The 57,671-nt window shown below is 56.7% G+C and carries 49 protein-coding genes and 1 pseudogene (1 of these 50 running past the window's edge); 22 read left to right on the top strand and 28 right to left on the bottom strand.

Annotated elements, in window-relative coordinates; all coding sequences use genetic code 11:
* The 4 genes in view from L579_RS10245 to L579_RS10230 are tightly spaced (at most 12 nt apart) and all read left to right on the top strand, a layout consistent with a single transcriptional unit that may run on beyond the window.
* On the top strand, positions 1–478 hold the 3' portion of the coding sequence (locus tag L579_RS10245) for an SDR family oxidoreductase (RefSeq protein ID WP_013507592.1). 275 nt of this gene lie to the left of the window's left edge; only the last 478 of its 753 coding nucleotides appear in the window; its start codon lies off the left edge, out of view; the stop codon is at positions 476–478.
* A 12-nt stretch (positions 479–490) separates the two neighbouring features.
* A complete protein-coding gene (locus L579_RS10240; RefSeq protein ID WP_021184181.1) occupies positions 491–1,186 on the top strand; it encodes an amino acid ABC transporter permease in 696 nt (231 codons plus the stop codon).
* A 5-nt stretch (positions 1,187–1,191) separates the two neighbouring features.
* Complete coding sequence (locus L579_RS10235) at positions 1,192–1,947, top strand: amino acid ABC transporter permease (RefSeq protein ID WP_021184180.1); 756 nt, start codon at positions 1,192–1,194, stop codon at positions 1,945–1,947.
* Between the two features lie 9 nt (positions 1,948–1,956).
* Entirely contained in the window at positions 1,957–2,694 is a 738-nt protein-coding gene (locus L579_RS10230; protein ID WP_021184179.1) for an amino acid ABC transporter ATP-binding protein, read from the top strand.
* Positions 2,695–2,729: 35 nt separating this feature from the next.
* On the opposite strand, the gene L579_RS10225 is transcribed toward L579_RS10230, so the two are convergent.
* The 3 genes from L579_RS10225 to L579_RS10215 all read right to left on the bottom strand — a co-directional run bounded on the left by L579_RS10225 (position 2,730) and on the right by L579_RS10215 (position 6,042).
* Complete coding sequence (locus tag L579_RS10225; RefSeq protein WP_021184178.1) at positions 2,730–3,899, bottom strand: Gfo/Idh/MocA family protein; 1,170 nt, start codon at positions 3,897–3,899, stop codon at positions 2,730–2,732.
* Positions 3,900–3,909: 10 nt separating this feature from the next.
* Positions 3,910–4,833, bottom strand: coding sequence for a TIM barrel protein (locus L579_RS10220; protein ID WP_021184177.1), 924 nt, complete (start codon positions 4,831–4,833; stop codon positions 3,910–3,912).
* 180 nt (positions 4,834–5,013) lie between these two features.
* On the bottom strand, positions 5,014–6,042 hold the full coding sequence (locus L579_RS10215) for a LacI family DNA-binding transcriptional regulator (protein WP_021184176.1): 1,029 nt from the start codon (positions 6,040–6,042) through the stop codon (positions 5,014–5,016).
* A 277-nt stretch (positions 6,043–6,319) separates the two neighbouring features.
* Between L579_RS10215 and L579_RS10210 the strand changes: the two genes are divergently transcribed.
* From L579_RS10210 to L579_RS10200, 3 genes are all read left to right on the top strand, one after another.
* Positions 6,320–7,198 carry a sugar phosphate isomerase/epimerase family protein gene (locus L579_RS10210; protein ID WP_021184175.1) on the top strand — a complete coding sequence of 293 codons (879 nt, stop codon included), beginning with the start codon at positions 6,320–6,322 and terminating at the stop codon, positions 7,196–7,198.
* A gap of 285 nt (positions 7,199–7,483) precedes the next feature.
* Positions 7,484–8,362, top strand: a complete 879-nt coding sequence (yghU, locus tag L579_RS10205) for a glutathione-dependent disulfide-bond oxidoreductase (RefSeq protein ID WP_021184174.1) — start codon at positions 7,484–7,486, stop codon at positions 8,360–8,362.
* Between the two features lie 2 nt (positions 8,363–8,364).
* On the top strand, positions 8,365–8,658 hold the full coding sequence (locus L579_RS10200; RefSeq protein WP_021184173.1) for a DUF1330 domain-containing protein: 294 nt from the start codon (positions 8,365–8,367) through the stop codon (positions 8,656–8,658).
* Positions 8,659–8,715: 57 nt separating this feature from the next.
* On the opposite strand, the gene L579_RS10195 is transcribed toward L579_RS10200, so the two are convergent.
* From L579_RS10195 to L579_RS10180, 4 genes are all read right to left on the bottom strand, one after another.
* The gene (locus tag L579_RS10195) at positions 8,716–9,804 is read right to left on the bottom strand and encodes a YncE family protein (protein WP_021184172.1); all 1,089 of its coding nucleotides are present in this window, start codon (positions 9,802–9,804) and stop codon (positions 8,716–8,718) included.
* Between the two features lie 150 nt (positions 9,805–9,954).
* The gene (locus tag L579_RS10190; protein WP_021184171.1) at positions 9,955–10,872 is read right to left on the bottom strand and encodes a substrate-binding domain-containing protein; all 918 of its coding nucleotides are present in this window, start codon (positions 10,870–10,872) and stop codon (positions 9,955–9,957) included.
* 78 nt (positions 10,873–10,950) lie between these two features.
* Positions 10,951–11,730 (bottom strand): TIM barrel protein, encoded by a 780-nt coding sequence (locus tag L579_RS10185; protein WP_021184170.1) that lies wholly within the window; start codon positions 11,728–11,730, stop codon positions 10,951–10,953.
* The gene (locus L579_RS10180) at positions 11,730–12,749 is read right to left on the bottom strand and encodes a Gfo/Idh/MocA family oxidoreductase (RefSeq protein ID WP_021184169.1); all 1,020 of its coding nucleotides are present in this window, start codon (positions 12,747–12,749) and stop codon (positions 11,730–11,732) included. Before L579_RS10180 ends, L579_RS10185 begins: the two co-directional genes overlap by 1 nt.
* A 197-nt stretch (positions 12,750–12,946) precedes the next feature.
* Here L579_RS10180 and L579_RS10175 point away from each other — a divergent pair, with 197 nt between their 5' ends.
* On the top strand, positions 12,947–14,905 hold the full coding sequence (locus L579_RS10175) for a sigma-54-dependent Fis family transcriptional regulator (protein ID WP_021184168.1): 1,959 nt from the start codon (positions 12,947–12,949) through the stop codon (positions 14,903–14,905).
* A 63-nt stretch (positions 14,906–14,968) separates the two neighbouring features.
* Here L579_RS10175 and L579_RS10170 read toward each other — a convergent pair whose 3' ends face one another.
* The 4 genes from L579_RS10170 to L579_RS10155 all read right to left on the bottom strand — a co-directional run bounded on the left by L579_RS10170 (position 14,969) and on the right by L579_RS10155 (position 19,464).
* Positions 14,969–15,649, bottom strand: a complete 681-nt coding sequence (locus tag L579_RS10170) for an SDR family NAD(P)-dependent oxidoreductase (protein WP_021184167.1) — start codon at positions 15,647–15,649, stop codon at positions 14,969–14,971.
* Positions 15,646–16,830: a sialidase family protein gene (locus L579_RS10165; protein WP_021184166.1), complete on the bottom strand. Its 1,185-nt coding sequence runs from the start codon at positions 16,828–16,830 to the stop codon at positions 15,646–15,648. Before L579_RS10165 ends, L579_RS10170 begins: the two co-directional genes overlap by 4 nt.
* A 1-nt stretch (position 16,831) precedes the next feature.
* The gene (locus L579_RS10160) at positions 16,832–18,253 is read right to left on the bottom strand and encodes a sodium:solute symporter family protein (protein WP_036626386.1); all 1,422 of its coding nucleotides are present in this window, start codon (positions 18,251–18,253) and stop codon (positions 16,832–16,834) included.
* Between the two features lie 305 nt (positions 18,254–18,558).
* Complete coding sequence (locus L579_RS10155; RefSeq protein WP_021184164.1) at positions 18,559–19,464, bottom strand: LysR family transcriptional regulator; 906 nt, start codon at positions 19,462–19,464, stop codon at positions 18,559–18,561.
* Positions 19,465–19,549: 85 nt separating this feature from the next.
* Between L579_RS10155 and L579_RS10150 the strand changes: the two genes are divergently transcribed.
* On the top strand, positions 19,550–20,620 hold the full coding sequence (locus L579_RS10150; RefSeq protein ID WP_021184163.1) for a tartrate dehydrogenase: 1,071 nt from the start codon (positions 19,550–19,552) through the stop codon (positions 20,618–20,620).
* A 116-nt stretch (positions 20,621–20,736) separates the two neighbouring features.
* Here L579_RS10150 and L579_RS10145 read toward each other — a convergent pair whose 3' ends face one another.
* The 4 genes from L579_RS10145 to L579_RS10130 all read right to left on the bottom strand — a co-directional run bounded on the left by L579_RS10145 (position 20,737) and on the right by L579_RS10130 (position 25,226).
* Entirely contained in the window at positions 20,737–22,062 is a 1,326-nt protein-coding gene (locus L579_RS10145) for a glycoside hydrolase family 28 protein (RefSeq protein WP_021184162.1), read from the bottom strand.
* 78 nt (positions 22,063–22,140) lie between these two features.
* On the bottom strand, positions 22,141–22,956 hold the full coding sequence (locus tag L579_RS10140; RefSeq protein ID WP_021184161.1) for a carbohydrate ABC transporter permease: 816 nt from the start codon (positions 22,954–22,956) through the stop codon (positions 22,141–22,143).
* Positions 22,956–23,828 carry a carbohydrate ABC transporter permease gene (locus L579_RS10135; protein WP_013507566.1) on the bottom strand — a complete coding sequence of 291 codons (873 nt, stop codon included), beginning with the start codon at positions 23,826–23,828 and terminating at the stop codon, positions 22,956–22,958. The genes L579_RS10140 and L579_RS10135 overlap by 1 nt, the downstream gene beginning before the upstream one ends.
* Before the next feature lie 57 nt (positions 23,829–23,885).
* Complete coding sequence (locus L579_RS10130; RefSeq protein WP_021184160.1) at positions 23,886–25,226, bottom strand: ABC transporter substrate-binding protein; 1,341 nt, start codon at positions 25,224–25,226, stop codon at positions 23,886–23,888.
* 528 nt (positions 25,227–25,754) lie between these two features.
* Here L579_RS10130 and L579_RS10125 point away from each other — a divergent pair.
* Both L579_RS10125 and L579_RS10120 read left to right on the top strand, forming a co-directional pair.
* Entirely contained in the window at positions 25,755–26,354 is a 600-nt protein-coding gene (locus L579_RS10125) for a GNAT family N-acetyltransferase (protein WP_021184158.1), read from the top strand.
* 12 nt (positions 26,355–26,366) lie between these two features.
* Positions 26,367–27,458, top strand: coding sequence for an ABC transporter ATP-binding protein (locus L579_RS10120; protein WP_021184157.1), 1,092 nt, complete (start codon positions 26,367–26,369; stop codon positions 27,456–27,458).
* A gap of 338 nt (positions 27,459–27,796) precedes the next feature.
* Here L579_RS10120 and L579_RS10115 read toward each other — a convergent pair whose 3' ends face one another.
* Together L579_RS10115 and L579_RS10110 are read right to left on the bottom strand one after the other, a co-directional pair.
* Positions 27,797–28,918 (bottom strand): ROK family transcriptional regulator, encoded by a 1,122-nt coding sequence (locus L579_RS10115; RefSeq protein WP_021184155.1) that lies wholly within the window; start codon positions 28,916–28,918, stop codon positions 27,797–27,799.
* Positions 28,919–28,946: 28 nt separating this feature from the next.
* Complete coding sequence (locus L579_RS10110) at positions 28,947–29,813, bottom strand: BadF/BadG/BcrA/BcrD ATPase family protein (RefSeq protein ID WP_051337968.1); 867 nt, start codon at positions 29,811–29,813, stop codon at positions 28,947–28,949.
* Positions 29,814–30,094: 281 nt separating this feature from the next.
* On the opposite strand from L579_RS10110, the gene L579_RS10105 reads away from it, so the two are divergent.
* Positions 30,095–31,255: a Gfo/Idh/MocA family protein gene (locus L579_RS10105; protein WP_021184153.1), complete on the top strand. Its 1,161-nt coding sequence runs from the start codon at positions 30,095–30,097 to the stop codon at positions 31,253–31,255.
* 69 nt (positions 31,256–31,324) lie between these two features.
* Here the strand turns inward: L579_RS10105 and L579_RS10100 are convergent, their stop codons facing one another.
* On the bottom strand, positions 31,325–32,596 hold the full coding sequence (locus tag L579_RS10100) for an MFS transporter (protein WP_021184152.1): 1,272 nt from the start codon (positions 32,594–32,596) through the stop codon (positions 31,325–31,327).
* A gap of 418 nt (positions 32,597–33,014) precedes the next feature.
* Here L579_RS10100 and L579_RS23290 point away from each other — a divergent pair, with 418 nt between their 5' ends.
* On the top strand, positions 33,015–33,614 hold the full coding sequence (locus L579_RS23290) for a hypothetical protein (RefSeq protein WP_071783578.1): 600 nt from the start codon (positions 33,015–33,017) through the stop codon (positions 33,612–33,614).
* A 284-nt stretch (positions 33,615–33,898) separates the two neighbouring features.
* The gene (locus L579_RS10090) at positions 33,899–36,289 is read left to right on the top strand and encodes a glucose/quinate/shikimate family membrane-bound PQQ-dependent dehydrogenase (RefSeq protein ID WP_036626384.1); all 2,391 of its coding nucleotides are present in this window, start codon (positions 33,899–33,901) and stop codon (positions 36,287–36,289) included.
* Between the two features lie 109 nt (positions 36,290–36,398).
* Here L579_RS10090 and L579_RS10085 read toward each other — a convergent pair whose 3' ends face one another.
* The 3 genes from L579_RS10085 to L579_RS10075 form a co-directional block, all read right to left on the bottom strand.
* Positions 36,399–37,607, bottom strand: a complete 1,209-nt coding sequence (locus tag L579_RS10085; protein ID WP_021184148.1) for an MFS transporter — start codon at positions 37,605–37,607, stop codon at positions 36,399–36,401.
* A 111-nt stretch (positions 37,608–37,718) separates the two neighbouring features.
* Positions 37,719–38,615, bottom strand: a complete 897-nt coding sequence (locus L579_RS10080; RefSeq protein WP_021184147.1) for a LysR family transcriptional regulator — start codon at positions 38,613–38,615, stop codon at positions 37,719–37,721.
* Positions 38,616–38,721: 106 nt separating this feature from the next.
* Positions 38,722–39,090, bottom strand: coding sequence for a helix-turn-helix domain-containing protein (locus L579_RS10075; protein WP_013507554.1), 369 nt, complete (start codon positions 39,088–39,090; stop codon positions 38,722–38,724).
* A 163-nt stretch (positions 39,091–39,253) separates the two neighbouring features.
* Here L579_RS10075 and L579_RS10070 point away from each other — a divergent pair, with 163 nt between their 5' ends.
* The 3 genes from L579_RS10070 to L579_RS10060 all read left to right on the top strand — a co-directional run bounded on the left by L579_RS10070 (position 39,254) and on the right by L579_RS10060 (position 42,600).
* Positions 39,254–39,913, top strand: coding sequence for a response regulator (locus L579_RS10070; RefSeq protein WP_021184146.1), 660 nt, complete (start codon positions 39,254–39,256; stop codon positions 39,911–39,913).
* Positions 39,910–41,265, top strand: a complete 1,356-nt coding sequence (locus L579_RS10065) for a sensor histidine kinase (RefSeq protein WP_021184145.1) — start codon at positions 39,910–39,912, stop codon at positions 41,263–41,265. Before L579_RS10070 ends, L579_RS10065 begins: the two co-directional genes overlap by 4 nt.
* A gap of 468 nt (positions 41,266–41,733) precedes the next feature.
* On the top strand, positions 41,734–42,600 hold the full coding sequence (locus L579_RS10060) for a nucleoside-specific channel-forming protein Tsx (protein ID WP_036626344.1): 867 nt from the start codon (positions 41,734–41,736) through the stop codon (positions 42,598–42,600).
* A gap of 109 nt (positions 42,601–42,709) precedes the next feature.
* On the opposite strand, the gene yjdN is transcribed toward L579_RS10060, so the two are convergent.
* Together yjdN and L579_RS10050 are read right to left on the bottom strand one after the other, a co-directional pair.
* Positions 42,710–43,135, bottom strand: coding sequence for a VOC family metalloprotein YjdN (gene yjdN, locus L579_RS10055; RefSeq protein WP_021184142.1), 426 nt, complete (start codon positions 43,133–43,135; stop codon positions 42,710–42,712).
* Between the two features lie 78 nt (positions 43,136–43,213).
* Entirely contained in the window at positions 43,214–44,116 is a 903-nt protein-coding gene (locus L579_RS10050) for a LysR family transcriptional regulator (protein WP_013507549.1), read from the bottom strand.
* A 116-nt stretch (positions 44,117–44,232) separates the two neighbouring features.
* Here L579_RS10050 and L579_RS10045 point away from each other — a divergent pair, with 116 nt between their 5' ends.
* The 4 genes from L579_RS10045 (at position 44,233) to L579_RS10030 (ending at position 50,210) form a co-directional block, all read left to right on the top strand.
* Positions 44,233–45,546, top strand: coding sequence for an amidohydrolase (locus L579_RS10045; RefSeq protein WP_021184141.1), 1,314 nt, complete (start codon positions 44,233–44,235; stop codon positions 45,544–45,546).
* Positions 45,543–46,988, top strand: a complete 1,446-nt coding sequence (locus tag L579_RS10040) for a M20 family metallopeptidase (RefSeq protein WP_021184140.1) — start codon at positions 45,543–45,545, stop codon at positions 46,986–46,988. The genes L579_RS10045 and L579_RS10040 overlap by 4 nt, the downstream gene beginning before the upstream one ends.
* 92 nt (positions 46,989–47,080) lie before the next feature.
* Positions 47,081–48,601, top strand: a complete 1,521-nt coding sequence (gene abgT, locus L579_RS10035; protein ID WP_021184139.1) for a p-aminobenzoyl-glutamate transporter — start codon at positions 47,081–47,083, stop codon at positions 48,599–48,601.
* A 199-nt stretch (positions 48,602–48,800) separates the two neighbouring features.
* On the top strand, positions 48,801–50,210 hold the full coding sequence (locus L579_RS10030) for an MFS transporter (protein ID WP_021184138.1): 1,410 nt from the start codon (positions 48,801–48,803) through the stop codon (positions 50,208–50,210).
* A 654-nt stretch (positions 50,211–50,864) separates the two neighbouring features.
* Here L579_RS10030 and L579_RS10020 read toward each other — a convergent pair.
* Genes L579_RS10020 through L579_RS10010 form a run of 3 tightly spaced genes read right to left on the bottom strand, consistent with a single transcriptional unit; the run spans position 50,865 to position 54,717 of the window.
* Complete coding sequence (locus L579_RS10020; RefSeq protein ID WP_021184136.1) at positions 50,865–52,184, bottom strand: c-type cytochrome; 1,320 nt, start codon at positions 52,182–52,184, stop codon at positions 50,865–50,867.
* Positions 52,185–52,195: 11 nt separating this feature from the next.
* Positions 52,196–53,980 carry a GMC family oxidoreductase gene (locus L579_RS10015; RefSeq protein WP_021184135.1) on the bottom strand — a complete coding sequence of 595 codons (1,785 nt, stop codon included), beginning with the start codon at positions 53,978–53,980 and terminating at the stop codon, positions 52,196–52,198.
* A 2-nt stretch (positions 53,981–53,982) separates the two neighbouring features.
* Positions 53,983–54,717: a gluconate 2-dehydrogenase subunit 3 family protein gene (locus tag L579_RS10010; protein WP_036626341.1), complete on the bottom strand. Its 735-nt coding sequence runs from the start codon at positions 54,715–54,717 to the stop codon at positions 53,983–53,985.
* Positions 54,718–55,012: 295 nt separating this feature from the next.
* Here L579_RS10010 and sbmA point away from each other — a divergent pair, with 295 nt between their 5' ends.
* Positions 55,013–56,254, top strand: coding sequence for a peptide antibiotic transporter SbmA (gene sbmA / locus L579_RS10005; RefSeq protein ID WP_021184133.1), 1,242 nt, complete (start codon positions 55,013–55,015; stop codon positions 56,252–56,254).
* A 74-nt stretch (positions 56,255–56,328) separates the two neighbouring features.
* Here the strand turns inward: sbmA and L579_RS10000 are convergent, their stop codons facing one another.
* Complete coding sequence (locus tag L579_RS10000) at positions 56,329–57,384, bottom strand: 7-bladed beta-propeller protein YncE (protein ID WP_021184132.1); 1,056 nt, start codon at positions 57,382–57,384, stop codon at positions 56,329–56,331.
* 210 nt (positions 57,385–57,594) lie between these two features.
* Positions 57,595–57,671, bottom strand: a pseudogene (locus L579_RS23285) (DUF1471 domain-containing protein); the annotation flags it as partial.

Genomic DNA, 57,671 nt, shown 5'->3' with positions numbered 1-57,671 from the left:
TGACGAAAACGTGATTGAAACCCAGGTGGATGTCAACCTGCGCGCCGTGCTGCACCTGTGCCGGCTGCTGGTGCCGGGCATGGTGGCACGCGACCGTGGTCATGTGTTCAACATCACCTCCATCGCCGCAATTTACAACTTTGGCGGCAACTCGGTGTACCACGCCACCAAAGCCGGGGTCCATGCCCTGTCGCGTCAGCTGCGCGTCGACTGCTATGGCAAACGTGTGCGTATCACCGAGATCTGTCCGGGCCGCGTCGCCACCGATATTTTCGGCAACGTCTCTGGCGATCACGAAGAAGCGCGCCGTCGCTTTATCGATGGCTTTGAACTGCCGCAGGCGAAAGATATCGCCGACTGCGTAGCCTTTGCCCTCTCTGCGCCGGTGGCGGTGAATATCGGCAATATCGAAATCACCCCGACGTTGCAGGTACCGGGCGGCCTTTCCACCATGCGACCGGGCGATCGCGCCGAGTAATGAGGTAACACTATGGCACTCGATTTCAGCAGTGTGATAACCGGCCACTTCGGCCAGATGATCGTTGACGGAACGGTGGTCACTCTTGAACTGGCGTTGGGTGCCTGGCTGTTGGCGATGATCCTCGCCATGCTGCTGGTGGTGATCCGCCTGACCGATCAACGCATCGCGGTCGGACTGGTGAAGGCCTATGTTTCTTATCACCGCAATGTCCCGACGCTGATTCAGTTAATGATGTGGTATTTCGCCATTCCGACGCTGCTGCCGGAAGCGCTGCAAATGTGGATTAACAACCTCAACGCCGAATTTCTGTTTTCACTGGTGGCGCTGGGCCTGTGTCAGGCGGCGTACTTCTCGGAAGATATTCGCAGCGGTCTGCGCGCTATCCCGGATGGACAGAACGAAGCGGCGCGTGCGCTGGGGATGGGTTATGTGCGCGCCATGTGGTCGGTGATCCTGCCACAGGGGATTCGTAACGCGCTACCGGCGCTGATTAACCATACGGTGCTGCTGTTCAAAAACACCAGCCTGGCGATGGTGATTGGTGTGGCGGAACTGACCTATGTCACCCGCGATATTGAAAACCAGACCTTCCGCACCTTCGAGTCCTATTTTGTGGCAACCGTTGGCTATCTGTTCTTCTCCCTGATGCTGATGGGCCTTGGCGCGCTACTGGCCCGCCGCTTTCAACGCGTCTATGCGAGGTAATGGCGATGTTTGAGATGTTCACCATTTTGCATGACAACGGCATGCTGCTGTTAATGGGCCAGTACCCGAACGGGCCACTGGGCGGGGTGCTCTGTACCCTGGTGATCTCGCTGCTGGCGGTATTGCTGGCCTTCCCAGTGGGCGTGTTGCTGGGGTTGGCGCGTCTGTCGCCGTGGCGCTGGCTGAGCTGGCCCGCCACCTGCTGGGTCTATCTGCTGCGCGGCATCCCGCTGATGATGGTGGTGTTCTGGACCTACTTCTGCGTACCGCTGTTGATTGGTCACAACATCAGCGGCTTCTCCACCATGCTGTGTACGCTGGTGATTTATGAGAGCGCCTATATCGCCGAGATCGTGCGTGGCGGCATTCAGGCGTTACCGCACGGCCAGTACGAAGCAGCGCGTGCATTAGGCATGGGCCACATCAAGACCCTGCGTCTGGTGATCCTGCCGCAGGCGTTGTTTAACACCCTGCCAAGTCTGGTAAGCCAACTGGTTTCGATCATCAAGGACAGCACCCTCGGCTACGTGATTAACGTGCCGGAGCTGACATTTGCGGCCAACCAGGTCAGCAACCAGTTACTGACCAAACCTTTCCAGGTGTTCGCCATCGTGGCACTGAGCTACTACATCATCTGCTTCAGCCTGACGTGGCTCGCCAACAAACTCGAAGCGCGCCTTGCGCAGAAACGTCGTCAGTCACCGGTGGAGACGCCCACGGTAGCACCGGCGGTGATGATGACTAAAACCCAATCGCAATAAGGAACCGCTATGAGACCGATGATTCTGTTTAATCAGGTCAACAAATGGTACGGCGCGTATCAGGCGCTGACTGACCTGAGTGCCGAGATCAATCCCGGCGAAGTGGTGGTGGTCTGTGGCCCCTCCGGTTCCGGTAAATCGACACTGATCCGCACCGTTAACCGCCTGGAGCCAATTGAAGGTGGCCAGATTGTGTTTGACGGTATCGATATCCACGGCAGCAGCACGCGCCTGAATCAGCTGCGCACGCGTATCGGTTTTGTGTTCCAGAGCTTCAACCTGTTCCCCCACGTTTCCGTGGCCGAGAACATTATGATGTCACCGATGAAGGTACTGGGCGTGAAGCGTTCAGAGGCACGTCAGCAAGCGGGGGAACTGCTGGAACGAGTTGGCCTGTCGCACAAGGCGGATGCTTATCCGGCGCAGCTTTCCGGCGGTCAGCAACAACGCGTGGCGATTGCCCGTGCGTTGGCGATGAAGCCACCGGTGATGCTGTTTGATGAACCGACATCAGCACTCGATCCCGAAATGGTGGGTGAGGTGCTATCGGTGATGCGCGGCCTGGCCCAGGAGGGGATGACAATGATGTGCGTCACCCACGAGATGAACTTTGCCCGTGAAGTGGCGGATACCATCTGGTTTATGGATCAGGGGCAGATTCTGGAAAAGGCCACGCCGGACAAGTTCTTCACCCAGCCGCAGCACCCGCGCGCACAACGCTTCCTGAGCGATTTGCGCTCGCATTGATTAAAGGGCGCGATAAATCGCGCCGCTACGGAAAATCAGCAATCCACCCACACCGCACCGGCGTCGGCGGATTGCACGCATTGCTCCACCCAGCGCACCCCCATCAGCCCGGCATGTACATCGGGATACCAGAAGTCGCCCAGGAATGCGTGATCATCGCGATCGGTAGCATCCATTGCCAGCGCAAAGCGACGATAGAGATTGGACCAGGCTTCAAACAGCCCTTCAGGATGCCCCCCGCCAATACGATCTTCCTCTACAGCGCGGCTGTGCAAATACCCCATACCGCGCTCCAGAATCTGCACCGGCTGCCCCTGCACTTCATAACGTAGCTGGTTCGGTTGTTCATCCCACCACTCGAGGCTGGCCTTTTCACCAATCACGCGCACTTTCTGGCCGTGCATCGAACCACAGTTCACCGCCGACGCCCACATGGTGCCTACCGCGCCGTTGTCATACTCCATCATCACAAAGGCGTTATCTTCCAGCGGTGCCCGACTTTTGACGAAACTCTGGCGGCTACACAGCAGGCGTTTAACTTTCAGCTTCGGCACCATAGTTTCGGCGATAAACAACGGATGCGTCGCCAAATCGCCCAGCACATAGCTGGGGCCAACAAAGCGGGGATCGACGCGCCATTTGGTGCTGGCATTTTGCAGCTCCACGGCCTCGTTATGAAAGCCGTGAGCAAACTGCATATTGATGATGCGAATCTCCCCCAGCAGCCCTTCGGCGATCATCTCCCGCGCCTGATGAATCAACTGATGTCCGGCGTAACCGTAGGTCACACCGATGATTTTTTTCTTCTCAGCGCAAAGTCTTTCCAGCTCGTCGGCCTCGGCAGCGGTGAAGCACAGCGGCTTTTCACACACCACATGCAGCCCGGCATTGAGCGCCGCCCGGCAGATAGCAAAGTGGGTGTTATTAGGCGTAGCGATGGACACCGCTTCAATGCCGTCGGCGCGTGCCGCTTCAGCAGCAAACATCGTCTCGTAATCGGCATAGCAGCGATCTTCCGCCACCCCCAGCGTTGTGCCAAAGGCCCGGCCCCGCGCGGCGTCGATATCAAACGCCCCAGCCTGTAAGACAAAATTGCCGTCGCGCAGCGCGGCAGAACGGTGAATGTAACCAATCTGGCTGGTGCCACCGCCGCCGACCATACCCCAGCGCAGTGAACGATCGAGAGCTTTTGTACCGTTAATCATGATGTTGTCCTCAGAATCCGACTGATTGCAGATAGTGCAGGCTGGCTGTGACGTCGCGCAGGCTGGTGTCAGCATGGCGCGGATCGCGTTCCTGTTCGATGGTGATCCAGCCCTGATAATCGCGTTCCGCAAGGAAGGCGCGCACCGCCGGATAGTCAATCGCCCCTTTGCCAATCGGACACATCACCCCTTCGGCACAGGCAGCAAAGAAGTCGATGCCGCGAGCGATAACATCGCGCCATACCGCCTCGTTCACGTCTTTGAAGTGCAGATAATCGATGCGATCCCAGTAGCGATTGAGGTAGGGAATCGGGTCCATGCCTGAGTAGTACAGATGGCCAGTATCGAGACACAAACCCGCCACCTCGTGCGGGATATCCTGCACCAACTGTTCCAGTTCATCGGCGAATTCAATGCAGCCTCCGGCATGAGGATGGATCACCGCGCGTACGCCATATTCATTCCAGGCGATCTCACTCAGGGTGGTGATGTGCTGCATCATGCGTTGCCAGTCTTCCGGGGACAGGCGTGGCGCTTTATCCGACTGACCGGCATATTTCGCGCGCTGCGGATTACCAAAATCGATTATCACCAGATAGGGAGCCGGCGCGTTCTGCGCATGGGTTTTCTCAGCCGTCGGCACCAGGGAGAGATTGCGGCAGATATTGTGGGTCAGTTCCACCATCGCCGGGAAATTGGCTGCACTGACCAGATCGTCGAAAATTGTGCCCGCTACCAGCGACAGCCCGTAATGTTCCAGTTGCTGGCGTAGCTCGCTGGCCTCCACCGGCAAATAGCTCCACGGCCCCAGCTCAATGCTGCGATACCCGGCTTGTGCCGCTTCGCTCAGGACTTTTTGCCACGGCGGCAGGAAAGGATTTTTCGGATCATCGACGCCCCAGCTACAGGGCGCATTGGCGATATGGATAGTCATGATCGTTCCTTGCTGTGATTGATGCAGCAAGTATCAAATAAAAATTTCATCCACAACAAGCATGAAACTTTCATTTTTTGATAGCGATCAAGTTATTAATTATCATTTAAATGATAGATTATCTATCATTCGGCGCAATAAATCGCGCTGCTACGCCTAAGCAGCGGTTATCGCGCGTTTTTACAAATTCTCCCGTGTGACAATATCGAACGGCAGCGTGACCTGCATAAAATGCTCGCTGCCATCCGCCTGATGCTGTTGCAGGGTTTGTACCAGGGTAGTTGCCAGACCCTCAATACGATGACGCAGCATCACCGTGATGGTGCCATCAATCAATGCCAGATCGCCGTCGCTGACCGGGCCATGACAAATCAGCGCCACGCGACGCTGCGGTTGCTCACGCAGCGCGCGAATGACCCCTTCAATCCCGCCGCACGGCGCAAAAATCAGCGCCAGATCGGCATGTTCATCCAACAAACGACGCGTTGCCAGATAACCCCCGTCAATCGACTCATGGGTTTTGAGTGGTTCCAGCACCTGACGCGCGTTGTCCTGCTCGCGCAGGTAAGAACGGAAACTGATTTCGCAACTCTCCTGGCAGGTAAAACGGTGGTCCCCCACCAGCACCCCTACCGGTCCCGGCTGATGCAACAGATGCGTCGCCATCCAACCTGCGGTGCGTCCGGCCTTCTGGTTATCCAGCCCGAAATAACCGGCATGACCACAGGGGGAGAAGTTGGAAAACAACGCATATACCCGCACGCCCTGACGCGATACCGTTTCGATCGCCCGGCGAATCAGCGGATGGTCAAGCGCCACCAGCCCGATGACATCCACCTGTTGCGCCAGCGTATGCAGCGAGGCCACCACCGCATCCACATCGTCAATATCGTGCCAGCAAAATTGTGCTTCGCTACCGGCGGGATGTAACGGCTGTGTCTGCTGACGCAACGCGTCAGTGAGCGACTGATAAAACGAATAATTTTTTGCCAGCAGAATAAACCCCATACGCAACGCGACAGCAGGCGTTAAAGCCCGGCTGCTGAGTAACGGCATCAGGTCAGCGCGATACCCCAGACGCCCCGCCGCTTCCAGCACCTTCTGCTCGGTGGCGGCGCGCACCGGCGCACGACGGTTAAGCACGCGATCAACCGTCGCAACGCCGACACCCGCAGCGGCGGCAATCGCATTCATGGTGATTTTACTCATACAAGATATCCGCGATAGAAAATTATCAAAAAATGATAGCCGGATGACATCAAATTTGCGAATAATTCGCGCCAAAAATCGTCATATAATCGTAAGTTCTGATAGAGAATCCCTCATAAATTTGACCACCATCGCAAAAACGAAACGAAAATTACCAAGAAACCTACTTTTCGGAATAAATGTTTGATAATTATTCTGCCTGACAACGCTTGTGGTGAGGGGTGGATTTGCTTCAGCAAAGCGTTAAAGCAACCGGCTTAACGCGCAGGAGAAAACAATGAAAATCGCTTTTGACGTGGATGTAATCCGCGACCTGGGGATCACCCGCATGGTGCAGCAGGTGGCGGAATGGGGCTACAAATACATCGAACAGTCGCCCCATCCACAAATTAACCCGTTCTATAAACACCCGAAAGCCAGCCGCGAAATCATCACCGAATATAAGAACGCGCTGCGCTCCACCGGTGTGGAGATCTCCTCGTTTATCGTGGTGTATCGCTGGTCTGGCCCGGACGAAGCCCGCCGTCAGGCGGCGGTGAAGAACTGGAAGCGGATGATCGAGATCGCCGTGGAAATGGGCGTGCCGGTGATCAATACCGAGCTGTCCGGCAATCCCAATGAACCGGAGATTTGCGAAGAGATGTTCTACCGTTCGATGGAGGATCTGCTGCCCATTATCGAACGCGAAGGCATTCGCGTGGAAATCCAGGCCCACCCGTGGGATTTCTGCGAGGAGAGCAACGAAACCGCTGATATCGTGAAATCATTCCGCAGCGATAACGTGAAGTATATCTACAGCGCGCCGCATACCTTTTTCTACGACAAAGGCAAAGGCGATGTGAAAAGCATGCTGCATTATGCCGGTGACGATCTGTCGCATATGTTGATTGCCGACACCATGAACCACACCAAACATTGCCGCTATATCGTCAACCCGCCGGGGGTTGATGCCACCATCCACCAGCATGTCGGCGTGGGTGAAGGTGAAGTCAATTTCGATGCGCTGTTCGAAGCGTTACGCGAGATGGATTTTGCCAAACGTACTTTTAAGGTCGGCGGTGAATCGATTATCTCGGCAGCGTTGTTTGGTTATCCGGAAAAAATGAAGTACCAGGCGGTGGAAACCCGCGAGCTGATTGAACGCGAGTTGCTTTGAGTTAGGTGCGCTTTGTTACCCTCACCCTACCCCTCTCCCGCAAGCGGGAGAGGGAACCGATCGAGCATATGGCACTTCTCCCTCTCCCTCATGGGAACCGTTCGAGCATATGGCACTTCTCCCTCTCCCTCATGGGAGAGGGCCGGGGTGAGGGTATCAGCACGCACCAACCCCACCTCAACACCGGACTTTGCCTCTCACCGCCAGCGCGGTTAAATCGCCTGTGACTGCGGCTGCTACACTCAGTGGCAGCAAAAAATGCAACCACAACAAGGCGAAATCACTATGTCGGAACATCAGTATCAGCCCGCAAAAGTCTGGACCTGGGACCCGGAAGCCAAAGGCAACGGCGCGAAAACCAACCGTCCGACTGCCGGGCCGACGCATGAGAAGACCCTGCCGGTCGGCAAACATCCGCTTCAGCTTTATTCGCTGGGCACGCCAAACGGCCAGAAAATTACCATCCTGCTGGAAGAACTGTTGGCGCTCGGCGTGAAAGAAGCCGAATACGACGCCTGGTTGATTCGCATCGGCGAGGGCGATCAATTCTCCAGCGGCTTCGTTGAGGTCAACCCTAACTCTAAAATCCCGGCACTGCGCGACCACTCGGTTAACCCGCCGCTGCGCGTGTTTGAGTCCGGCAACATCCTGCTGTATCTGGCGGATAAATTTGGTCACTTCCTGCCGAAAGATGTGGCGGGCCGCACCGAAGCGCTGAACTGGTTGTTCTGGTTGCAGGGTTCAGCCCCCTACCTTGGCGGCGGTTTTGGCCATTTCTATTTCTACGCGCCGGAAAAAATCGAATACGCCATCAACCGCTTTACCCTCGAAGCGAAACGTCAGCTCGACGTGCTGGATCGTCAGCTGGCAGATCACCGCTATCTGGGCGGCGACGAATACAGCATCGCCGATATCGCCACCTGGCCGTGGTACGGCAACCTGATACTGAACAATCAATACGACGGTGCTGAGTTCCTGGATGTGCAGTCATATAAAAATGTGGTGCGCTGGGCGAAAGAGATTGCGCAGCGTCCGGCGGTCATCCGTGGCCGTAAGGTGAACCGCGCCTTTGGTGCCGCGCCGGAAGATCAGTTGCTGGAACGCCATGATGCCTCCGATTTTGATACCAACACCGAAGACAAACGCCAGGCGCGAGGAGAGTAACCGTGAGCGCATATGTGATTTTTATCCGCGATGAAACCCTGAACGACAACGAAATGGCCACCTACGCGCAGAAAGCGGGGGAAGCACGCGGTGATCATCCGATTAATCCGCTCGCCTTTTACGGCGCGCTGGAAACGCTGGAAGGTCCACAAGCCGAGGGCGTGGTGGTGCTGGAGTTCCCGGATATTGATGCGGCAAAAGGCTGGTATTACAGCCCGGCCTACCAGGAAGCGAAAGAACATCGTCTGAAAGGTGCGAATTATCGCGTGTTGCTGGTGCAGGGCGTCACAGCGTAGCGGCGCGATTTATCGCGCTTATTCATTGAGGGCGGTGTCACCACCGCCCTTTACCTGTCAATTCAACGGGATACGCACCACGCTATCCGGTCCTTTCGCAGAATGATCTTTGTTGAATCCCTGCTTCACCGTCACGAATAACGTCTGACCATCCGGCGATACCAGCAAGCTGTTGGGATGAGTCGGCAGCGTCCAGCTATTTTTCACCGCATAGCTGGTGGCATCGAGTTGCAGCACTTTGCCCGATTCACGCTGGCTGATGTAGATCTCATTGCGTTTGGCATTGAACTTAATACCCAGCGCGTCACCGTCGATACGCTTGATCACCTTGCCAGTATGCTCATCAAACACCAGCGTGGTTTTCGCTTTAGAGTTGTCAGTGACAAACAGGCGGCCGGTGGCCGGATCTTCCGCCAGATTCAGCAGCAGGTAGGTTTTGTCGTCGCCCGGCGTCCAGCGCTGTTCGATCTTGTGATTACGCGGGTTGATCACCAGGATCTCGCCACTGCCGTTGGCCGCATAGATACGATTGGTCACTGAGGAGTAAAGCAGACCGGTGACCCACTTCCCGGCATTTTTAATGGTGGTTTTCAGCTTAAAGGTTTTGGCATCCACCACCCAGATCAGGCCCGGATCGGCGACTCCGCCGATATACAGCAGGCCATCATGCAGCATGATTTCACGCGCGCCCGTCGGGAAGCCTTTGTCATTGATCAGGCCAAACTTCAGACGCTGCAACACCTTGCCGCTTTGCGCATCAACTTTTGAAATCCCGCCATCCAGCGTATTGGTGACGTACAGCAGGCTGCCGTCCGGCTCCATCGTCATGCCGAAGTTTTTCAGGTCGGTATGGGTTTCGCCGAGGGTTTTCAGCGTGGCCGGATCAAGACGGTAGATCACCCCACCGTTGACGCCTTTAAAACTCTGGGCACTGGCGACATACAGCGAAGCAGTGCTGCCAGGAACATACGCCATCTCATACAGGCCTTCCGCCAGTACGCGCTGCTGCACATTGCTGGCAACCGGTTGTGGGGCGACGACCGGGGCAGCGGCTTTTTTTGCCGGTGCCTGGCAGGCCGTCAGGCTGAGCGCCGTCACTACTGCCAGCGCCACGCCCGCGATACGCGGATTGAACAAGGATTTCATTCTTAGCTCCATCAGGGAGTTATAAAAAGAATGAGAATCATACGTATTAACGATTGGCGAGTAAACGTAACGCTGATTATTCGTCACAGCGCAATAATTGCGCCGCTACAAGCCAGCAAGAACCGTAGCGGCGCGATTTATCGCGCAATATTAATTCGCCGCCACAAACTGCGTGTAATTTTCCGGCGTAATGGTTTTATAAGGCACCCAGTTGTAAACCTGCACTTTTTGCTTATCCAGCAACGCTTTGGTCACCTGCACCGCCCCGGTTGCCTGCCCTTTAGCATCCTGGAAAATCGTCAGCACCATCTTGCCGTTCTTCACGAACTGCTGCCCGTCCGGTGTGCCATCAATACCCGCAACGAGGATCTTTTCATTCTTCGCCTGATTCAGCGCCATAATCGCGCCAATGGCCATCTCATCGTTGTTCGCAGCGATGGCATCAATCGGACGCTGGTTAAGCAGCCAACTCGACACCACATCCACCGCTTCATTGCGCTGCCACTTCGCACTTTGCTTCTCGACCACCTTCATATCTTTGTATTTGGCGATCACCGCTTCTACCGCCCTGGTACGCTCACGCGCTTCCTCGTTCGACAGCGCGCCCATCAGAATCGCCACGTTGCCTTTGTAATTCATCTTTTTCGCCAGCGCCTCCATCTGCATTTCTCCGCCCAGCGCAGAATCTGAACCGACGTAGGCCATATCCGCAGGCAGCTTCACCTCCGGCTTACGGTTAACGAAGATCAGCGGAATACCGGCATTCTTCGCGGCGGTGATCATCGGCAGCACCCCCTGGGTATCCACCGGATTGAGGATAATCGCGTCCACCCCCTGGTTGATAAAATCGTCCACCTGCTGCACCTGGAGCGCCACATCGCCTTTGGCATCCACAAACTGACCCTTGAGCTGATTAGCCTTCAGTTCGGCTTCCATCTGGGTGCGTAAAATGGACACAAAATTGAGGTCGAAGTTAGCCAGGGCCACACCGACGGTGAAGGTCTTTGCACTAACACTCAGGCTGAACAACAACGAACAGAGCAGGATAAATAAGCTTCTGATTTTCATGATAGTTTCCTGTAGGGTTGAGATTTTATTGTTGTGTTTTAACGCCGGGCAACAGGCAAATACCCGGCAGGGTAACGCTTATAAACTGAAGTGATCGCGGAACTGTGCCAGCGCGGCAGCGCTGTCGCCACTGGCCCATCCCTCCATCGCCACCGTGCCCTGATAGCCGATCTCGTGCAGCGTGCGGGCAATGGCGCGATAGTTGATTTCCCCGGTGCCCGGCTGCTGACGCCCCGGCACATCGGCCACCTGAATCTCACCAATCGCCGGGCCAGCACGACGGATCAGTTCGATCAGATTGCCTTCGCCAATCTGCGCGTGATACAGGTCGAGATTCATCTTCAACGCCGGACTGTTCACCGCCTCCACCAGCGCCAGGGTATCGGCGGCCAGGGCAAACGGCGTACCGGGATGGTCAACCGGCAGATTAAGGTTCTCCAGCGTGAACACGCGTCCTGCCCGTTCGCCGAGTTGGGCGACTTTGCGTAGCGTGTCAGCGGCTTTCAGCCACATCGCGCCAGTCACCACCTCTACCGGTTTTACCGGCAGCCCCTGGTCATCCAGCCCGGTGCCGTGCAGGTTCAGTCCCGGACAGTTAAGCCGCGCCGCCACCGCCAGCGAGGCTTCGGCACTTTGTAACAACTCAGCGATGGCATCATCGTCGGTCAGGTTGCCGGTCAGATAGCCGGTCATGGAAGTAAAACGCGCCCCGGTAGCCGCCAGCGCGTCAATATCCTTATTGGCCCAGCCCCAGATTTCGACGCCAAAACCCAACGCATGAATACGTTTAACGCGTTCAATAAACGGCAGATCGAGAAACACCATCTCGGCGCAGACAGAAAGTTGATAGCTCGCCATTAGCGACCTCCCAGCGTGATCGGTTGGTTGCGTTGCACGGACTCAATACAGGCCAGCGCGATTTCCAGTGCGTTGCGTGCATCTTCACCGGTGGCACGCGGGGTTGCGCCGGTACGAATGCAACGCGCGAATTCCGTCATCTCTGCCACATAGGCTTCACGCAGCAGGTCGGAGTCCAGCCGTGAGGTATCAATCGCGATGCCACCCGCGTGATAACGCACGCAGTGGTTGGCATTGATGTGCCCGGCCTGCAACATCCCTTTGCTGCCAAATACTTCGCCCCGCACGTCATAGCCGTATACCGCCTGGAAGTTGGCTTCGGCGGTAGCAATCGCCCCATTGTCGAAACGAATCGTCACCACTGAGGTATCCAGTAAGCCTTTATCTTTAAAATCCGGCCGCACCAGCGCATCAGCCAACGCATAGACCTGTACCGGCTTTGCATGCGGATTGAAGTGCAGCAGGGTGTCGAAATCGTGAATCAACGTCTCGAGGAAGATGGTCCACGGCGGGATCGGGGCAGGATCGCGCAACGCCGGGTCACGCGTCACCGAACGGCTGAGTTGGGTGACGCCATTCTCTCCGGCTTCCACCGCGGCGATGGCCGCCGCAAACCCTGAGTCAAAACGACGGTTGAATCCCACCTGCAACACCACACCGGCACTTTTCGCTGCGGCAATGGCACGGTCGGCTTCATCCAGCGTCACCGCCATCGGTTTCTCGCAAAACACATGCTTGCCCGCCTGCGCCGCTGCAATCACCCATTCGGCATGGGTACGTGCTGGCGCGGCAATCGCCACCGCATCAATCTCCGGGTCCTGCAACAACGCGTGCAGGTCACTAAAGGCTTTCGCCACCCCCAGTTGCTGCGCCAACCGTTCCGCCGCGCCGGGCTGGGGATCGGCGATGGCGGCCAGCGTCGCTCCCGGTACCCGGTACGCCAGGTTTTCCGCGTGGAAGCTACCCATGCGACCGGCACCAATCAAGCCAACGCGTACAGGTTTGGAATCAAGACTCATTGCTAACTCCTTGTTATTTTGGAGGCATCCCGAATGGATGCGGCCTGTACCGGGGTTATTGCAAAGCCAATGCCAGGTGGAAATCGGCGAAATGTGTGAGACACCACACAGATACAGCTCACAAACTGGCAACAAAATTTACATGTCAACTTCACATGTAAATAAAATGGACATTCCATCCATCACCGGAGTGCGTTATGCGATCTCTGAGCGACCGCTTGCCGTTTAAAGATGAAAGCGATCCGATCTTCAGCCTGCCAGGCGGCGCGGAAGTCGGCGAGTGGGATAATTTGTTGTGGCAGGGCTGGCACAGCTTTCAGCGCGGTGAGCAACCGGGCTGGATGCGGCGCAGCATTTTGCAGTCGTGGCAACGCTCGCAGCAGCGCGGTACCGATCCGGAGGATTTTACCTATATCGCCCCGCCCGCTGAGGAGCTGGCCGCGATTCTCGAACACAACGCCGAGTTGATCCTGGTTGCGCGCAGCATTATGGAGAACCTGCTGGCCTATAACCCGGATGGGCATATCAACCTGACCGATGCGCAGGGTGTGACGCTGCATTTCTGTGGCGCAGATATGACACCTGTCGGCAGCATTCTGCGTGAAGAGGTACTGGGCACCAATTGCACGGCTCGCTGCCTGATTGAACAACGGCTGGTGTATGTACTGAGCGGTGAGAACTGGAAATTCGATCTGCGTAAACGCCATCGACAATGCGCTGCCGCTCCGGTGCGTGATGCCAGCGGTCAGTTGATTGGCGTGCTGACGCTGACCGCCACCCCCGATAACTTCAATGCACACACGTTGGGTACGGTGCAGGCGGCGGCAGAAGCGGTCGGGCAACAGTTGATGCTGCGCCGTCTGCTGGCCGAGCAGCAGTCGATCCTTGAAACCCTGAATGAAGGAGTGATCGTCTGCGATCGCCACGGTCGGATCAAAACCCTGAACCGTTACGCCCGACAGATCTTTAGCGGGTTGGATCCTGATGCCGGGCCGATCGATGTGTTGTTGCAGCCGCAGGGAGCATCGCTGCTGACCATGCCATTCTGCAACGACCGCGAGCTGCAATTTATGCCCGATGGCGTGCAGTCGATCCCTTGCCTGATTTCGCTGATGCCCGCACCGGATGGGGGACGCGTGTTATCACTGCGCGAGAACCAGCGTATCCGCGCCATTACCCGCCGAGTGATGGGAGTCAGCGCCAGTTACACCTTTGAGATGATTCGCGGCCATGCGCCACGCGTGATGCAGGCGATTCAGAAAGCACGCGCCAGCAGCCGCACCGACAGTACCGTGTTGTTGACCGGTGAGAGCGGTACCGGCAAGGAGTTGTTTGCGCAGGCGATTCACAACGCCAGCCCGCGCCAGCAGGAAGCGTTCATCGCCCTTAACTGCGGTGCGCTACCGCGTGACCTGGTGCAAAGCGAACTGTTTGGTTATGTCGATGGTGCCTTTACCGGTTCACGGCGCGGCGGATCGCCAGGCAAATTTGAGCTGGCCGATGGCGGTACGCTGTTTCTGGACGAGATTGGAGAGATGCCGCTGGAGGCGCAGACCAGCCTGCTGCGCGTATTGCAGGAGAGCGAGGTGATGCGTATCGGGGCTGCCAATCCGCTGAAGGTCAATGTGCGGATTATCGCCGCCACCCACTGTAATTTGCTGGATGCCGTGGAAAAAGGCGCGTTTCGCCGCGATCTCTACTATCGCCTCAACGTGGTGTCACTGGAGATCCCCCCGTTGCGCGAGCGCCAGGAGGACATTCCTGGCCTGGTGAATACCTTTATTCTGGCACTGTGCGCGCGCCTGAAACGCATCGCGCCCCAGGTGTCGCCGGATGCAATGCGCTGCTTGCAGGCGTGGCATTGGCCGGGCAACGTGCGTGAACTGGAGAATCTGGTCGAACGCATGGTGAATCTGTGTGAGGGACTGGAGATTGGCAGACAAGATCTGCCGGATGAAATGGTACAGCGCCATCAGCCGACCGTGCAGTTGCCTTCATTGCAGGAAAATGAGCGCCAACATGTGTTGCAGGTAGTGGCGGAGCAGCAGGGCAATCTGCGCCAGTCGGCGCAGCTGCTGGGGATTTCGCGCACCGCGTTGTACAACAAGCTGAATCAGTGGCAGGTGGACCTGGCATCATTACGTCGGCGATTGTAGCGGCGCGATTTTTTCATACAACGCGGACGATATTGCGCGATAAATCGCGCCGCTACGTTTCGGTTATGACAGGGACGCCCCGCCACATATCACCAGCTCCTGCCCGGTGATGGCATCTGCGGCGGGCGACAGCACAAATCCGGCCAACGCCGCCACTTCCTCCGGCTTGATATAGCGCCCTATCGGCGGCAGTTTTGGCGGTGAGCTGGCGCGGCCAGGTTGCAGCAGCATTGGCGTCTCGGTGGCACCTGGCGCAATCACATTCACCGTAATCCCCTGAGACGCCAGCTCGGCGGCCCAGCTCCGAGCCATGCCGACCATCGCCGCCTTGGTACTGACGTACTGGCTGCGCCCTGCTGCGCCGCGTGAGGTACGACTGCCAATCAGCAGGATACGATCGCCCCGTTGCATGCCGGGCTGCAACGCATTGGCCATGATTTGTGCCGCCTGCACATGCAGATACCACAGCCTGCTGCTGGCTTCTTCATCCAGCGCCCCCAAGGGCGCAGCCGCCATCATCCCTGCGGCATGCACCAGCGCATTCACGCCGGGCAACATCGCCAGCGCCTGCTTCAGTCGCACAGCGTCAAACAAATCGACGCTGACCGAGGTAAAAGCCGGATGATCTTTTTTCACCTCGCTGCGGCTGAAGCCGGTCACCTGCCAGCCCTGCTGCAACAGATGGTCGGCAATCGCCGCACCTATCCCGGAGCTGACACCGGTCACCAGCGCATGGCGGCTCATGAGACAACCCAGGATTCATCAACGCGCACGTACTTAATCGCCTGACGGAAATACGTGTAAGCAATATGCAGCGCACCGTCCTCGCTCTGCTTAATGCTGGGGTAGGAGAACTCACGGTTTAATTTCTGCTGGGAGTTGTTGGTCATGCAGTAGCCATCGCCCTCATCGAGGTTGCGCTGCCAGGGCCAGCTCCGCCCGTCATCCGCCGAGATCGCCAGCGTCATCGGCGCACGCGGCGCACCCCAGAATGCGGTGCGGCCACTGTGCACCACCGGCTCCGCCGCCACTGCGACGTCCCCCTCCTCCTCATCGTCGATTTCGTCATACAACGACAGGCGGCGCTCGCTGGCGTCTTTGGCGCTCATGGCGTTAAACACCAGCGCCAGATGGCCGTTGTGCAGCGTGGTGACCTGAATCGAGGAGTTATTATTTGGCAGTTCCGTCGCCTGCGGCGCACTCCAGCTTTCGCCACCGTCATGAGAACGGCTTTGATAGATGTGATCTGCCCAGCGGCTGCGATACAACGCCAGCAGGCTACCATCCTGCAACAGGGTGATATTCATATGCACGCAGCCGAGGCTGTCCGGCACGGCCACATCGCGCCAGCTTTTGCCCTGATCGCTGGAGATTTTCACCGCGCTGACATCATCGTTACCGACCCATTTCACTCCCGGCTGGGTACGGCAATAGAACACCGGCAGCAGCCAGTTGCCATTCGGCAGTACCACGATCGGCTGGCGGATAAAGGTCCCGGGTTGATCAAGCAAGGTATCGATGGCGCTCCAGCTACGGCCAAAATCGCGTGACTGGCGATAGCGCACAATCGCGGTGTCCTGATTGCCGGACTTCTGTGCAGTCCACAACAGCCACAGCACCTGTTGCGGATCGAGAAACAGCACCGGATTTTGTTCCGATCGCGTCGGATCGTCCGACAACTTCTCCGCCTCGCTCCATTGATCGCTGCCTTTCGTCAGCCGTGAACACCAGACCGAGATATCCGCGATCCCTTCCTGCGTGCCGCCAAACCAGACGCACAGCAGGTCGCCATTCGGCAGCGGCAGCAGATTAGCAGCATGGTTCTGTGGACAGACCGAAGGCAGCATCGCGGTGAGCTGCTGCGCGTCCTGCGCGTGCGGATGAAGGTTACCGTTACGTTCGACGGTAAGGGTTAAGTCGGTCATATCAGGCTCCACTGTTTTGCATGGTTCGTTTCGGGGCATTTTTGTCTTGCGTCTGGCGCGACGGGATCAGGCGGTCAATCACCATCACAAGCGCCGGGGTCAGCAGTGCTACATACATGTTGTTGATACCAAAGGGATCTCCCAACAAATACCACACCGACGTCACCACACAGGCGGCAATCAGCCCGGCATTCGCCCCGCGTGTACTTTTAAAGAATGGCAGGTAGAACGCGATGATAGCGACCACCGAGATCGACAGACGGATGGCACGGGTGAAAAACGACAGCTTCAGCACTTCAGGCACGAACAAAACGAAGATCAGCGGCAGGAAACCAATCACCAGCGACAACCAGCGCGTCATACGAAATTCACGCTCCGGGGTCGGATTGCGGTACGGAACATAAAAATCTTTCACCACCAGCGAGGCAATAGCCAGCGCGACGGTACTGACACTGACGAAAATCGATGCCACCAGCGAGGTGGTGACAATGCCTGCCAGCCACGGGCTCATATCCTGTAAAAACACCGGCAGCGCATACAGGCTCTTGATATCAGGATGCAGGAATTTTGCCGCCACGCCGATCAGCGCGATGGCGATGGCAATCGGCATACAAAAGAAGAAGGCAACCCAGGTGGCGCGCTTCGCCGACGCGGCGTTTTTGGTGGAAGCAATCGCCTGAATTACAAACTGGGTACAGAAGATGGAACCGATGGTGCCGATCAGCCAGGCAAAAATGGTGCTGGCCCCGACGTTACCATCCCAGGTCCAGTAGAAATGTGGCATCTGTTTGATCATCGGGCTGACACCACCGGTCATATGCAGCGCCACGCCGAGAATCACCATAATACCGATGTATTTCAGGCCGCTATGCAGCAGCGTCACCCAAGCGATGCCTTTCATGCCGCCAAAGACAAAATAGAAGGTACTGACCACCGCCGTGATAAACGCAGCGGTAGTGAGATTGAGGTTCAGCACCGTGGAAATGGCCGCTGCGCCGCTGACGTAGTTACCCACGTTCACCAGCAGCAGCGCGTAAATCATGATCAGTGAGATGATGTTTTTGGTCGAGTTACCGTAACGTTCGGCAATCGCCCCGGAAATGGTGATTTTCCCGGTGTTATAAATACGTTTGACCAGCAGCATACCAAACAGCGGGAAGCCTATCGCCGCACCGATTACCGACCAGGAGGCAGCAAAACCATCCTCAAAGGCGGCCTGGGCGGTGCCGATGGTGGATTTAGCACCAATATATTCTGACATCAGCATCACCCCGACGATAAACGCCGGCATGGCGCGCGAGCCAGCCATAAAATCACCGGTGTTTTTACTGCGCAAACGCCAGGTCAGCCAGGTGGTAAACAGGATATATGCGATCACAATCCCGACAATAATCACCATCCCTTCTGTAGAGAATTGTTTCATTTCAGCCTCATCGATAACGTAGGGTCGTGGCAGGCGCTGGGCTTCACGCACGCCGTTATAGCGATGGCATTTTTCTCTTTGTGGTGTCTTTGCACCGAACGCCATCCATTGCGCCTTGTGATTTATTTCAGTCAATAAAGAATGAGATCACGCAGCGAAGTGGCAATTTATAGGCGATAAGGACAATGATTTGTTTGATCGTGCTCACAAACACTCAATATTGATTGAAAATAATCATATCGGTCATTTGCTCTATCCAACTTTCGGGGTTCACTTCATTTATCGCGCCGCTACGGAATGTGCCTTTATAGCGTCTGCTGCAAAAACTCCACAAAGGCGCTAATACGTGCAGGCAGTTGGCGCTGGGGCTGCCAGACGGCAAAGATATCGCCGTCTGGCGCACTCCAGTCGGGCAATACATGCAGCAGCTCGCCGCTGTTAATGCTGTGCTGCGCATCCCACCATGAACGCAGCAGAATGCCATGCCCGTCCTGCGCCAGTTGCATCGCCACTTCACCGTCGTTGGTGACCAGGGTTCCGCGCACCTTTTGCGTCAGCTGCTGCCTGCCATCCGTCAGCCGCCACAGGGCAAAATCGCTTTCGTACTGACGCAGCAAAATGCAGTTATGCTGCGCCAGCGCCGCCACGCTGTCGGGCAGGCCACAACGCGCCGCGTAAGCTGGGGCACAGCACAGCACGCGCGGATTGGTCCGAAGCTTGCGTGCCATCAAGCGAGCATCCGGCGGCTCACCGACACGGATATCGATATCGATGTGCGCATCAAGGAAACTTAACGGCTGGCTGCTGAGTTGCAGGCTGAGTGACAATTCCGGGTGCAACGCCGCAAAGCGCGACACCAGCGGCGCAACATGGCGGCGACCAAAGCCGAATGACGCATTGATATTCAATGAGCCGCGCAACACCGCCGTCTGGCTGCTGACCGACTCCTCCAGCTCCGCCAGTTGATCCAGCAGTGGACGCGCACCCTCCAGGTAGCGTTTTCCTTCCGGCGTCAGTTCCAGCCGCCGGGTGGTACGACGTAGCAACTGCACCCCCAGCCGCTGCTCCAACTGGCTCAGGCGTTTGCTCACCGCCGGTAACGAGAGTCCCAGCTCACGCGCTGCCGCCGTCAGGCTGCCAAGGGTGGCGATACGCACGAAAAACGCCAGGTCGTCGGTGGAGGTGCGCGATTCTCTACTTTTATTCAACATTGGCTTGCTGCTCAGGCTAATTATTTCCCCATGATGCAAAGTTATACTGCGGGCAGAACATCAACAGCAACCTGCGAGAAACCCTATGAGCGGCAAAACATTTAAAATCGCCGTCATCCCTGGCGATGGCATTGGTAAGGAAGTGATGCCAGAAGGCATCCGTGTAATGGACGCGGCAGCAAAAAAATTCAATATTCCGCTGGAGTGGCAATGGTTTGATTTCGCCAGCGCCGAGTACTGGCAGCAGCATGGCAAGATGTTGCCGGATGACTGGTTCGCTACCCTGCAAACCTTTGATGCGATCTACTTCGGTGCCGTAGGCTGGCCGGATGTGGTACCGGATCATGTCTCGCTGTGGGGATCGCTGTTGCAGTTCCGCCGCGAGTTCGATCAATACGTCAACCTGCGTCCGGTGCGTCTGATGCCGGGTGTCAAAGCGCCGCTGGCAAACCGTCAACCGGGCGATATCGATTTCTACGTGGTGCGTGAAAACACTGAAGGCGAATATTCCAGCGTCGGCGGCACCATGTTCCCTGGCACCGAGCGTGAAGTGGTGATTCAGGAGACGGTGATGACCCGTACCGGCGTCGATCGTATTCTGAAATTTGCCTACGAGCTGGCGCAGAAACGACCGAAAAAACACCTGACCTCGGCCACAAAATCCAACGGTATCGCCATCACCATGCCGTACTGGGACAGCCGCGTGGAAGCCATGTCAGCCAGCTACCCGGAGATTAAAGTCGATAAATATCATATCGATATCCTGACCGCTAACTTCGTGCTGCACCCGGACTGGTTCGATGTGGTGGTGGCGAGCAACCTGTTTGGCGATATCCTGTCGGATCTCGGCCCGGCCTGTACCGGCACCATCGGCATTGCGCCTTCAGCCAATATCAACCCGGAAGGGAAATTCCCGAGTCTGTTCGAACCGGTACACGGCTCCGCGCCGGATATTGCGGGCAAAGGCGTCGCCAACCCGATTGGACAGATTTGGTGTGGCGCAATGATGCTGGAACATTTGGGCTATGCCGAAGCCGGTGCAGCGGTGCTGGATGCCATTGAACGCACGCTGGCGGCGGGCACCAGCCTGACGCGCGACCTGGGCGGCAAGGCATCAACCGAGGAGCTGGGCGCAGCGATTGCCGCCGCGCTGTAATCGAAAAAACCGCGCGATAAATCGCGCCGCTACAGCAGGGCGCGATGTTAACGTCGCGGTGTAATTTCATGATGTTATCGTAGCGGCGCGATTTATCGCGCAAAGTGTCCATCGCCTTACGGCAAAATCTGCACCGTTTCGCTATGCCAGCCGGTCGGCAATGGCTGTGGGCGCACAATGGTGACGTTATGCAATTGCAGGTTCTCCACCCCGCGCGCATACAGGCCCGGCAGACCATGTGGATAAGCCGCAACCCCAAACGCCTGCCCGGTCTGGCTGTCCAGCTTGTAGGCATTATCCAGTCCCATCCCCGTTGGTGATTCAGGATTACACGGCGGGCGCACATCGTAATATCCCTGTCCTTCAGCGGCCACCTGACGCAACTGCACGTTGCTCAGCATCACCTCGCGGATCTGCCCTGCCACCTCGCTATGCAGATTGATGGCCCCTTCCATCACGCCACTGACGTTGCTGAATTGCAGTTGTTCGATAACGCCCGGCACGATCGCCGGATCGCGGGCGCGTACCGAAACAAACAGCGCATCGGCTTTGCCCCAGTGGCAGGGTGGCGCAAGGTGGCAGGCCAGCGTCAGATTGCTGAATAACAGGCGGCGGAAACTGCCGCCATCGCGCGACAACAGGCCAATCGCCCGATTGGAGTCGAAAATGGTGCAGCCGCTGACGGTGACATCTTCCACATCATCAAAGGTTTCCGTGCCGATCTTGAACGCACAACTGTAAGAACGCAGTTGGCAATTGCTGATCATAATCTGCCGCGCCGCACGCCGCAGAGGGGCGGGTTTTTGCGTGGTTTTGATGCAAATGGCGTCATCTGCCGCACTCAGGTAGCAGTTGCTGACAAACACCGCTTCGCAGCTATCAATATCCAGCGCATCGGTGTTGGGCATGGTCATGGCGTTATCAATCGTCAGGTGTTCGATATGCACATGGCGGCAGCTCACCAGATGAACCGTCCACATCGGTGCCTGCACAATGGTGAACTCCCGCAGCGTCACCTGCTCACAATCTTCAAACACGATAATCCGTGGGCGCTGAGGACGTGGCAGTCGATAACCCTGCTCATCCTTCTCGGCGGCAAACCAGGCTTCACCATCGCCATCAATCACCCCTTTACCGCTGATGCTGATATTGCGCTGGCCGACCGCATACAACAGCACATGCTGCGACAGCTCGGCCTGACTCTGCGCCAGACAGCGTTGATAATCCTCGACACTTTGGCTTGCCAGCAAGGTGGCCCCCGCCGCCAGATGCAGGTTGAGATGGGAACCCAGCGTGAGGGTGCCGAGGCGATAGCGGCCCGCTGGCACCGTCAGCGTCCCGCCGCCCTGCTGCGCCAGCTGATCCAGCGCACGTTGAAAACAATCAGTATCGAGGGTTTCGCCGTCAGCGACGGGGTGAAAATCAGCCAGTGAAAGGTGCATGCGGTTCTCCTGAGTTGCAGCGTAAGGCCATAGCAGCATGCGCATGGCGCGAAAACCTTTCGCTGATGGACAAGGCGCTTATTTCACCGCGCCTTCGGTCACGCCACTGATAAATTTGCGCTGAAAGATGAGGAACACCGCCACCAGCGGCAGGATCACAATCATCGCGCCAGCCATCAATACCGGGATATCGATGGTGTTTTTATTCTGGAAGAACATCATGCCAATCGGCAGGGTACGCAGCTCGTCTTTGTTAACCAGAATCAGTGGGATCAGGAATTCGTTCCACGTCCAGATAAACAGCAGCAGCGCCAGGGTGGACAGCGTCGGCCAGATGGCAGGCACCAGAATGCCCCACAAAATTTTGCGCCGTGACGCGCCATCCATGACTGAAGCCTCCACCAACTCGCGCGGCACCTGTTGCAGCGCCGTGGCGATCATCAGGGTGGTGAACGGCAGCGACAGCGCAATCTGCGGCAGGATCAGCGCCAGATAAGTATTGGTCAGCCCCATCCAGCGCAACTCGTGGTACAGCGGAATGATAAAGGCCTCACTTGGCAGCACCATCCCCAGCCCCAGCATCGCCGCCACCACTTTTTTGCCCGGAATCTTCAACCAGGCGAAACCAAACCCGGCCAGAATGCCCAGCAGGATGCTGCTAATCACCACCGGGATCACCACCAAAACCGAGTTCATAAAGTAAACGTTGAAATGGCCCTGCTGCCAGGCGGTGACGTAGTTTTTAAAGTTGAGCGAAGATGGCAGGGTAAACACCCCCTGGAACAGCTCCATCTGGGTTTTGAATGAGGTCATCAGCGCCATCAGAAATGGCAGGATGGTCATCAGCGCGACGATCCAGATAAGCGCACGAGAAACAACTGGCGTGCCACGCATCAGTGACGCTCCCGAATAACAAAGTGAATTAACGCGTTGATCAACAACACAATCATCATACTGAATACCGCCACTGCCGAGGCGTAGCCAAAGTAGTGCAGGTCGAAGCCCTGCTTATACATAAAGATGTTGGTCACCATAGTGGCGGTGCCCGGCCCGCCCTGCGTCATCACATAGACCAGGTCGAAGGCTTTCAGGCTGGCGATCACCGTCAGCAGCAAGGCAATGCGCAGCTCCGGGCGCAGTGACGGCAGCGTGATGCGCATAAATTTCTGCCGCCGCGAGGAGCCATCCAGATCCGCTGCTTCCAGCAATGACGGATCCATCCGTTGCAGGCCAGCCATAAACAGCACCAGACAAAAACCAAAGAAGTACCAGGTGGCGACAAAGCCGACTGCGGGGAGCGCCCAGGTGAAGTCGCCTAACCAGGAGATCGCCAACTGCGGCAATCCGATGGCGCGCAGGAACTGGTCAATCGGACCAAATGCCGGGTTGTACAGCCAACGCCACACCACGCCGAGTACCGCCATCGGCATGATATAAGGCAGAAAGAAGAAGATACGCAGCAGACTGCGCTCCTTGTTGCTGCGCGTTTCATACAGGAAGCTGCACAGCAGCAGCCCAACACCAATCGGCAGCAGAGTGTAGAACAACATCAACAGCGCGTTGTTGCCCAGCGCCACCCAAAACACCGGGTCGCTGAACATACGCATATAGTTGCTGATGCCGGTAAAGATCGGCATCGAGGTGCCGTCCCACTCGGTAAAACTGATGCCCAGCGACGCCAGCAGCGGCAGCAACAGAAAGACCGCGTATACCAGCACCGCGGGCAGGAGATAGAGCGCATTGCGCCAGGCAGATTTGTTCAGCATAACCGTACTCGCTTGCGGGCCTGTCTGCGGTCCGGCATCGCTGCCGGACCGGATTTATCAGTGCTTAAGGGTTTTCAGGTAACGTTGATAGTTGTTGTCGAAGTTGGTGACCATCTGGTCAGCGGTTTGACGTCCCGCCAGCAGCAGCTGCACGTTCTGGTTCAGCTCGGCGTTCATGGTCGGTGTCGCCCAGTCAACGTAATGGCCCAGGCCATCGTGTTCATTAAGCGTCACCCACACCTGATACGTTTCCGCCAGCAGCGGGTTATCCGACGGGATCTGCGCATTTTTGCTGGCACTGGCAGGCAGGAAGCCGACTTTCAGCCAGCGGTTAGCCATCTCATCCGACACGATGTAGTCGATAAACTTCGCTGCGGCATCCTGCTGTTCTTTGCTTTTCGCCGTGCTGGTGATGGAGAACGCCAGGTCTGTGCCCCCGACCATTAACGCATGCTGCACGCCCTCGCCCATCGGCATTGCCGCGAAGTGAATATCTTTGTTGTCTTTGAACTGACCGAGATACCAGGTGCCGCTCACCAGGAAGGCCGCCTGACCGTTCTGGAACAGCGTGGCAGCATCGTCATGACCAATCCCCTGGAAACCTGGGAAGAAATACCCTTTGTCATTCCAGCTTTTCATCATGTTGGCGGCTTTGACTAACTTGTCATCTTTGAAGGTGCCGCCGACATCGTAAATCAGGTCATCCAGTTTTTTGCGATCGCTGCTTTCGATCTGCGCTTCCCAAAGGGTACTGAGCAGTTGCTGCCCCATATTGCCGTCCAGCAAACCCAGCATCATCGGCGCGGTGCCCTGCGCTTTCAGTTTTTCCATTGCCTGTTCCAGCTCCGGCAGGGTTTTTGGCACCGCAATGCCGGCTTTATCCAGCAACGCTTTGTTGTAGTACAGACCAACCATTTCACCGAGGCTGGCAACGCCGTACAACTTGCCGCTACCGAAATCCTGGGTATCAGACCAACGGTTGCGTTTCAGAATCGAATCCGGGAAGCGCGTGGTCCAGCCGTAGGTTTTGGCGTAATCATCCAGCGGCCAGAGTAATTTGTCTTTGACCAGCGATCCCATATCGCCGCCGCCCTGGTTGACCTGCGCAATCTGTGGGCCATCACCGGCGGTCAGCGCCAGTTTGAGCGGGATGCGGGTATCTTCAAAGGAGTGCACGGAACGCTGGATGACAATGCCCGGATTTTTTTGCTGGAACGCTTTAATCGCCTGATCCACCGCTTCGGTCTGCTGTGGATAGTTATAAATGTCCCATTCGTTAAGGGTCACGCTGGCGGCCTGCGCCATCGATGCGCCGAGCAGTACCCCAGCGGAAACCAGACGAGACAGGGTGCGCAGAGAGCGATGGAAGTACTGCGAACGTACGGTTGACTCACACATAATGCTCGGTTTCTCCAACAGATGACTGGCATCCCTTCATCTCGACACCCGCAGATCCCGCAGGTTGATTCAGCAGAAATATCGCGCTTATCCATACTTACTTTATGAACAAAAGAAAGTCAAACCTGTGCAGCGCGGAATTTTTGCTCTGTGATGCAGTGCAAAAAGTGAGAAGAAAGGCTCGTCGATCAGCAGAGAATGCTGCTTAATTCAGCAAAAATTGGCGGTAATCAGCCTGTCGGCAATGATGACCAGCATAAATCACTCGTGATTTTGCCAGCCATTAAGCCACTGATAGAGCATATGAAAATCGTATAGTTATGACAAAGAAACGAAGGGGAATGGGTACAAGGCCCGCGCAGCAAGGACCAACCAGCGCATTTTAGCGCGACTGTCATCGCATCAGTCATGCGCTGCGGTTATGCTTCTGTGCCGCTTTGCGGGATGACGCAATTATTACACCTTGAAAACTAAGTCAGCTTTCATTACCGTAAAAACTGTTCATCTCCTGACCACAGAGGCTCCACCATGACGGCTGAAGGTGTTATTCGTCACGCCACCGAGGCGGATTTTCCCGCGCTCTCGCGTATTTGCTTAGAAACCGCCAATGCGGGAAAGGATGCGACGGCGCTTTATTCCGATCCCGCCCTGCCTGGCCTGCGCTTTGTGATCCCTTACGCGCGCTTCGTCCCTGAGTTTGCTCTGGTGCTGGAGCAGCACGGCGAGGTGGTGGGCTACGCCGTAGCGGTGCCGGATACCCGCACGTTTGAGGCCATCCTCAATCAACAGTGGTGGCCGATGTTGCAGACGCAATATCGCGCCACTCCCGCCAGCGCACCACTCGACAGCAAAGTGCTGGATGCCATCCGCCAGCCGGATGCCGCCGCCGAGCAACTGGTAAGCCAGTGGCCTGCACATCTGCATATCAATCTGTTGCCTGTGGCACAGCAAGGCGGTTGGGGACGTAAGCTGATCGAGCAATTGTTGACGCTGCTGCGTCAGGCCGGCGTTTCCGGCGTACATCTTGGCGTCAGCCTGCAAAACGAGCAGGTGTGCGGTTTTTATCAGCGCCTTGGCTTCACGCCTATCGTGCGCAGCAACGCCATCTATATGGGCCAGTTACTTTAAGCGAGACACAGCATGACCAGCCTGCATCTGCAAAGCGTTAAGAAATCCTATGAGAACGTGAACGTGATTCACGGTATCGATCTCACCATCAACAGCGGCGAGTTTGTGGTGTTTGTTGGCCCTTCCGGCTGCGGTAAATCGACGCTGTTACGCATGATTGCCGGGCTGGAGGAGATCAGCGACGGCAAGTTGCTGATTGAGGGAGCGGATATGACGCACCAGCCCGCCACCGAGCGTGGCATTGCGATGGTGTTTCAGTCCTACGCGCTCTACCCGAACATGACGGTACGCGGCAACCTCGCTTATCCGCTGGAGGTGATGAAGCGCCCGAAAGCGGAGATTGAACAGGCGATACGCCAGACCGCCGAGCGTCTGCATTTAACGGAATTGCTGGATCGACTGCCGCGTGCTCTGTCCGGCGGGCAGCGTCAACGCGTGGCAATAGGCCGCGCCATTATTCGCCATCCGCGCATTTTCCTGTTTGATGAACCGCTGTCGAACCTCGATGCCGAATTGCGTTTGCAGATGCGTATTGAGATCGCCCGCCTGCACGCTTCACTCGGCAATACCATGATTTACGTTACCCATGACCAGTTAGAAGCGATGACGCTGGCTGACCGTATCGTGGTGCTGCGTAAGGGGCAGATTGAGCAGGTTGGCGCACCCCTGGAGTTGTACCGCGACCCGGATAACCTGTTTGTCGCCGGGTTTATCGGCTCACCGAAAATGAACTTCTTGCCGGCCGAAGTGGCGGCGTTGGCCCCCGGTCAGGTGCAGCTACGCGTGCCATCGCTGGGGATTCAGGCGTTAACCCTGAAGCTGGCGGCGACCTGCCACGAAGGGCAGAAAGTGACGCTGGGGGTGCGGCCTGAGCATTTTCAGCTCGCCCCAGATGCCAACGCGCCGTTGAGTTTTAGTGCACCGCTGTCGTTCAGCGAGATGCTGGGACATACCAATTATCTTTATCTGGATGTCGGGCAGGAGCGTCTGCTGGTGATTGAGGAGCGCCATGCGACTCATCATGAGATTGGCGAACTGATGCGTTATCAATTGGATGCGGGGAGTTGTTTGTTGTTTGATGAGCAGGGGATGCGGTTGCGGTGAATGTGTTCTGGCTGCTGGTGCGGGCTGACTCCGAGAAGGTTCCGCCCGCCCCATCGCCTGAAAGCCAGGTGCTCTCTTCATTGCGCGATAAATCGCGCCGCTACAAATGGCAGCACGTTGATTTATCGCGCAGACAGCAATGATTAAATCACCAAAAAGCACAAGTCATGCAGTGGGGATGAGCCGCATGAAGGCGGCGTTGAGTTGTAGCGGCGCGATTTATCGCGCAAAAAAGAGGCTGGCGCGAGGCCCGGCAGTGCAGAGGACGCCGCACCGGCGAGCTGAAACTACATCAGCCTAAAGCGAACGAAACCACCTCAGAGCGAGCGAAACCCGTTTTAAGACGCGATCTCTTCATCCGCCTGCGCGGCCAGCAAATCCAGCAACTTATTCACCGCAAAACCCGCCGCGCCCTGCGCCCACATCCGATTAGACTCGGTCAGGAACTGCAACGGCGTCATATGCGGCGTCAATTTCAGGCGATAGTTCTGGAAGCTTTGGGTGATATGGTCCAGCAGGATACGCGACGCCATCTGCGGCTCCATCGCCAGATAAACCACATCCGGGTCGTAGGCAATTGACAGGTTCGCCAGTGACATCCCCAACTGATGCCCGGCTTCCGCCAGCGCACTCAGCACCTCGGGTGTCGGACGCATATCGAGGTCACGCAACGCCTGCGGCACCTCATCTTTCAACGTGGCAGCCACCCGTTGCAGGATCGCCTGCGATGAGGCGACATCCTCCAACAGGCGTTCGGAGCCGTCGCCCAGCAGGGCATTGCCAATTTCCCCCGCTTTGCCGTGGCGGCCCCGATATAGCTGGCGATCGAGCAGAATCCCTGCGCCAATGCCTTTGCCAAAGGTGGCGATAATCGCCGACTGGGCATGGCCGAGCTGACCAAAAACCAGCGCCGCCATCGCTAACGCGTTGGCGTCGTTTTCGATAAATACCGGCAGCGAGAAACGTTCCTCCAGCAGGCGGGCAATCGGCACGTTGTCCCAGTCCAGCACGCGGGAGCGCACGCAGTAGCCGTTGCTGGCATCCACCAATCCGGAAAGCGCCAGGCCAATCGCCCCCACTTTCTTGCCCTCGACACCACGCAAGAACTTAGCCAGCGCATCGCCCAGTTGCTTGGGCGTCATCGCACCGGAAGGCATCTGCTGCTCGCCAATAATGTTGCCACCAAGGTCGGTCAGCACGATCAAATTGCGTTCGGCGTTGAGCTGGATACCCACCACGCTGGCGTGGTCAGGATTAAGACCGAGCAGGGTTTTTGGACGCCCCATCGAAACGCGTCGCAACCCCAGCTCCTGCACAATGCCCCGCGTCAGCAGGCGATTGGTGGCCTGCGAAACCGTTGACATACTCAAGCCGCTGCGCACTTTCAGATCGGACTGGCTGATCGGCGCATTTTCGACAATCAGCCGCAGAATTCGGGCGGTTACGTTCGGAGCGATCATGGTTCTCTTTATCAGCAGAATGAAAAGGTTATGCGGGTTGGCTCAGGCTAAACTGCGTGGCGAGCCGGATCGCGCCACTCAGCGCATCCCCCTGCGGCGGCACCAGCAACGCGGCGATCTCCGCCGGGAGCCAGGGCTGAATCGGGGCGGCTAAGCCCCCCATCAGCGCCAGATTACCGTGACTACGCGCCAGCAGCGGCTGCACCATCTGCGCAATATCCGCTGCGGTTTGCTGAATCAACGCCGTGCCATGCACATCTCCCGCCTGCGCGGCAGCGAAAACGTCCGGCACCACCCGTCCCCAGTCAGCCGGTGTGGCATGACGTGACCAGATTAGCATCTGTTCCGGGCTGTCGTGATAATGCGCCATGATGCGTTGCGTCAGCGCAGAAGGTGGCACAATGCCTTCGTGTGCCAACAGCGCCAGCCTGAGTGCGCGTTGGCCCAGCACCGCGCCCGATCCGGCATCGGACAGGGCAAAACCCCAGCCGCCGAGCAGCGTAAATTGCCTGCCATCCCAGGCTGCCCCCTGGCTACCGGTGCCGGTGATAAACACCGCCCCCGGCGCACCATGATGCGCACCGGCACAGGCGATTTCGACATCGGTGAAGAGATAGCGGGCCTGACAAACCGGCTGCCAGCTCTCCAGCCGGGCTTTCACCGAGGCAACATTGGCACCCGCCAGCCCCGCCACCAGCACCGTTTGCGCCCGCGCCGTCGCCGGTAAGGCCGCCTGGGTGAAGAGATCGTCAATCACCCGATCAATCGCATCAATGGCCGCCTCAAACTGCGACCAGACGTTAGCAGGCCCACCGCGCGCTTCCGCCAGCAGCTGTCCCTGAGCGTCGGTGAGACGTCCACGACAGTGCGTACCACCACCATCAATACCCAGCATCAGTGACTGCACGCGCTTCCTCCTGCTTTGCTCCGCACGGAATGACTCTTTATAGATGTGCGAAAGATAGGGTAAAAAAACTTAAATCGCAATAACAAATAAATATGGAAGCCACAACACCAAATAAAAATGATTAAAATCATACAAATAATAAAAACACACATTTCTTGCACCAGGATATCCATTGACATTAGTTTTTCTGCCGTAATAAGTTAGCGGTCATATTATCAGCAGCCTGATGGGTCGGGCGGCTAACAGGCAACGGGCTTCAGGGGTACAACATGAAAGTGGGCATTATTGGTCTTGGCTTTCGTCTTTCCCATGTGGTGAAAGAGTTCAGCAAAGCCGATACAGAGTTCTCCGTCGTGGGTTATGTCGATCCGGCTCCGGCGGGTTTACCTAATCTTCACACCTTCGGCATCGATCCCGGCAAAGCATTCGACAGCATCGACGCCCTGCTGAGTCATGGCGGCTTTGATCTGCTGCTGGTCGGTTCACCGAACTTTATGCATCTTGAGCATATCCGTCAGGGACTCGCCGCGGGTTATACCGTCTTCACTGAGAAGCCGGTGGTGATCAATGAAGAACAGACTATGGCGATGGCGCAGCTGGTGCAGCAATACGGGCATGAACGCATTCTGGTCGGCCTGGTGCTGCGCTACTCGCCGCTGTACCACGATCTGCTGGCAGCGCGTGATGACAACCGTCTCGGAGAAATCACCTCCATCGAAGCCACCGAACATATCAAGCCGTACCACGGTGCCTTCTTCCAGCGTGACTGGCGTCGTCTGGAAAAATACGCCGGTCCCTACATTCTGGAAAAATGCTGCCACGATATCGATCTGTATCAGGGATTGATGGGTGAACGTCCAGTGCGCGTCGCCAGCTTTGGTGGCCGTAAATCCTTTACCCCGCAACACGCGCCGCAAGGTGCCGTGACGGCAGATTCCGAGTTGTATCACGTCAAGCCGAGCGGCTGGTCAAGCACCGATGCGGTGTTCGACAGCGACGCCGATATCGTTGACTACCAGACAGCGCTGATTGAATACGCCGGTGGCGCTACCCTCGCCTTCCACGCCAACCTTAACGTGCCGGATGAGTTCCGTCGTTTCTGCGTCATGGGCACCGATGGCATGGCTGAGGGCGACTTTGTACGTAACTACTTCCGTGTGCACAACGCCCGAACTGGCGAACGTGAAGTGGATACCGTCTACAGCGGCAACGCTTACGATGGCCACTATGGCGCAGATGCCCTGATGGCCGAAGAAATCGTGAAACACATTAAAAAGGGAACGCCGCTGAAGGTCACGGTGGTGGACGCGCTGGAAGCGGGACTCACCGCGATAAAAATCGACGAAGCGCGAAAATCGAAAACCGTGGTGGATATGACAGAAAGCTGGAAAAAATTTGATGCCAGCCTGGGGAAAACAGCGGCCGTCTGACGGCCACTGCTCGCGATCCCAGCCCCCTGATCGCGAGCTTTGTCATGGCAGTTCGGACTGGCAATACCCTTAACCGGCCTGTTGGCCGGTTTTTGTTGCCTGCGGCACCACCGGATCGTTCTCCAGCCGCTGACGTTTCCGCAGATGCGGGAAAAGAGTCATCCAGAGCGCCACCACCACCAGCGTACCAATACCGCCGAGCGCCGCAGCAGGCACTGCACCCAGCCACGCCGCCAGCATCCCGGACTCAAATTCACCCAGCTGGTTGGAGGTATTAATAAAGATGGCGTTCACCGCGTTGACGCGCCCCCGCATATCGTCCGGGGTATCCAACTGAACCAACGCGCCGCGAATCACCATGCTGACCATATCAAACGCCCCAAGCGCGGCCAGCGCCAGCAGCGACAGCCACAACTGGCTGGAAAGCGCGAAGATAAGCGTCGCCACCCCAAAACCGGCCACCGCGCCAAACATGATCATCCCGACGTGCTTTTCCAGTTTGTGACGACTGAGCCATACACCGACCACCAGCGCCCCGACTGACGGCGCGCCACGTAACATCCCCAACCCCCAGGGACCGGTGTGCAGAATGTCTTTGGCGAAAATAGGCAGCAGCGCGGTCGCCCCGCCCAGCAGAACCGCAAACAGATCGAGTGAAATCACCCCCAGCACATCTTTGCGTTCACGGATGAAATGCACACCGGCAAACAAGTTGGTGAGGTTCATTGGCAGGCGCGTTTGCGGCGGGCGTTCATAGCGGATACGGCTGACCAGCAGCAGTGAGAACAAATAAAACAACGCCGAAACACCGTACACCACATCCGGTCCAGCCACGTACAGCAACCCACCGAGCGTAGGCCCAATGATCACCGCGGCCTGTCCACCGACCGCGTTAGCCGCCGTTGCGCGAGCCAGAATCTGTGGCGGCACCAGCGCAGGCAGCATCGAGGATAATGCCGGCCACTCCAGCGCCTTAGCGACGGCAATCAGAAATACCAGGCTCCAGATAGCGGTTTTATCTGCCCAGTTGAATAACGTCAGCGCCACTAAAGCCAGCAGCGCTCCCCACTCGACCAGTTGTCCCAGCAGCACAATTCGCCGCCGGTCGAACTGATCGGCCAGATGTCCGGCTGGTAACGCCAACAGCACCGATGGCAGAAACTGCATCAGGCCAATCATCCCCAACGCCATCGCGCTGTTGGTCAGCGAGTAGATTTGCCAGCTGACGGCAACGGAAAACATCTGAAAACCAAATGAGGAACAGGTGCGCGCCAGCCAGAAAGCAACAAACGACCTGTACCGCAGCAGCGAGCCATCCGCTGCTGATGTCAGTGAACCCATATTTATCCCATCCTGAATTGCAGTTCCGGCCAGTGTCGTTGCACAAGCCTTATGAAAAAACCTCGCTGAGGTTTTCCTTATCTTTTTCAGGCGACAGAGTGCGGGATTTTGGCGGCTCAGGCAACGGCAAGGCGTGCTCTTTAAAAACAGTTGGTTATATAAAAAAAATCTAAGCATAGAGCTCTGAATATTAGCAGGCTTATTTTTTTATTGAGGAAATAGCGTAAACCACCAGAGAGGGGCAATAAGACGTTAATTAATGTATTAATAATACCTAATATCTCTTTAGCAGAGACAGATAAAAAAGGTGATCTTCACAAAGGAAACGTTTTATATTAGAAAACTGTTCACAGCAGCAGTCGCACCATTTTTATTATAAATAAACCCTTCCAGTTAATTAATATATTTATAGAGATAAATGGAAAACAGTTCATACAACCCTTATGTTACTGAGCGTATCCGCCGCTTCGATGGCAGGATAACCGGCGCTTGCTATTCATCACCCCTTATAAATTCTGGGCAGAATAGTCATGCATCACTTAACGATCGCAACATAGTTTCCTTACATAACCAATTTTTTGATGAAACAGCGTTAATAATTACCCCATTACAGGGAAATAGGCTTACGGATTTATTACAGACACCAGAAAATTATTCCTGCCTGCGATCAGACAATGTCCGACTGGCCATTAACTATGAGGCGTTGCAGCAGAATGGTCCCGCCCTAAAGTCCCTGGCACAGGATTTTAGTTTCTGGCTCTATGATGTAGCGACACCGGGAACCCAGTGGCGAAATATTGAGGCATTTCCCTTCAGCGGCATTGTGCTGACCCATGTTTTTTTCAACGAAAATTATCTCAAGTTCAGCTTTCCCTTTCTCCTCTCTTCCTTCCGGGAAAGAGAAGCAGAGGTGATATTACGCACCCCGACTTTAACACTGACGGATGAGTGCTATGCTCGATTACATATCAGTGGCTGGCAGGAACAACGCACCAGCAGCGATTTATTTGAAGTGTAAGCGGTTACACAAAATAGCGCGCTCAGCAAAAACAGCCCGATCAATTCGGGCATGTTACCGGTAATACCCTTATAAAATGTTGTGTCATTCCCCATTCCGAAGTCCAAAGCGCTGAAAAAGATCAAACCTGTTAACGTTTTTAAGATAAAATTTAACGCAAAGGGATCATCAGGCGTCACGGAAGCGTTCCAGAGTGGACATTTACATCACCTCGTACCTTATATCGGGATTCGGCGCAACGCGTTGTTTCCTTTAGTCTTATGGCGAAAAAAGAGGTCAACATTATGGGGAAAAATTCCTCATCTTTTGGCGTAATTCGTTTCCTGACAGTGCTGTTCGCACTGCTGACAGGGGCGTTTATGCTGATTGGCGGCGCGTGGTTAGCCGCCATTGGAGGTTCCTGGTACTACGTAATTGGCGGTGTGGTTATGTTAATCACCGCTATTCTGCTGTGGCGTCGTAGCGGTTCAGCATTGGTGTTGTACGCCTTGCTGCTGCTGGCTACGTTGGTGTGGGGCGTATGGGAAGTCGGTTTCGACTTCTGGGCGCTGGCACCGCGTACTGACGTGCTGGTGATTTTTGGCGTCTGGCTGGTGTTGCCGTTTGTGTATCGCAAACTCAACAACGCCGGAAAAGGTGCGCTGGGCATTATGGGCATCGCCCTGGTTGCCAGTGCGCTGGTGCTGGCGTGGGCAGTATTCCACGATCCGCAAGAGCTGAATGGCACTCTGCCTGCCACCGAAGCCAATGCCCCGCAGGCACAACCGCTGAGCAACATCGCCGATGGCGACTGGCCTGCTTACGCGCGTGACCAGCAAGGCACCCGCTTCTCACCGCTGAAGCAGATCAACGCAGATAACGTGAAAAATCTGCAAGTTGCCTGGCAGTTCCAGACGGGTGACCTGAAGACGCCAAACGATCCGGGTGAAATCACTGATGAAGTGACCCCGATTAAAATCCGCGACACCCTGTATCTCTGCTCACCGCACCAAATCCTGTTTGCACTGGATGCGAAAACCGGTAAGCAGAAGTGGAAATTTGATCCAGGCTTGAAGCCGAACCCGACCTTCCAGCACGTAACCTGTCGTGGCGTTTCTTACCACGAAGTTCCGGCCGCTGCTGATGCGTCTGGCACCCAGCCTGCGCTGTGCTCACGCCGCATTTACCTGCCGGTAAACGATGGTCGTCTGTTCGCGCTGGATGCGGAAACCGGTGAGCGTTGTGCTGCTTTCGGCAACAACGGCGAGCTGGATCTGCAACACAAACAGCCGGTGCTGACCCCAGGCCAGTATGAGCCGACTTCACCACCGATCATCACCGATACCACCATTGTGATTGCCGGTGCGGTGACGGATAACTACTCAACCCGTGAGCCGTCTGGTGCCATCCGTGGCTTTGACGTCAATACCGGTAAACTGCTGTGGGTGTTCGATCCGGGCGCGAAAGATCCGAACGCGATTCCTGATGATGAACATACCTTCACCATGAACTCGCCGAACTCCTGGGCGCCGGCGGTGTACGATCCGAAACTGGATATCGTTTACCTGCCGATGGGCGTGTCTACCCCGGATATCTGGGGCGGTAACCGCACACCAGAACAGGAGCGCTATGCGAGCAGCGTACTGGCGCTGAACGCCACCACCGGTAAGCTGGTGTGGTCGTATCAGACCGTGCATCACGATCTGTGGGATATGGACCTGCCGTCACAGCCGACGCTGGCCGATATCACTGACAAAGATGGCAACACCGTACCGGTGATTTATGCTCCGGCGAAAACCGGTAACATCTTTGTGCTGGATCGTCGCACCGGTAAGCCAGTTGTTCCGGCACCGGAAACCCCGGTTCCGCAGGGCGCAGCGAAAGGTGACCACGTTTCTCCGACTCAGCCTTATTCAGAACTGACCTTCCGTCCGAAGCAGAATCTGACTGATAAGGATATGTGGGGCGCGACCATGTACGACCAGCTGGTGTGCCGCGTGATCTTCAAGCGTCTGCGCTATGACGGTCCGTTCACCCCGCCGTCTGAGCAGGGTACGCTGGTGTTCCCGGGTAACCTCGGTATGTTCGAATGGGGCGGTATTGCGGTCGATCCGCATCGCCAGATCGCTATCGCTAACCCGATGGCCCTGCCGTTCGTCTCCAAACTGATTCCGCGCGGTCCGGGCAACCCGATCGAGCCGCCGAAAGGCGCGGAAGGGGGTTCTGGCACCGAAACCGGTATCCAGCCGCAGTACGGTGTACCGTATGGCGTGGAGCTGAACGCGTTCCTGTCACCGTTTGGTCTGCCGTGTAAACAACCGGCGTGGGGCTATGTCTCTGCCGTTGACCTGAAAACCAACGAAACCGTGTGGAAAAAACGCATTGGTACGGTTCGCGATAGCGCGCCGGTTCCGCTGCCGTTCAAGATGGGTATGCCGATGCTCGGCGGCCCGATCACCACAGCCGGTAACGTATTCTTCATCGGTGCGACCGCAGATAACTACCTGCGTGCCTTCAGTACCAACACCGGTGAAATGCTGTGGCAGGCACGTCTGCCAGCAGGCGGCCAGGCAACGCCGATGACCTACGAAATGGATGGCAAGCAGTATGTTGTCATCGCTGCCGGTGGTCACGGTTCGTTTGGCACCAAGCTGGGCGATTATGTGATTGCCTACGCACTGCCGGACAATAAATAGCGTAAATAAAACAGGCGGACTCAGTCCGCCTGTTTTATGCATTCAAAACCGTAGCGGCGCGATTTATCGCGCAGTTTTAAAGGCGCGCGATGAATCGCGCCGTTACGAATCAATGCTTCCGCAGCACCCGCGCATTCAACACCGCACACAACGCCATAATCACGCAGGTTGCCAGAAACACTGGCCGCATACCGAAAGCCCCACCGACAAAGCCGCCAAACAACGGGCCGCTCACCTGACCGACATACTGCGCCGACGTTGAGTATCCCAGCATTTTCCCCACCTGGGTTTGCGGCACATTGTGGCGAATCAACGCCGTGACGCACGGCATCAGCCCACCCAAAGCCATCCCCATCAGAAAACGCAGCACCACCAGTTGCCAGGCTGCGGTAATAAACGCCTGAGGAATCAGCAGCAACGCGCATGCAATCAAACCATAAATCAGTACCCGGCCATGACCGATACGGTCGGCCAGCCGTCCGAGACGTGGTGCAGAAAGAATGCTGCCGAGTGCAGCGGCTGCCATCACCAGGCCGGCGGTGACGGTAATCGCGTGGTCACCGCTGACAAACTGCCCGACATACAGCGTGATAATCGGTTCAATCGACATATTGGCGAAAATCAATAACATGCCGGATAACCACATCAAACGTACCACCGGCAGGTTCACCGCTTTCTCATCGGCGCTGCTGCTCTGCACCGCCTTTTTCGTCTGACGCGGCGCTTCTTTCAGCAAAAAAGTGGTGGCGAGAAAAGCGAGAAAAATCACCGCACCGGTCAGCCAAAAGGTATGACGAATGCCGATCAACGGCGGCAGCACGCCGCCCAGTAACGGCCCCACCACATTACCCGCCATAATACCGGACGACAGCATACCCAGCGCCCAGCCGGTCTGCTCTTTCGGCGTTTGTGCCGCCACCAGGATGGTGGAGCCGGATGCGTAGCCGCCGAGCAAACCAGCCAGCAGACGCAACGCCACCAGTTGCCAGGGCGCGGTTGCCATACCAATCAATGACATGGCAATCGCCATCCCCAGGCTGGCGCGGATCAGCATCAGTTTGCGACCATAGCGATCCGCCAGCTTGCCCCACAGCGGCGCAGTCAGCGCAGCGCTGAGGAAGGTAGCGCCATAGGCCGCCCCCGACCAGCGTGCAATCGCTGCCGGTTCCTGCACCCCGAGTTGCTGTACATACAACGGCAAAAATGGCAGCAGAAGCGTCATCGCCACGATGGTGCTGAAGGAACCGAGTACGCAGACGAACAAATTTCGCCGCCAGTGTTGCTGTTCAGGCGCTAACGCCGTTGGAGGTTGCTGCATGATGATATCCCTGTTTTAAGCTGACATTCAGGCTAACAGCGGCATCTTGTCGATAACAGAGCGACCGGGATATTTGCCACGCAGCGCGCTATTGTTGCCAAAATGCAACAATCAGTTCTCACCCAATGCGGTGATCAGCGCATCGCACAATAACGTCACTGGCGAGGAGGGTTCTGGCTGCGTTTTCAGCAGCAGATAACTGTGCAGGCGATCCATTTGCCACTCCGGCAGCACCTGCACGATATCCCCCTGCGCCAACGCTTCACGCGTCATATAAGCCGGTAGATAGGCAATACCGGTGCCTGCCAGCGCCGCATTCAGCAATGCCATGCTGTTATTGGCACGGAAGCGACTACGAACATCCAACGCCAGCCGCTGCTTATCACGGCGAAACGGTAGCGCAGCGGTGTGGGCAGGGCCGTGGAACAACAACAAATCGTGGCGCATGAGCTTTTCGGGATGATCGATAACCGGATGCGCGGCCAGATAATCAGGCGCGGCGTACAAGCCCCAGTCAATGGTGCTCAATTCGCGATAATCAGGGGTTTCTGGTGCACGCGCGCGAATGACGATCGCCACATCCGCGAGGTTCGAAAGGTCTTCACTGACACGATCGGTCAGTTCAAGATCAACATTGATATGGATATGGCGACGAATAAAGCGGTTTAACGTCGGCACCACACACTGGCAGCCAAAGGTCACCGGTGCCTGCAAACGCACGTTGCCGGTCGGCAGTTGATGCACCTGTTGGACAAAGGCATCAGCGCGATGCATCTCATCCATCAGGCGGATGCAAAAGGGATAATAGGCCTGGCCAAGTTCCGTCAATGCCACTTTACGCGTGGTACGCTGCAATAATTTGATGCCGAGGCGTACTTCCAGCCGGGCAATTTCACGGCTGACATAGGATTTTGATACACCGAGGGTGCGGGCTGCTTCGCTAAAACTTTGCCGTTCAACCACGCGCGCAAACAGCATCATGGCGGTGAGATTGTCGCTGTTGTCCATTGTCCATAACCGGCAGAGTAAGGGAGAACAGCAGCTTAAAAGGATTGGTGCGGAATAGCACCTGATTTCCCGCGCCCACATGGCAACGGGAAATCAGGTTGGCGACTCAACTGGCCACCGCCAGCGGAAATAACAGACGATCCGGTTCGACACGGCGCTGACGACGCAGCTGACCCGGTGTGACGCGGAAGTAGTTTTTAAAGGTGCGGGTGTAAGCCTGCTGCGTGTCGAAGCCGTAGCTCATCGCCACTTGCAGGATCGCCTCATCACTGTTCAGTAACGTCAACGCCGATTCGGTCAACCGGCGCTGGCGAATGTACTCAGCCAGTGAAAATCCGGTGTGCTGACGAAACAGACGTTGCAGATGCCAGCGGGAATACCCGGAACGGCGTGCGACTTCATCCAGATGCAAATCGTGTCCTAAGTTGTCTTCTATCCAGTCCAGCAAACTGCGGATAAATTGACTCTGATTCATGGCTCCTCCTGATACGACGTGATGTCCAGTAAAGCCACTTTAGCGCGTTAAATTTATCCCTTAATTAGCGGAAAATTAGCGCAGAATTAGCAAGGGGAAAACGGGTGTAATTCTGCGCTAATTTTCCAGCGCTACACTTTGTTCATACATTTGGGAGGGCATCATGCGTGTGCTGCTGGTTGAAGATGATGAGATGATTGGCGCGAACTTGCAGCAGGCGCTGGAGGCCGCTGGCTGGTCGGTGGACTGGGTACGGGATGGCGTGTTTGCCACCAATGCCTGGACTGAAGGCGGCTACAGCTGCGTGTTACTCGACCTGGGCTTACCGCGGGAAGATGGCATCCATGTACTACGCCGCGCCCGTACCCGTGGCGATATGACGCCGGTGCTGGTGCTGACCGCGCGTGATACCGTGGCCCAGCGTGTTCAGGGACTCGACAGCGGTGCCGATGATTACCTGCTAAAACCCTTTGATTTACAAGAGGTCCTGGCGCGAATGCGAGCGATTACCCGACGTCGTCACGGTGCGGCGGATTCCCTGTTAGGCAGCGGCGACGTGCAGCTCGATATGATGACGCGTGAAGTGCTGTATAAAGGGCAGCGTGAGCAACTTACCGCGCGTGAATACGCCCTGCTTTATGCGCTGCTGGAGCGTCCGGGCGCCATTCTTTCACGCGAACAACTGGAAAACCGCATCTACGGCTGGGGCGAAGAAGTCACCAGCAATGCGGTTGATGTCTTAATTCATGGCATGCGCCGCAAGCTGGATAACGAAGTGATTCGCAACGTGCGCGGCCTGGGGTGGCGAGTCCCTGCAATATGAAACCCTTTACGTTTATGCGTTCCCTGCGTAATAAATTGCTGACCACCCTGTTGCTGATGCATCTGGCGATGATCGGTGGTGTCACCTCCTATTTTTACAGCTGCTACGGCGACATGATCGGCACTATGAAGGACGATCAGCTGGCAAAAATCGCCGATGCCTGGGCCAGCAGCAAACGCATTCCCGCCCTGATGCCGCTGATGCTCAACGCCGATAAACTCAAAAGCGCCTATGTGGTGCAATTGTGGGATGACAATCAGCAGCTGCGCGCCAGTTCCTGGCCGGAGTTGAATGCGCCATTGCAGAGTAAAAAAGGCTGGAGTGACGTTAAGATCGGAGATTGTGAAGACTGCGACTGGCGTGTCTTCAATCGCCCCGGTGAACCCGGCAGTGAAATCGCTGCCATTCAGGTGCTCTACAACATCGGCTATATGAAAAGCGTAATGGTGAAGCGCGCACTGTCAGCCATTATCCCGTTGATTTTAATGATGCCGCTCTCGCTGCTGGTGATCTGGCTGGTGGTGCGCGCCATTACGCGCGACTTACGCGTGGCCTCGCGTCAGATTGCCGCCCAGGAGATGTTGCATCCCGACAGCGTCCCCCCGGATGGCTTACCGGACGAGATCCTGCCGCTGGTTGCCGCCTATAACTCGCTACTGGATAAACTGCGTGCTGCCTGGTCGTCACAGCGCCAGTTCCTCGAAGATGCCGCCCACGAACTGCGCACGCCGGTCACCGCCGTGACGTTGCAGCTGGAGAACCTACGCCAGCATATTCAACCGGGCGAGGCCAGCCGTCAGTTTGATCAACTGGAAGCGGGCGTGACCCGTACCCGCCATCTGGTGACACAGCTGCTGAACATCTCGCGCCAGGAAGATCAGTCGGTGGTCGCCACGGTAGAAAATATTGAGCTGGAAGACCTGCTGAAGGAGAGTATCGAGCAGCTGATGGTGGTGGCCGATAAGCGCGGGATTGATATCGGTTTTAACGGCACTGCCCACTACCGTATCCAGGCCAGCCGTTCCGATTTACGCAGCCTGTTTGACAACCTGATCGGTAATGCCATGCTGCACACCCCCGAAGGCAGCCTGGTGGATGTGCTGCTGCATCGCGTCGGCAATCACACCGTGGTAGATATTGTTGATAACGGGCCGGGTATGCCGGAAGGCTTTATCGAACGCGCGTTTGACCGCTTCACTCGCTCGCCTGATGTGCAGGCCCAGGGTAGCGGCCTTGGGCTGTCGATTGTTCGCAGCGTGGCGCAAAAACACCGTATGCAGGTGGCACTGTCGAACTGCCTCAATCCGCAGGGTCAGATTTGCGGCTTGCAGGTGCGAGTTACCCTCCCTTAATAGCTGTCCCTCATCCGTAACGGCGCGATTTATCGCGCTGTTTATTCCAGCTCCTCATACGTAGCGGCGCGATTTATCGCGCTGTTTTTTTGTGCTGTGCCCCTCCTTGCAAAAAGATGCGCGATAAATCGCGCCGCTACAGGCAAAAAGACGCGCGATAAATCGCGCCGCTACGCATTTACCCATTCAGGTTGTTCTGCGATGAAGGCGACAACGTAAACGGTTGCGGGGTGCCGTTCGATCCATGACATTTATGTGACATAACTCACATTTTTGGTGAATGTAATTGCAACACTTTTTGACAAACGTGATCAAAATCTATTTTCTATCGGACTGATACAGGCACCCTACGCGAGCTTTAAAAACCGGCGGCTCAGACCGGCTTAAAACAATTCACCGCCCACCCCTGGGATCGACTGACACCGATCGCGCATTTTTGCGACGATCACGAGCATGTGGTTAACGATAATGAAATATAAAGCATTGATAGCAGGGGCCTTACTGGCCAGCAGCTGGACCGGCGCGACCCAAGCAGCAGACAGCAACCCGCAATACCTTTCCGACTGGTGGCATCAGAGCGTCAACGTGGTGGGCAGTTATCACACCCGTTTCGGACCACAGTTTAATAACGACGTGTATCTGGAATACGAAGCCTTTGCCAAAAAGGACTGGTTTGATTTCTACGGCTACGCCGACCTGACCAACTTCTTCGGTCTGGGCAACAGCAACGCTAACGGTATTTTCGACCACGGTTCGCCGCTGTTCATGGAAATTGAGCCACGTTTCTCCATCGATAAGCTGACCGGCACCAGCCTGGCGTTTGGTCCGTTTAAAGAGTGGTACTTCGCCAACAACTACATCTACGACATGGGCCGCAACGCGTCGCAGCGCCAGAACACCTGGTATATGGGTCTGGGCACCGATATCGACACCCATTCCGATGTGGGCCTGTCGCTGAACGTGTACGCGAAATACCAGTGGCAGAACTACGGTGCCGCCAACGAAAACAGCTGGGATGGCTATCGCTTCAAGGTGAAATACTTTGTGCCGATTACCGATCTGTGGGGCGGTAAGCTGAGCTATATCGGCTTCACCAACTTCGACTGGGGTTCCGATCTGCGTGACGAAACCGGTCCATCACGTACCAGCAACTCGATTGCATCCAGCCACATTCTGTCGCTGAACTACGACCACTGGCATGTTTCTACCGTGGCGCGTTATTTCCACAACGGTGGACAGTGGGCTGATGGCCAGGAGCTGAACTTCGGCAATGGTCCGTTTGAAGTGAAATCAACCGGCTGGGGTTACTACCTGGTTGTGGGTTATAACTTCTAACTTAGCTAACGCCACCTTCATCCGTAGCGGCGCGATTTATCGCGCAATGTTTTCCGGCACAGCGCCGAATTGCGCGATAAATCGCGCCGCTACGGGTTAACATCGGTGACTAAATTCTTGGTTTGTAAGCATTCACCATCCACGGCACACCGAACTTATCGGTGAACATGCCAAAACCATTCGCCCAGAACGTCGGCTCCCAGCTTTTTGTCACCTGCCCGCCGGCAGACAACGCATCAAACCATCGCTTGCCCTGCACTTCATCCGGCGTGGAGAGACTCACCGCAAAGCCGTTGTAGTGCGCCTCACGATTCCCGTCACTCAACATAATTTCGCCCTGCCCGATGCGCAGGTGCGCGTGCATGATATGTTCCGGCGGAAAGGTCATCCCGGAGGGACAACCTTCTGTGGATTCCGTCTCCGGCATATCGCCAAAGGTCATTTTAAACAGCAACTCGCCGTCAGTCGCCTCAAGGTAGAATGCGATGGCCTCTTCGCAGCGGCCGTCATAAAACAAATAAGGGGTAATTTGCATGGTCGGTTCTCCAGAGTGAACGCCCGATGCCAAGTGTAGTGGCTGCCAGCCAAACAGGACGCGAGCCGGGCCGCACACTTACCTTTGTTGACAATAGCGCCGGAACAGCTGCGCCATATAGGCGCTCATCGGCGTCAACGCCGTGTCCTTACGCTGAATCAGATAAAAGTTTGCCTTGGGTAACGGATCATCCAGCTCCAGCGCCACCAGCTGGCCGCCGTGGGTGGGGTCTTCAATCACATCTCGCGAGATAATGCTAACGAAATCGGTCTTTGCCACCAGGCTGGTGCAGGCCATAAAGGTTTCGCAGGTGACGACGATTTTCGGTGCCATGCCGCGCTCGCCAAACATATCGTGCAGCAGCCGATAATAGCTGCCCTGCGGCGTTGGCATGGTCCAGTCACAATGCTGCAACTCTGCCAGCGAGCGCGCATGAGCCATCGGATGCCCCTTGCGCACCACCACCTGATAATCTCGCTCCATCAGTCGTTCGTAGGTCAGTTCCTGATCCAGATGGCTTTGGTCGTAGGTGTTGATGGTGAAATCCAGCTCCCCCTGGCGCAGTTCATGTACCATCGCCACCAGTTGGCCTTCGACGATACGCACCTTTACCAGCGGATATTCGCGGTGAAAATGATTGATCACCTGCGGCATCACGGTACGCGCGATGCTGCCGCCGACGCCAATATTCACCCTGCCGCCCGCCAGCCCCAGTCGCTGCTGAATATCTTCCTGCGCGACGCGCAGTTCTTCCAGCACCAGGCTGGCATGCCGAAAAAAGTTATCACCAATATCGGTCAGGGTAACGCCCTGATGGCGTCGTTCAAATAAACGCGCGCCGAGTACCAATTCCAGTTCCTGGATCGACTTAGTCAGCGCAGGCTGCGATACACCTGACAGACGGCTGGCAGCGCGGATGCTGCCCTGGCGGGCCACATCAACAAAGGCGCGGAGCTGATGCAATTTTAAGTTAGCAGGCATAGTTACTCGGTGATAACCGTTGTTTATCAGGCACAAGATATTCGCATCTTATGCACGCCAATACCATTGTGTAGATTCGAGACAATGCATAAAAAACCAACATAAAGGATATGCCGATGAAAACCCTTTCCGACCGCGTCAGCGCCCTGGTCCCACAAATGCAAAGCTGGCGACGCGACCTGCATCAGTTTGCTGAGTCGGGCTGGCTGGAATTTCGTACCGCCACCCTGGTTGCCGAGGAGCTGCATCGTCTTGGTTATCAACTGCAACTGGGCCGTGAAGTGGTGGATGCCGATGCACGTATGGGGCTGCCTTCAGCCGCAGTGCTGGCGGCACAGGAAGCGCGCGCCCTGGAGCAGGGGGCGCTGCCGCAGTGGCTCAGCCATTTCTCCGGCGGCTTCTGTGGCATTGTTGCCACCCTGGCAACCGGTCGCCCTGGCCCGGTGATGGGCTTCCGCGTCGATATGGACGCGCTCGACCTCAATGAAAGCACCGCCGCCGATCATCTGCCGCAGCGCGAAGGCTTTGCCTCCTGCAATGCAGGCATGATGCACGCCTGCGGTCATGACGGTCATACCACCATCGGCCTTGGCCTCGCCAACGTGTTGATGGCGATGAAAGACCAACTGAGCGGCACCATCAAACTGATTTTCCAGCCCGCCGAAGAGGGCGTGCGTGGTGCAAAAGCGATGGTGGCAGCGGGCGTAGTGGACGATGTGGATCTGTTCACCGCCATCCATCTCGGCACCGGCGTGCCTGCCGGCGAAATCGTTTGCGGCAGCGACAGCTTCCTCGCCACCACCAAACTCGATGTGCAATTCACCGGGGTGGGAGCCCATGCGGGTGGTCGCCCGGAAGAGGGACGCAACGCCCTGCTGGCCGCTGCGCAGGCCACGCTGGCGCTGCACAACCTGCCGCAACACAGCGGCGGCGTGGCGCGTGTTAACGTCGGCGTGTTGCAGGCTGGGACCGGCCGCAACGTGGTGGCCGACACTGCGCTGATGAAGGTTGAGACGCGCGGCGTCAGTAACCAGGTGAACGACGATATTTATCAGCAGGCGCTGCGTGTGATTGCCGGTGCCGCAGCGATGTACGGCGTTGAATCCGACGTCAAACTGATGGGCGGCGCACGTAGCTGCACCCCAAGCCAACCGTGGGTCGCGTTTATCCACCAGCAGGCAGAAGCGCTGGGGCTGTTCGACTCGGTCATCGACACCAAAAAGCAGGCCGCCGGTTCCGAAGATGCCACCTATATGCTGGAGCGCGTGCAGCAGCGTGGCGGTCAGGCATCCTACGTGATTTTCGGCTGCGAGCTGGCGGCAGGCCACCACAACGCGAAGTTCGATTTCGATGAAGACATCATGGCGGTGGCGGTACAAACCCTCGCCACGCTGGCACTGAACGGGGCACAGTTCGGAGTCCAGTCATGAGCCATCCTGAGTTTATCGATCACTACATCAATCAACATCAGGCGCGCTTCAGCGCCATCAGCGACGCCATCTGGGATGTGCCAGAAACCCGTTTTGAAGAGACGCAATCCTCGGCGTTACTGGCCGATGCACTGGAGCAGGAAGGCTTCAGCGTCGAGCGCGGCGTGGGGGGGATCGAAACGGCGTTTATCGCCAGCATCGGCAGCGGTAAACCGGTGATCGCCATTCTGGGTGAGTTCGATGCCCTGGCCGGTCTGAGCCAGAAAGCGGCCTGCGCTGAGCCGCAGCCGCTGGTGGAGAACGGTAACGGCCACGGTTGCGGTCACAACCTGTTAGGTACGGCAGGTCTGGCGGCCGCCTTCGCCATTAAGGCCTGGTGGGCAGAGCACGGCCAGCGCGGCACGCTGCGTTTTTACGGTTGCCCCGGCGAAGAAGGCGGTTCCGGCAAAACCTATATGGTGCGCGAAGGGTTGTTTGACGATGTTGATGCGGCAGTGACCTGGCACCCGGAAGGTTTCAGCGGCATGTTTAACCTCAGCACCCTTGCCAATATCCAGGCGGCGTTCCACTTCAAAGGGGTGGCAGCGCACGCGGCCAACTCACCACATCTGGGGCGCAGCGCCCTCGACGCCGTCACGCTGATGAATACCGGCGCGAACTTTCTGCGTGAACATATCGTGCAGGAAGCGCGCGTCCATTATGCCGTCACCAACACCGGCGGCGTCTCTCCCAACGTGGTACAGGCTGATGCCGAAGTGTTGTACCTGATTCGCGCGCCGCAACTCGACCAGGCTCAGGATATTTATCAGCGAGTGATCAATATCGCCAAAGGCGCAGCGCTGATGACCGACACACAAATGACGGTGCGCTTCGATAAAGCCTGCTCCAACTACGTTCCCAACCGCGCGCTGGAAGCGGTGATGGAGGGTTATCTGCATCAGTTTGGCCTGCCGGATTACAACGACGAAGAGCGGGCCTTTGCGACGCAGATCCGCGCCACCTTAACCAAAGACGATCTGCGCAACGCCCGACTCAACGCGGCACGCACCGGCGGTGAAGCCGGAGTTGCCTGGAGCGAGGCGCTGGGGGACAAAGTGCTGATGGATGACGTTGCCCCGTATGCAGTAACGCGTGAGCTGCTGTATGGCTCCACCGATGTGGGCGATGTCAGTTGGGTGACACCCACCGCGCAGTGCTTCGCGCCGTGTTTTGCCTTCGGTACACCGCTGCATACCTGGCAACTGGTGGCGCAGGGTCGCACCGCTATCGCCCACAAAGGTATGTGCCTGGCGGCAAAAGTCCTGGCCGCCACGGCACTGACCCTGTTGACCGATGATGCCGCTCTGGCACGCTGCCGCGACGAGTTTATCCGCGTACGCAGCGAGCAACCCTATCAATGCCCGATTCCGCCAGGGGTAAAACCGTCAAAACTGGCATCCTGATAATAAACCCGCGCCCATGCAGGCGCGGGCAGTCGTACCCAAAACAATAAAATTTTTACGCAAATACAACATAACGAGACGAGGAAATGCCGATGGAAGTCACCACGGAGAATCGCAGCCCAGGGAAGCTGTTTAGCTGGATTGAGCGGGTCGGTAACAAAATACCGAATCCTTTTTTATTGTTCGTCTATTTGATTGTGGTGCTGATGGTTGCGACGGCCATCATCAGCGGTCTGGATCTGGCGGTGAAAAATCCGACCAACGGTGAGCTGGTGCGGGTCAATAACCTGCTGAGCGTAGCCGGGTTGCAGTGGATCCTGCCCAATATCATCAAGAACTTCAGCAGTTTTACCCCGCTGGGTTCGATTCTGGCATTGGTGATTGGTGCCGGTCTGGCAGAAAAGGTCGGTCTGCTGCAATCGCTGATGGTCAAGATGGCGTCACGCGTTAGCCGTCGCTACGCCAGCTATATGGTGTTGTTTATTGCCTTCTTCAGCCACATCTCCTCCGATGCCGCGCTGGTGGTGATGCCGCCGCTCGGCGCGCTGATCTTCCTCGCCGTGGGACGTCATCCGGTAGCGGGTTTGCTGGCGGCGATCGCCGGTGTGGCGTCCGGGTTTACCGCTAACCTGCTGATTGTCACCACCGATGTGCTGCTGTCGGGTATCAGCACCGAGGCCGCCAAAGCGGTGAGCGACACGGTGCACGTCAGCGTGATCGATAACTGGTTCTTTATGGCTTCATCGGTGGTGGTGCTGACCATTGCCGGAGCGGTGCTGACCGACAAGTTTATCGAGCCGCGTCTGCCCGCCTGGAACGGTGGCCACCAGGATCGTCTGCCGCCACTAACCGCACTGGAAAACCGCGGCCTGCGAGCCGCAGGTATCGCCGCGCTGGTGTTTATCGCGCTGATGGCGCTGCTGGTGGTGCCGGAACACGCGCCACTGCGTAACCCGAAAACCGGCGGCATTATCCCGTCGCCGTTTATTCAGGGCATTGTGCCGATCATCATCCTGTTCTTCTTTGTGGTGGCGATTGCCTATGGCGCGGTGACCAAACAGATCCGCCGCGCGGATGATATTCCGCAACTGCTGGTTGATCCGATGAAGAGTATGGCGGGCTTTATTGTGATGGTGTTTCCGCTGTCACAGTTCGTCGCCTTCTTCAACTGGAGCAACATGGGTAAGTTTATGGCGATTGGCCTGACGGATATGCTGGAAAGTGCCGGTATCAGCGGCGCACCGGCGTTTCTTGGCCTGATGTTCCTGTCGGCGTTCCTGTGTATGTTTATCGCCAGCGGTTCCGCCATCTGGTCGATTCTCGCCCCGGTGTTTGTGCCGATGTTTATGCTGCTCGGCTTCCACCCGGCCTTTGCGCAGATGATATTCCGTATCGCTGACTCGGCAGTGCTGCCGCTGGCCCCGATGTCACCGTTCCTGCCGCTGTTCCTGGGTTTCCTCCAGCGCTACCAGAAAGATGCGCAACTTGGCACCTATTATGTGCTGATCTTCCCCTATCCGCTGGTGTTCTTCGCCACCTGGATTGTGTTGCTGGTGGTCTGGTACGCACTCGGTTTACCGATCGGTCCGGGCGTCTATCCCAGCCTGCATTAATCGCATCGCCAGGGACGGCGATCACACTTACGTGATTTGCAACGTACGTTGCTAAAATCTCACCGCCTCACCTCTCGGCAACCTGTGCGTAATTGATTATTCTGCTATTCCTTCGCTTGCTAACGGTTAATTATTTTTAAAACCAATCTCCGCCGTTCGCGAGTTTTGCAAACACCGTCATACCGAGGTTCACACAAAAATGACAACAGCCTGCACCACAGGGATGGCTGGCGATTTTATCGCTGCGGATCGCCGCACCTTAGCTGGACGCATTGATGCGCTCCCCTCTTCCGCTGGCCTGTGGCGTTTTATTACGCTGCTGGCACTGGGCGGCTTCTTTGAACTCTACGATCTGTTCGAAACCGGCTATATCAGCTCCGGGCTACTGGCGGCGGGCGTGTTCCACACCGGTAGCGCGGGCGTGTTCGGCATTGCCGATCAGGCCGCTTTTGCCTCGGCCACGTTCCTTGGCCTGTTTGTCGGTGCCAGCCTGCTCGCGCCCTACGCAGACCGCTTTGGCCGCCGCCTGACCTTTATGTGTGCACTGGCATGGTACGGTGCATTTTCGCTGCTGATGGCGTTCCAGCAGAGCGCCGAGATGATTATCCTGTGCCGCTTTCTGGTGGGGATTGGCCTCGGCATTGAGCTGGTGACCATCGATACCTATCTTTCCGAGTGGGTGCCGACCCAGCTGCGTAGCCGCGCTTTCGCCTTCTCGTTCTTTATTCAGTTTCTTTCGGTTCCGGCGGTGGCGCTGATGTCGTGGTGGCTGGTGCCGCAAACCATTCTCGGTCTGGAAGGCTGGCGTTGGGTGGTGATTGCTGGCGCACTCTGCTCGCTGGTGATCTGGTTTATTCGTAAGAACCTGCCGGAATCGGCGCGCTGGCTGGCACAACAGGGACGGCATCAGGAAGCGCATCGCGTCCTGAGTGCAATGGAACAACGTTGCGGCATTGCGCCGGGGGAAGACTTTTCCGACAGCGATGCGGCGGCCCAACTGCCGAAGAAAGGCCGTTTCAGTGAGATTTGGGCGCCGGCGTATCGTAAGCGTACCCTGATGCTGGTGGTGATGAACTTCTTCCAGGCGATTGGTTTCTTTGGCTTTGGCAACTGGCTGCCAGCGCTGCTGTCCGGCAAAGGGGCCACGGTGACTCACAGCCTGTTGTATGCGTTTTTCATTACCCTGGCGTACCCGCTGGGTTCGCTGATTTGCAGCCGCTACGCCGATAAGCTGGAGAACAAGTGGCAGATTGTTCTGTCGTCGTTGATGACGGTGGTGTTCGGTACCCTGTTCGCCTTTATGACCAACCCGGTGTTGATGATTATCTGTGGCTTCCTGATTACCTACAGCAACGCCTGGCTGACCTTCAGTTACCACGCTTATCAGACTGAGATTTTCCCGACGCACATTCGCGCCCGCGCGGTGGGTTTTTGCTACTCCTTCAGCCGCCTGTCAACCGCGTTCAGTAGCATTCTGATTGGCATGATTCTGCAATATGCCGGAAGCGAAGGGGTGATTGCCTTTATCGTGTTGAGTATGTTGATGGTGATGCTGTCGGTGGGGATTTACGGTCCGAAGACGCGTGGGATTGATTTGGAGAATATTTAATCGCTGGCAGCAGCGGGCTGACACCGAGAAGGTTCCGCCCGCCAGGCATTAGGGAGTTTCAGTTGTAACGTGCAGGCGGACGGGTTAAGGCCCGAGGGCGCGGGCCTTAACAATCCGCGCCCTGCGGCATCCTCGCGCAGCGCATCGCGCTGTCCCCTCGCTTATCACTCAGGCCACCCGGACCGCGCGGATTCGCCATCCCTGGCTCATTCCGCTCTCTCGCCGCATCCATGCGGCTCGCCCTGGCCTTCCCTCTGCGCTCGGCGCTGCGGGTGCCGCCCACCTCACCGCTTGTAAGCCAAGTGCTCTCTTCATTGCGCGATAAATCGCGCCGCTACAAATGGCAGCACGTTACCCGTAGCGGCGCGATTTATCGCGCAGACAGCAGTGATGATTTTACAGAGAAGTAAAAGGCGTGCAGCGAGGGTGGGACGCCATCCGGACTCGCTGAGCGAATGAATGCCGCCTGGATGAGCCGCATGGATGCGGCGAAAGGCGGCGTTGAGTGGTAGCGGCGCGATTTATCGCGCAAAAAAGAGGCTGGCGCGAGGCCCGGGATTGCAAAGGGTGCGGCCAGGCACCCTTTGCTCGGTCGCCGCACCGGCGAGCTGCAACTGCCGGTGCCTATGGCGAACGAAATCAGCACCTTCGCTGCTACTGCTGCTCCAGCACCTTAATATCCGCATTACCCTGATGAGCCTGCACCGTCTCATCCTTCCGTAATGACGCAACATCCTTCGCCGTCACCGTGGCTTTGGCACCATTCCCCCAACTGCCGCGAATAAAGTTCACCACATCCGCCACCTGTTGGTCGTTGAGACGCCAGCCGAATGCCGGCATGGTGATCGCCGTTGGCGCACCCTGCACGCCCGGCAGCGTTCCGCCCGTCAGCACGATATGGATCAGCGAAGTGGGATCTTGCGCCAATACCACCGGGTTGCCCCGCAACGCCGGGAAGAAACGTTGATAGCCGCTACCGTCCGTTTTATGGCAGGCCGCACAGCTGTCGACATACACCGACGCGCCAGGCTGGCTGTCATCCCCTTTCCACAACGCCTGCGCGACGGTGTCATCCTGCTTAAACACCGCCTGGTTGGCATCTTTCGCCCCCAGCGACTTCAGGTAACGGGCAATCGCCGCGATATCCTCATCGCTCAGATATTGCAGGCTGTGCTCAACCACATCGGTCATGCCGCCAAAAGCCGCAGTGTGATCGTTGCGACCATAGCGCAGGAACTGACGCAGGTCGTCCTCGCTCCAGCGGCCTAAACCGTCGCGATTGTCACCACGCAGGTTGCTGGCCGTCCAGCCGTCAATCGGTGCGCTGCTGCCGGAGAGATAATCGTGGGCATCATCATTACTCAGCGCCTTCTCCTGCATGGTGATGCTACGCGGCGTATGGCAGGCACCACAGTGACCCAACCCTTCCACCAGATAACGCCCACGCGCCAGCTGCGGATCTTCCTGCGCGGCAGGCTGGAACGCTTTCACATCCGGCGCAAACATGCCACGCCAGATAGCCAGTGGCCAACGCATCGACAGTGGCCACGGAATGTCGCTGTCTTTATTGGCCTGCGCGACCGGTGCCACACCGTGCATAAAGTAGGCATAGAGCGCCTGCATATCTTCATCGCTCACCACCGCGTAAGACGGATACGGCATCGCCGGATACAGCGTGTCACCGTTTTTCGCCACACCATGACGCACCGCTTTCTGGAAATCGTCATAGCTGTAGTCACCAATCCCGCTGGTTTTATCCGGGGTGATATTGGTGGAGTAAATGGTGCCAATCGGGGTCGCCATCGGCAGACCACCGGCAAAAGGCTGGCCACCTTTCACGCTGTGACAAGCCACGCAGTCACCGGCACGCGCCAGATATTCACCCCGTTTTACCAGGGCATCATTTGCCTGATCATCCGCCAGCGCGGCGAACGACAGCGTGCCCAGCACCAGGGCCAAAATGTTTTTAAACATCAATGAATTCCTTATGCCTGCACCAGTGGACCGGGGTTTTTCAGATACTGTTCACGGATGGCTTTAGCTGACCAGTAAGTCAACGCTGCCACCATTCCGGTCGGGTTGTACCCCAGTCCCTGCGGGAACGCAGATGCGCCCGGGACAAAGACGTTCGGCACATCCCAGCTCTGCAAATAACGGTTCACTGCGCTGGTTTTCGGATCTTCACCCATGATCGCGCCGCCGCTCATATGCGTGGTCTGATACACGGTGGTGTCAAAGTGGCTACCCGGCCCTTTCGCGCCGCCGATGATCATCTTCGGGTTCATCGCTTCGGTGATTTTGCGCATTTTGCCGATCATAAACTGCGCCATCTTGATGTCGTTGTCCTGCCAGTCAAAGGTCATACGCAGCAACGGCTGGCCGTAGGCATCTTTGTAGTTAGGATCGAGATCGAGGTAGTTGGCGCGATACGACTGGTGCGCACCGTGGGCATCCATCGAGATGTGATGGTTATAGGTATCCGCCACCGCCGCTTTCCACTTGCTGCCCCAGGTCGGAGTGCCTTGCGGCGTCGGCAGACCCGAAACCGGTTTGGTGCCCGCCTGGTTAACCCAGAACGGCGAACCGCCAACGAAACCATACGGACCGTGGTCGAAGTTGTCGGCGTTGAAATCATCCACCGCCACCCCTGCGCCACCGGCACCGATAAACGGGTTGGTGGTGGTGTTCTTGTCGAACAGCGCTTTCAGCGTCGAGATGTTCTGATAAGCAAAGTTACGGCCTACCGTGCCTTCGTTGGTGATGGGGTTGTACGGCTGGCCGATACCGGACAGCAGCATCAGATGCACGTTATGGAACTGGAACGCCGACAGGATCACCAGATCAGCGGGTTGCACCACTTCACGTCCCTGACCATCGAGGTATGTCACGCCGGTGGCGCGTTTTTTGTCGTCAGTCAGATTGACGCGCAGCACGTAAGCGTTGTTGCGCAGCTCAAACTTCGGCTCCTGACGCAGCGCAGGCAAGATGTTCACGTTGGGCGAAGCCTTGGAGTACATGTAACAGGCATAGCCGCTGCAATAACCGCAGAAGTTACACGGCCCCATTTGCGCGCCGTAGGTGTTGGTGTACGGGCCAGAAGTGTTGGCCGACGGCATATCATAGGGGTGATATCCCACCGCTTCTGCCGCCTGAGCAAACAACTGTGCGGAGTAAGTACGCTTCTGCGCCGGTAACGGGAAGTCGCTGGAACGATCGGGCGCGTATGGGTTGCCACCTTTCTCTTTACCCACCAGCTTACCTTTGATGGTCCAGGCGCTGCCGGAAGTGCCAAACACCTTCTCGGCCTGATCGAAGAACGGTTCCAGCTCGTTGTAGCTGACGCCGAAGTCCTGAATCGTCATGCCTTCCGGAATGAATTTTTTACCGTAACGCGCTTCGTAATGGCTGCGCAGATTCAACTCGACCGGATCGACACGGAAATGCACGCCGGACCAGTGCAGGCCAGCGCCGCCGGTACCGGTGCCCGGCAGGAACGCCGCCAGTTGGCGATACGGCACCGCCGTTTGTGAGGCATCGTGACGAATGGTGACGGTGCTTTTCGACAGATCCTGGAACAGCTTTTTACGGATGTTATAGGTCAGTTCATCAATGGATTGCGGATACGCGCCATCCGGATAGGTGTCGCGGTGTGGGCCACGCTCCAGCGCTACCACGTTCAATCCGGCTTCGGTCAGCTCTTTCGCCATGATCGCACCGGCCCAGCCGAAACCCACCACTACCGCATCCACTTTCTTCAGTTCATTTGCCATGCTTACGCCCTCTCCCCGCGAATATCCACCGACGGGAACGGATAGCGTTCACCGCGTTCTACCCAATCCATATAGTCAGCACGGGCACCCGGGAAGCCGATCAGCTGCCAGCCCACCATGCCCTGATTACCACCGTGGATGGGATCGCTGAAGTAACCCTCGCGGGTGTTCTGCAACAGGAAGGAGAAGAAGGTTTTGGCCGGAAGCTGCGTGAACGCCGCTTTGCCGCTTTCGAAGTCGCTCAGCAGCGCGTCCTGCTGCTCACCGCTCAGCTCAGCAAACACTTTGCCGTGCTGCTGTTTGCTCCAGTTATCGGCTTCCGCCAGACCGAGACGGTAGATCTGCTGCGGCACCAGCGAGAGCTGATAACCCAGCTCTTTTGGCAGATCGGGGTTGAACGGCCCCTGCATATACCAGTTGCTGCCGGTGGCGTACGGGGTGTTCATCTGGCGATCGATAAACTCCGGCACCCCGGCTTCCAGCGCGCCTGGACCCCGTTCATCGTTGGGGATCAGCCGCGCCACTGCGGCGGTAATCAACGCGAACTCTTCGGCGGTGAACCAGGTGGGCTGATAATCGCGCGCTTTTTGCGGCGCACCCTGTTGCTCTGCTGCACCGGCAGCCATTGGCGCAACCAGTGCGCCCATCGCTGTGGTTCCAACCGCCATTGCTGGCGCCAGAGTGATGGTTCTCAGCAGAAAGTCCCTGCGCGTGTGACCATTTTTGTGTTCTGACATGACATTGCCTCAGTGCCGCATATAATGTGGCATGAAAGGTTAACTAATTGCGTTGTAATGATTTTTATGTGCGGGCTTAAGGATACAGCGCCACCGTTACCGGTAACATTGCGCGCAGTGTAACACCGATGCTGACAAAGATTTAGCGGAAGGAAACAAATTCGCACAAATTAATTAACATTTTGCGCAGCTGCTTTACACCGCAGGCGCGACATTGTCATTGTCTGATACAACAGCCTACAGACAGTTAAGTCCCCAAAACGGTATAAAGGGATCTGATCACAGCGGAGTGTCTATGTTTAAGTCCTATTTTCCCCGGCCAGCGCTGTTTTTCAGCTCGGCTGCCATCTGGAGTTTGATGGCGATTTTTGCCTGGTTTGGCTTCGCCAGCGATTTACCGGCAATGTGGCCCAACATCGCCGCAGCGATGAGTAAACCTTTGCCCGATAATGCGTTGCGTTTTATCGCCGCCAGCCAACTGTGGTTTTACGGCTATTACTGGCTGGTGGTGGCGCTGTTTGCCATTGCCTGGCGCATCGTCGATAACCACCCGTGGCAACGCTGGTCGGTGTGGGGTTCCGCGCTGATCATCTTTGTCACCTGGTTTGGCGTACAGGTCGGCGTGGCGGTGAATGCCTGGTACGGTCCGTTTTACGATTTGATCCAGAAAGCGTTAACTAAAGCGGGTTCGGTGCAGATCGGTGAGTTTTACCAGCAGGTTATCGCCTTTTTAGGCATTGCGTTAATCGCCGTGGTGATTGGCGTGATGAACTCATTCTTTATCAGCCACTGGGTGTTCCGCTGGCGTACCGCGATGAACAACTACTACATGCACAACTGGCAGCGCCTGCGTCATGTAGAAGGTGCCGCACAGCGTGTGCAGGAAGATACCATGCGCTTCGCCAGCACACTGGAAGACTGGGGGGTGAGTTTTATTCAGGCGATCATGACGCTGATTGCCTTCCTGCCGGTGCTGATCGCCCTGTCACATCATGTGAAAGATATTCCGCTGTTGGGCAATATCCCTTATGCGCTGGTGATCGCCGCCGTGTTGTGGTCAATTTTCGGCACCGGCCTGCTGGCACTGGTGGGGATTAAGCTGCCAGGTCTGGAGTTCCGTAACCAACGAGTGGAAGCCGCCTATCGTAAGGAACTGGTCTACGGCGAAGATGACGCCTCGCGCGCCTCGCCGCCAACCGTAACCGAGCTGTTTAGTCGCGTGCGTTTCAACTATTTCCGCCTCTACTTCCACTATCTGTACTTCAACATTACCCGCATTCTCTACTTGCAGGTGGATAATGTGTTCGGGCTGTTTTTGCTGTTTCCGTCGATTGTCGCGGGCACCATCACGCTCGGTTTACTCAACCAAATCACCAACGTGTTTGACCAGGTACGTTCATCTTTCCAGTATCTGATCACCTCATGGTCAACGCTGGTTGAGCTGATGTCGATCTACAAACGTCTGCGCAGTTTTGAGCAGATTTTGCAGGATATCCCGCACGAAGAGATGATGCGCGAAGCAGCGGAGTCTGAATAACATCCGTAGCGGCGCGATTTATCGCGCGGATTTTTCCTGAATCGCGCACGAAATCGCGCCGCTACGGGTTCTGATTACAGTGCGATACGCAGCACGCTGTCCGGATTTTTCGGTGGCTCTTTACGGGAACCCGGCTGCTTGATGCTGACAAACAGCGTTTTGCCGTCAGCAGACAGCGCCAGGCTGTTCGGCAGGCCCGGTGCTTTCACGGTGCGTTTCACCTTGTAGCTGCTGCCGTCGATGATGCTGATCTCGCCTGCTTTACGGTGCGTCACATATAGTTCGTCACGGTCAGCGTTAAACAGCACCGCCAGAGATTCCGGTACATCGATCTTGTGGATGACCTGCTGAGTGCGGGTATCCAGCACCAGCACCTGCGGCTGTTTGGAGTCGCTGAGGAAGGCGCGATGGCCTTTGGTATCCAGCGCGATATTCAGGAAGAAGTGATCCTTCTCCGCATCAATTTTCTGACGTTTTTCAATCGCATTCAGACGGGTATTGATGGTGACCAGCTCGCCATCACCGTTGGTGACGTAGAGTTTCTGTGCCGCGGAATCCAGCGCCAGACCGGTCCCCATTTTGCCGGTGTTCGGCACGGTGCTGACTAACTGCAAGGTTTTGCCATCCACCACCCATACCACGCTTTGCGGTCCGAGGCCGGTGATATACACGCGGTCGGTTGCCGCATCGGCCACCAGCTCACGCGGTTGCAGCGGGCGCACATCTTCACTGCGTTTGCGCGCATCCAGCACCAACGTGTTCAGCACCTTGCCAGTGCTGGCATCAATAGCCGTCACCGCCGCATTCACGGTATTACCGATATACAGGGTATTGGTTTTGGTATTGATGGTGGCACCGAAGGCTTTCAGATCGGTGTCGATGGTCTGCTTCACCGCCAGATTTTGCGGGTCGAGACGATAGACAGTGCCGCCTTTTTCATTGGTAGCATTTTGTGACGTCGCGAGGAACAGCGCGTTATCGCTGTTGCTGAACGCCAGTTCATACGCACCTTTAGAAATCGGCTGATTCAGTTCCTGCGCATCAGCTGCCAGAGCAGCAGAGCCAGAGAACAGAGCCGTTGCCAGAAATAGTGGACGCAGCACCCACTGCACAGTTTTATTCGCTTTCATGACTTCTCCATAGCAAAACCACCGCCTCACGGCAGTGAATGAAAGCCCGACATTGCAACCAGATAGTTAAAAGCAGCCCGAGGCGGGCCGACGAAGGATATTAGTTTTTGCGAATAGTAATCATTTGCGAGGGAAAGTGACAGGATTTTATCTGCTTAAACGCGGCCAGGGCGCCCGGAGGCGCCCTGTCAGCACAGATTGTTAACCGACTTATTTGGTCAGTTCAGCGGTCATGTGCACGCCGTTGTTGAAGTTGGCTTCGGTCACTTTATATGAAGCACCAGCTT

The organism is Pantoea sp. AS-PWVM4, from assembly GCF_000468095.1.
Classification (GTDB): domain Bacteria; phylum Pseudomonadota; class Gammaproteobacteria; order Enterobacterales; family Enterobacteriaceae; genus Pantoea; species Pantoea phytobeneficialis.
This window is presented reverse-complemented; position numbering and strand designations above follow the sequence as displayed.

What these genes read in the sequence shown, in the direction of transcription:
- L579_RS10240 (WP_021184181.1), top strand. Translation starts at nt 491, where the DNA reads ATGGCACTCGATTTCAGCAGTGTGATAACCGGCCACTTCGGCCAGATG.
- L579_RS10235 (WP_021184180.1), top strand. Translation starts at nt 1,192, where the DNA reads ATGTTTGAGATGTTCACCATTTTGCATGACAACGGCATGCTGCTGTTA.
- L579_RS10230 (WP_021184179.1), top strand. Translation starts at nt 1,957, where the DNA reads ATGAGACCGATGATTCTGTTTAATCAGGTCAACAAATGGTACGGCGCG.
- L579_RS10225 (WP_021184178.1), bottom strand. Translation starts at nt 3,899, where the DNA reads ATGATTAACGGTACAAAAGCTCTCGATCGTTCACTGCGCTGGGGTATG.
- L579_RS10220 (WP_021184177.1), bottom strand. Translation starts at nt 4,833, where the DNA reads ATGACTATCCATATCGCCAATGCGCCCTGTAGCTGGGGCGTCGATGAT.
- L579_RS10215 (WP_021184176.1), bottom strand. Translation starts at nt 6,042, where the DNA reads ATGAGTAAAATCACCATGAATGCGATTGCCGCCGCTGCGGGTGTCGGC.
- L579_RS10210 (WP_021184175.1), top strand. Translation starts at nt 6,320, where the DNA reads ATGAAAATCGCTTTTGACGTGGATGTAATCCGCGACCTGGGGATCACC.
- yghU (WP_021184174.1), top strand. Translation starts at nt 7,484, where the DNA reads ATGTCGGAACATCAGTATCAGCCCGCAAAAGTCTGGACCTGGGACCCG.
- L579_RS10195 (WP_021184172.1), bottom strand. Translation starts at nt 9,804, where the DNA reads ATGAAATCCTTGTTCAATCCGCGTATCGCGGGCGTGGCGCTGGCAGTA.
- L579_RS10190 (WP_021184171.1), bottom strand. Translation starts at nt 10,872, where the DNA reads ATGAAAATCAGAAGCTTATTTATCCTGCTCTGTTCGTTGTTGTTCAGC.
- L579_RS10185 (WP_021184170.1), bottom strand. Translation starts at nt 11,730, where the DNA reads ATGGCGAGCTATCAACTTTCTGTCTGCGCCGAGATGGTGTTTCTCGAT.
- L579_RS10180 (WP_021184169.1), bottom strand. Translation starts at nt 12,749, where the DNA reads ATGAGTCTTGATTCCAAACCTGTACGCGTTGGCTTGATTGGTGCCGGT.
- L579_RS10175 (WP_021184168.1), top strand. Translation starts at nt 12,947, where the DNA reads ATGCGATCTCTGAGCGACCGCTTGCCGTTTAAAGATGAAAGCGATCCG.
- L579_RS10170 (WP_021184167.1), bottom strand. Translation starts at nt 15,649, where the DNA reads ATGAGCCGCCATGCGCTGGTGACCGGTGTCAGCTCCGGGATAGGTGCG.
- L579_RS10165 (WP_021184166.1), bottom strand. Translation starts at nt 16,830, where the DNA reads ATGACCGACTTAACCCTTACCGTCGAACGTAACGGTAACCTTCATCCG.
- L579_RS10160 (WP_036626386.1), bottom strand. Translation starts at nt 18,253, where the DNA reads ATGAAACAATTCTCTACAGAAGGGATGGTGATTATTGTCGGGATTGTG.
- L579_RS10155 (WP_021184164.1), bottom strand. Translation starts at nt 19,464, where the DNA reads ATGTTGAATAAAAGTAGAGAATCGCGCACCTCCACCGACGACCTGGCG.
- L579_RS10150 (WP_021184163.1), top strand. Translation starts at nt 19,550, where the DNA reads ATGAGCGGCAAAACATTTAAAATCGCCGTCATCCCTGGCGATGGCATT.
- L579_RS10145 (WP_021184162.1), bottom strand. Translation starts at nt 22,062, where the DNA reads ATGCACCTTTCACTGGCTGATTTTCACCCCGTCGCTGACGGCGAAACC.
- L579_RS10140 (WP_021184161.1), bottom strand. Translation starts at nt 22,956, where the DNA reads ATGCGTGGCACGCCAGTTGTTTCTCGTGCGCTTATCTGGATCGTCGCG.
- L579_RS10135 (WP_013507566.1), bottom strand. Translation starts at nt 23,828, where the DNA reads ATGCTGAACAAATCTGCCTGGCGCAATGCGCTCTATCTCCTGCCCGCG.
- L579_RS10130 (WP_021184160.1), bottom strand. Translation starts at nt 25,226, where the DNA reads ATGTGTGAGTCAACCGTACGTTCGCAGTACTTCCATCGCTCTCTGCGC.
- L579_RS10125 (WP_021184158.1), top strand. Translation starts at nt 25,755, where the DNA reads ATGACGGCTGAAGGTGTTATTCGTCACGCCACCGAGGCGGATTTTCCC.
- L579_RS10120 (WP_021184157.1), top strand. Translation starts at nt 26,367, where the DNA reads ATGACCAGCCTGCATCTGCAAAGCGTTAAGAAATCCTATGAGAACGTG.
- L579_RS10115 (WP_021184155.1), bottom strand. Translation starts at nt 28,918, where the DNA reads ATGATCGCTCCGAACGTAACCGCCCGAATTCTGCGGCTGATTGTCGAA.
- L579_RS10110 (WP_051337968.1), bottom strand. Translation starts at nt 29,813, where the DNA reads ATGCTGGGTATTGATGGTGGTGGTACGCACTGTCGTGGACGTCTCACC.
- L579_RS10105 (WP_021184153.1), top strand. Translation starts at nt 30,095, where the DNA reads ATGAAAGTGGGCATTATTGGTCTTGGCTTTCGTCTTTCCCATGTGGTG.
- L579_RS10100 (WP_021184152.1), bottom strand. Translation starts at nt 32,596, where the DNA reads ATGGGTTCACTGACATCAGCAGCGGATGGCTCGCTGCTGCGGTACAGG.
- L579_RS23290 (WP_071783578.1), top strand. Translation starts at nt 33,015, where the DNA reads ATGGAAAACAGTTCATACAACCCTTATGTTACTGAGCGTATCCGCCGC.
- L579_RS10090 (WP_036626384.1), top strand. Translation starts at nt 33,899, where the DNA reads ATGGGGAAAAATTCCTCATCTTTTGGCGTAATTCGTTTCCTGACAGTG.
- L579_RS10085 (WP_021184148.1), bottom strand. Translation starts at nt 37,607, where the DNA reads ATGCAGCAACCTCCAACGGCGTTAGCGCCTGAACAGCAACACTGGCGG.
- L579_RS10080 (WP_021184147.1), bottom strand. Translation starts at nt 38,615, where the DNA reads ATGGACAACAGCGACAATCTCACCGCCATGATGCTGTTTGCGCGCGTG.
- L579_RS10075 (WP_013507554.1), bottom strand. Translation starts at nt 39,090, where the DNA reads ATGAATCAGAGTCAATTTATCCGCAGTTTGCTGGACTGGATAGAAGAC.
- L579_RS10070 (WP_021184146.1), top strand. Translation starts at nt 39,254, where the DNA reads ATGCGTGTGCTGCTGGTTGAAGATGATGAGATGATTGGCGCGAACTTG.
- L579_RS10065 (WP_021184145.1), top strand. Translation starts at nt 39,910, where the DNA reads ATGAAACCCTTTACGTTTATGCGTTCCCTGCGTAATAAATTGCTGACC.
- L579_RS10060 (WP_036626344.1), top strand. Translation starts at nt 41,734, where the DNA reads ATGAAATATAAAGCATTGATAGCAGGGGCCTTACTGGCCAGCAGCTGG.
- yjdN (WP_021184142.1), bottom strand. Translation starts at nt 43,135, where the DNA reads ATGCAAATTACCCCTTATTTGTTTTATGACGGCCGCTGCGAAGAGGCC.
- L579_RS10050 (WP_013507549.1), bottom strand. Translation starts at nt 44,116, where the DNA reads ATGCCTGCTAACTTAAAATTGCATCAGCTCCGCGCCTTTGTTGATGTG.
- L579_RS10045 (WP_021184141.1), top strand. Translation starts at nt 44,233, where the DNA reads ATGAAAACCCTTTCCGACCGCGTCAGCGCCCTGGTCCCACAAATGCAA.
- L579_RS10040 (WP_021184140.1), top strand. Translation starts at nt 45,543, where the DNA reads ATGAGCCATCCTGAGTTTATCGATCACTACATCAATCAACATCAGGCG.
- abgT (WP_021184139.1), top strand. Translation starts at nt 47,081, where the DNA reads ATGGAAGTCACCACGGAGAATCGCAGCCCAGGGAAGCTGTTTAGCTGG.
- L579_RS10030 (WP_021184138.1), top strand. Translation starts at nt 48,801, where the DNA reads ATGACAACAGCCTGCACCACAGGGATGGCTGGCGATTTTATCGCTGCG.
- L579_RS10020 (WP_021184136.1), bottom strand. Translation starts at nt 52,184, where the DNA reads ATGTTTAAAAACATTTTGGCCCTGGTGCTGGGCACGCTGTCGTTCGCC.
- L579_RS10015 (WP_021184135.1), bottom strand. Translation starts at nt 53,980, where the DNA reads ATGGCAAATGAACTGAAGAAAGTGGATGCGGTAGTGGTGGGTTTCGGC.
- L579_RS10010 (WP_036626341.1), bottom strand. Translation starts at nt 54,717, where the DNA reads ATGTCAGAACACAAAAATGGTCACACGCGCAGGGACTTTCTGCTGAGA.
- sbmA (WP_021184133.1), top strand. Translation starts at nt 55,013, where the DNA reads ATGTTTAAGTCCTATTTTCCCCGGCCAGCGCTGTTTTTCAGCTCGGCT.
- L579_RS10000 (WP_021184132.1), bottom strand. Translation starts at nt 57,384, where the DNA reads ATGAAAGCGAATAAAACTGTGCAGTGGGTGCTGCGTCCACTATTTCTG.